Origin of the sequence: Aeromonas sp. FDAARGOS 1406, from assembly GCF_019048565.1 — a bacterium.
In the GTDB taxonomy this organism is placed as follows: domain Bacteria; phylum Pseudomonadota; class Gammaproteobacteria; order Enterobacterales; family Aeromonadaceae; genus Aeromonas; species Aeromonas caviae.
Genome location: NZ_CP077378.1, coordinates 1,985,290 through 2,041,855, shown reverse-complemented (window position 1 = coordinate 2,041,855; position 56,566 = coordinate 1,985,290). Strand labels below are relative to the sequence as shown.

Annotated in this window: 54 protein-coding genes and 1 tRNA gene (2 of these 55 running past the window's edge); 39 read left to right on the top strand and 16 right to left on the bottom strand. The window is 61.7% G+C overall.

Annotated features, from left to right (window positions below; all coding sequences use genetic code 11):
- The 5 genes from I6L36_RS09550 to I6L36_RS09530 form a co-directional block, all read left to right on the top strand.
- A protein-coding gene (locus I6L36_RS09550; protein WP_109112029.1) for an ROK family protein crosses the window boundary here: on the top strand, positions 1-171 show its 3' portion. The gene continues 759 nt to the left of window position 1, outside the view; the window shows 171 of its 930 coding nt (coding positions 760-930); its start codon lies off the left edge, out of view; its stop codon occupies positions 169-171.
- Positions 172-221: 50 nt separating this feature from the next.
- Positions 222-1,232, top strand: a complete 1,011-nt coding sequence (epd, locus tag I6L36_RS09545) for an erythrose-4-phosphate dehydrogenase (RefSeq protein ID WP_041211676.1) — start codon at positions 222-224, stop codon at positions 1,230-1,232.
- A 66-nt stretch (positions 1,233-1,298) separates the two neighbouring features.
- Complete coding sequence (locus I6L36_RS09540) at positions 1,299-2,462, top strand: phosphoglycerate kinase (RefSeq protein WP_216987107.1); 1,164 nt, start codon at positions 1,299-1,301, stop codon at positions 2,460-2,462.
- Between the two features lie 115 nt (positions 2,463-2,577).
- Positions 2,578-3,657, top strand: coding sequence for a class II fructose-bisphosphate aldolase (gene fbaA / locus I6L36_RS09535; protein WP_010675658.1), 1,080 nt, complete (start codon positions 2,578-2,580; stop codon positions 3,655-3,657).
- Between the two features lie 153 nt (positions 3,658-3,810).
- Entirely contained in the window at positions 3,811-5,112 is a 1,302-nt protein-coding gene (locus I6L36_RS09530) for an FAD-binding oxidoreductase (RefSeq protein ID WP_041213912.1), read from the top strand.
- 20 nt (positions 5,113-5,132) lie between these two features.
- On the opposite strand, the gene I6L36_RS09525 is transcribed toward I6L36_RS09530, so the two are convergent.
- The 3 genes from I6L36_RS09525 to cutA all read right to left on the bottom strand — a co-directional run bounded on the left by I6L36_RS09525 (position 5,133) and on the right by cutA (position 7,775).
- The gene (locus I6L36_RS09525; protein ID WP_109112028.1) at positions 5,133-5,558 is read right to left on the bottom strand and encodes a hypothetical protein; all 426 of its coding nucleotides are present in this window, start codon (positions 5,556-5,558) and stop codon (positions 5,133-5,135) included.
- A 124-nt stretch (positions 5,559-5,682) separates the two neighbouring features.
- Positions 5,683-7,461, bottom strand: a complete 1,779-nt coding sequence (locus I6L36_RS09520; protein WP_109112027.1) for a protein-disulfide reductase DsbD — start codon at positions 7,459-7,461, stop codon at positions 5,683-5,685.
- Positions 7,458-7,775, bottom strand: coding sequence for a divalent-cation tolerance protein CutA (cutA, locus tag I6L36_RS09515; protein WP_010675653.1), 318 nt, complete (start codon positions 7,773-7,775; stop codon positions 7,458-7,460). The genes I6L36_RS09520 and cutA overlap by 4 nt, the downstream gene beginning before the upstream one ends.
- A gap of 183 nt (positions 7,776-7,958) precedes the next feature.
- Between cutA and I6L36_RS09510 the strand changes: the two genes are divergently transcribed.
- Positions 7,959-8,300 carry a hypothetical protein gene (locus I6L36_RS09510; RefSeq protein ID WP_010675652.1) on the top strand — a complete coding sequence of 114 codons (342 nt, stop codon included), beginning with the start codon at positions 7,959-7,961 and terminating at the stop codon, positions 8,298-8,300.
- Between the two features lie 70 nt (positions 8,301-8,370).
- Here I6L36_RS09510 and I6L36_RS09505 read toward each other — a convergent pair whose 3' ends face one another.
- Positions 8,371-8,808 carry a PACE efflux transporter gene (locus I6L36_RS09505; RefSeq protein WP_039040541.1) on the bottom strand — a complete coding sequence of 146 codons (438 nt, stop codon included), beginning with the start codon at positions 8,806-8,808 and terminating at the stop codon, positions 8,371-8,373.
- A 126-nt stretch (positions 8,809-8,934) separates the two neighbouring features.
- On the opposite strand from I6L36_RS09505, the gene I6L36_RS09500 reads away from it, so the two are divergent.
- Positions 8,935-9,816, top strand: coding sequence for a LysR family transcriptional regulator (locus I6L36_RS09500; RefSeq protein WP_109112026.1), 882 nt, complete (start codon positions 8,935-8,937; stop codon positions 9,814-9,816).
- 7 nt (positions 9,817-9,823) lie between these two features.
- On the opposite strand, the gene ygfZ is transcribed toward I6L36_RS09500, so the two are convergent.
- Positions 9,824-10,735 carry a tRNA-modifying protein YgfZ gene (ygfZ, locus tag I6L36_RS09495; RefSeq protein WP_162540521.1) on the bottom strand — a complete coding sequence of 304 codons (912 nt, stop codon included), beginning with the start codon at positions 10,733-10,735 and terminating at the stop codon, positions 9,824-9,826.
- A gap of 113 nt (positions 10,736-10,848) precedes the next feature.
- Between ygfZ and I6L36_RS09490 the strand changes: the two genes are divergently transcribed.
- Both I6L36_RS09490 and I6L36_RS09485 read left to right on the top strand, forming a co-directional pair.
- On the top strand, positions 10,849-11,118 hold the full coding sequence (locus I6L36_RS09490) for a succinate dehydrogenase assembly factor 2 (protein ID WP_041213909.1): 270 nt from the start codon (positions 10,849-10,851) through the stop codon (positions 11,116-11,118).
- A 58-nt stretch (positions 11,119-11,176) separates the two neighbouring features.
- Complete coding sequence (locus I6L36_RS09485; RefSeq protein ID WP_109112035.1) at positions 11,177-11,548, top strand: protein YgfX; 372 nt, start codon at positions 11,177-11,179, stop codon at positions 11,546-11,548.
- A 120-nt stretch (positions 11,549-11,668) separates the two neighbouring features.
- On the opposite strand, the gene nadB is transcribed toward I6L36_RS09485, so the two are convergent.
- On the bottom strand, positions 11,669-13,276 hold the full coding sequence (nadB, locus tag I6L36_RS09480; protein WP_048208412.1) for an L-aspartate oxidase: 1,608 nt from the start codon (positions 13,274-13,276) through the stop codon (positions 11,669-11,671).
- A 181-nt stretch (positions 13,277-13,457) separates the two neighbouring features.
- Here nadB and rpoE point away from each other — a divergent pair, with 181 nt between their 5' ends.
- From rpoE to pdxJ, 10 genes are all read left to right on the top strand, one after another.
- Positions 13,458-14,039 (top strand): RNA polymerase sigma factor RpoE, encoded by a 582-nt coding sequence (rpoE, locus tag I6L36_RS09475; RefSeq protein ID WP_010675645.1) that lies wholly within the window; start codon positions 13,458-13,460, stop codon positions 14,037-14,039.
- A gap of 22 nt (positions 14,040-14,061) precedes the next feature.
- A complete protein-coding gene (locus I6L36_RS09470; RefSeq protein ID WP_041211670.1) occupies positions 14,062-14,649 on the top strand; it encodes a sigma-E factor negative regulatory protein in 588 nt (195 codons plus the stop codon).
- 21 nt (positions 14,650-14,670) lie between these two features.
- Positions 14,671-15,651: a MucB/RseB C-terminal domain-containing protein gene (locus I6L36_RS09465; protein ID WP_109112025.1), complete on the top strand. Its 981-nt coding sequence runs from the start codon at positions 14,671-14,673 to the stop codon at positions 15,649-15,651.
- A gap of 90 nt (positions 15,652-15,741) precedes the next feature.
- Positions 15,742-16,203, top strand: a complete 462-nt coding sequence (locus I6L36_RS09460) for a SoxR reducing system RseC family protein (RefSeq protein WP_039040538.1) — start codon at positions 15,742-15,744, stop codon at positions 16,201-16,203.
- Positions 16,204-16,362: 159 nt separating this feature from the next.
- On the top strand, positions 16,363-18,156 hold the full coding sequence (gene lepA / locus I6L36_RS09455) for a translation elongation factor 4 (protein WP_109112024.1): 1,794 nt from the start codon (positions 16,363-16,365) through the stop codon (positions 18,154-18,156).
- 3 nt (positions 18,157-18,159) lie between these two features.
- The gene (gene lepB / locus I6L36_RS09450; protein ID WP_109112023.1) at positions 18,160-19,083 is read left to right on the top strand and encodes a signal peptidase I; all 924 of its coding nucleotides are present in this window, start codon (positions 18,160-18,162) and stop codon (positions 19,081-19,083) included.
- On the top strand, positions 19,084-19,755 hold the full coding sequence (gene rnc / locus I6L36_RS09445; protein WP_043763271.1) for a ribonuclease III: 672 nt from the start codon (positions 19,084-19,086) through the stop codon (positions 19,753-19,755). It begins immediately after the preceding gene.
- Positions 19,756-19,813: 58 nt separating this feature from the next.
- Entirely contained in the window at positions 19,814-20,719 is a 906-nt protein-coding gene (gene era / locus I6L36_RS09440) for a GTPase Era (RefSeq protein WP_109112022.1), read from the top strand.
- The gene (gene recO / locus I6L36_RS09435; RefSeq protein ID WP_109112021.1) at positions 20,720-21,430 is read left to right on the top strand and encodes a DNA repair protein RecO; all 711 of its coding nucleotides are present in this window, start codon (positions 20,720-20,722) and stop codon (positions 21,428-21,430) included.
- A 157-nt stretch (positions 21,431-21,587) separates the two neighbouring features.
- On the top strand, positions 21,588-22,325 hold the full coding sequence (gene pdxJ, locus I6L36_RS09430; RefSeq protein ID WP_010675636.1) for a pyridoxine 5'-phosphate synthase: 738 nt from the start codon (positions 21,588-21,590) through the stop codon (positions 22,323-22,325).
- 141 nt (positions 22,326-22,466) lie between these two features.
- Here pdxJ and I6L36_RS09425 read toward each other — a convergent pair whose 3' ends face one another.
- The 3 genes from I6L36_RS09425 to barA form a co-directional block, all read right to left on the bottom strand.
- Positions 22,467-23,357 (bottom strand): N-acetylmuramoyl-L-alanine amidase, encoded by an 891-nt coding sequence (locus tag I6L36_RS09425; RefSeq protein WP_216987106.1) that lies wholly within the window; start codon positions 23,355-23,357, stop codon positions 22,467-22,469.
- 32 nt (positions 23,358-23,389) lie between these two features.
- Positions 23,390-23,875: a DUF1456 family protein gene (locus I6L36_RS09420; protein WP_010675634.1), complete on the bottom strand. Its 486-nt coding sequence runs from the start codon at positions 23,873-23,875 to the stop codon at positions 23,390-23,392.
- 64 nt (positions 23,876-23,939) lie between these two features.
- Entirely contained in the window at positions 23,940-26,660 is a 2,721-nt protein-coding gene (gene barA, locus I6L36_RS09415) for a two-component sensor histidine kinase BarA (RefSeq protein ID WP_045521991.1), read from the bottom strand.
- A 269-nt stretch (positions 26,661-26,929) separates the two neighbouring features.
- Between barA and rlmD the strand changes: the two genes are divergently transcribed.
- The 14 genes from rlmD to rpoS all read left to right on the top strand — a co-directional run bounded on the left by rlmD (position 26,930) and on the right by rpoS (position 41,814).
- The gene (gene rlmD / locus I6L36_RS09410; protein WP_109112716.1) at positions 26,930-28,252 is read left to right on the top strand and encodes a 23S rRNA (uracil(1939)-C(5))-methyltransferase RlmD; all 1,323 of its coding nucleotides are present in this window, start codon (positions 26,930-26,932) and stop codon (positions 28,250-28,252) included.
- A 349-nt stretch (positions 28,253-28,601) separates the two neighbouring features.
- Positions 28,602-30,812 (top strand): GTP diphosphokinase, encoded by a 2,211-nt coding sequence (gene relA, locus I6L36_RS09405; protein WP_010675631.1) that lies wholly within the window; start codon positions 28,602-28,604, stop codon positions 30,810-30,812.
- Between the two features lie 170 nt (positions 30,813-30,982).
- The gene (gene mazG, locus I6L36_RS09400) at positions 30,983-31,780 is read left to right on the top strand and encodes a nucleoside triphosphate pyrophosphohydrolase (protein WP_104454748.1); all 798 of its coding nucleotides are present in this window, start codon (positions 30,983-30,985) and stop codon (positions 31,778-31,780) included.
- A 141-nt stretch (positions 31,781-31,921) separates the two neighbouring features.
- The gene (gene pyrG, locus I6L36_RS09395) at positions 31,922-33,559 is read left to right on the top strand and encodes a glutamine hydrolyzing CTP synthase (protein ID WP_039041042.1); all 1,638 of its coding nucleotides are present in this window, start codon (positions 31,922-31,924) and stop codon (positions 33,557-33,559) included.
- A gap of 89 nt (positions 33,560-33,648) precedes the next feature.
- The gene (gene eno, locus I6L36_RS09390) at positions 33,649-34,950 is read left to right on the top strand and encodes a phosphopyruvate hydratase (RefSeq protein ID WP_043154803.1); all 1,302 of its coding nucleotides are present in this window, start codon (positions 33,649-33,651) and stop codon (positions 34,948-34,950) included.
- A 177-nt stretch (positions 34,951-35,127) separates the two neighbouring features.
- Positions 35,128-35,445, top strand: coding sequence for a cell division protein FtsB (gene ftsB / locus I6L36_RS09385; RefSeq protein WP_010675628.1), 318 nt, complete (start codon positions 35,128-35,130; stop codon positions 35,443-35,445).
- Positions 35,438-36,169: a 2-C-methyl-D-erythritol 4-phosphate cytidylyltransferase gene (gene ispD / locus I6L36_RS09380; RefSeq protein WP_160837273.1), complete on the top strand. Its 732-nt coding sequence runs from the start codon at positions 35,438-35,440 to the stop codon at positions 36,167-36,169. Before ftsB ends, ispD begins: the two co-directional genes overlap by 8 nt.
- A 58-nt stretch (positions 36,170-36,227) precedes the next feature.
- Positions 36,228-36,704: a 2-C-methyl-D-erythritol 2,4-cyclodiphosphate synthase gene (gene ispF / locus I6L36_RS09375; protein WP_052814805.1), complete on the top strand. Its 477-nt coding sequence runs from the start codon at positions 36,228-36,230 to the stop codon at positions 36,702-36,704.
- The gene (gene truD / locus I6L36_RS09370) at positions 36,704-37,762 is read left to right on the top strand and encodes a tRNA pseudouridine(13) synthase TruD (RefSeq protein WP_109112146.1); all 1,059 of its coding nucleotides are present in this window, start codon (positions 36,704-36,706) and stop codon (positions 37,760-37,762) included. The genes ispF and truD overlap by 1 nt, the downstream gene beginning before the upstream one ends.
- Entirely contained in the window at positions 37,743-38,504 is a 762-nt protein-coding gene (surE, locus tag I6L36_RS09365; RefSeq protein WP_109112134.1) for a 5'/3'-nucleotidase SurE, read from the top strand. The genes truD and surE overlap by 20 nt, the downstream gene beginning before the upstream one ends.
- A gap of 4 nt (positions 38,505-38,508) precedes the next feature.
- Positions 38,509-39,126 (top strand): protein-L-isoaspartate(D-aspartate) O-methyltransferase, encoded by a 618-nt coding sequence (locus I6L36_RS09360; RefSeq protein ID WP_010675623.1) that lies wholly within the window; start codon positions 38,509-38,511, stop codon positions 39,124-39,126.
- Entirely contained in the window at positions 39,123-39,704 is a 582-nt protein-coding gene (locus tag I6L36_RS09355; protein ID WP_162540534.1) for a YqaA family protein, read from the top strand. The genes I6L36_RS09360 and I6L36_RS09355 overlap by 4 nt, the downstream gene beginning before the upstream one ends.
- Before the next feature lie 9 nt (positions 39,705-39,713).
- The gene (locus I6L36_RS09350) at positions 39,714-40,784 is read left to right on the top strand and encodes a LysM peptidoglycan-binding domain-containing protein (RefSeq protein ID WP_109112135.1); all 1,071 of its coding nucleotides are present in this window, start codon (positions 39,714-39,716) and stop codon (positions 40,782-40,784) included.
- Between the two features lie 46 nt (positions 40,785-40,830).
- The gene (gene rpoS, locus I6L36_RS09345) at positions 40,831-41,814 is read left to right on the top strand and encodes an RNA polymerase sigma factor RpoS (RefSeq protein WP_109112136.1); all 984 of its coding nucleotides are present in this window, start codon (positions 40,831-40,833) and stop codon (positions 41,812-41,814) included.
- A gap of 73 nt (positions 41,815-41,887) precedes the next feature.
- Here rpoS and tsaD read toward each other — a convergent pair whose 3' ends face one another.
- Positions 41,888-42,901, bottom strand: a complete 1,014-nt coding sequence (gene tsaD, locus I6L36_RS09340) for a tRNA (adenosine(37)-N6)-threonylcarbamoyltransferase complex transferase subunit TsaD (protein ID WP_041213897.1) — start codon at positions 42,899-42,901, stop codon at positions 41,888-41,890.
- Between the two features lie 179 nt (positions 42,902-43,080).
- Between tsaD and rpsU the strand changes: the two genes are divergently transcribed.
- The 5 genes from rpsU to I6L36_RS09315 all read left to right on the top strand — a co-directional run bounded on the left by rpsU (position 43,081) and on the right by I6L36_RS09315 (position 47,982).
- Positions 43,081-43,296, top strand: a complete 216-nt coding sequence (rpsU, locus tag I6L36_RS09335; RefSeq protein ID WP_005309452.1) for a 30S ribosomal protein S21 — start codon at positions 43,081-43,083, stop codon at positions 43,294-43,296.
- A gap of 15 nt (positions 43,297-43,311) precedes the next feature.
- Positions 43,312-43,755, top strand: a complete 444-nt coding sequence (locus I6L36_RS09330; protein ID WP_109112137.1) for a GatB/YqeY domain-containing protein — start codon at positions 43,312-43,314, stop codon at positions 43,753-43,755.
- Positions 43,756-43,844: 89 nt separating this feature from the next.
- On the top strand, positions 43,845-45,632 hold the full coding sequence (gene dnaG, locus I6L36_RS09325; protein WP_010675617.1) for a DNA primase: 1,788 nt from the start codon (positions 43,845-43,847) through the stop codon (positions 45,630-45,632).
- Positions 45,633-45,854: 222 nt separating this feature from the next.
- A complete protein-coding gene (rpoD, locus tag I6L36_RS09320) occupies positions 45,855-47,711 on the top strand; it encodes an RNA polymerase sigma factor RpoD (protein ID WP_010675616.1) in 1,857 nt (618 codons plus the stop codon).
- A 194-nt stretch (positions 47,712-47,905) separates the two neighbouring features.
- Positions 47,906-47,982: transfer RNA gene (locus I6L36_RS09315), tRNA-Ile, on the top strand.
- A 47-nt stretch (positions 47,983-48,029) separates the two neighbouring features.
- Here the strand turns inward: I6L36_RS09315 and I6L36_RS09310 are convergent.
- The 6 genes from I6L36_RS09310 to purH form a co-directional block, all read right to left on the bottom strand.
- On the bottom strand, positions 48,030-48,392 hold the full coding sequence (locus I6L36_RS09310; RefSeq protein ID WP_223933045.1) for a tetratricopeptide repeat protein: 363 nt from the start codon (positions 48,390-48,392) through the stop codon (positions 48,030-48,032).
- A 259-nt stretch (positions 48,393-48,651) separates the two neighbouring features.
- On the bottom strand, positions 48,652-51,228 hold the full coding sequence (locus I6L36_RS09305) for an alpha amylase C-terminal domain-containing protein (protein WP_041211072.1): 2,577 nt from the start codon (positions 51,226-51,228) through the stop codon (positions 48,652-48,654).
- Positions 51,229-51,494: 266 nt separating this feature from the next.
- A complete protein-coding gene (locus tag I6L36_RS09300) occupies positions 51,495-52,049 on the bottom strand; it encodes a cytochrome b/b6 domain-containing protein (protein WP_010675613.1) in 555 nt (184 codons plus the stop codon).
- Positions 52,030-52,404: a cytochrome b562 gene (locus tag I6L36_RS09295; protein WP_049636098.1), complete on the bottom strand. Its 375-nt coding sequence runs from the start codon at positions 52,402-52,404 to the stop codon at positions 52,030-52,032. Before I6L36_RS09295 ends, I6L36_RS09300 begins: the two co-directional genes overlap by 20 nt.
- Before the next feature lie 405 nt (positions 52,405-52,809).
- The gene (purD, locus tag I6L36_RS09290; protein WP_109112143.1) at positions 52,810-54,099 is read right to left on the bottom strand and encodes a phosphoribosylamine--glycine ligase; all 1,290 of its coding nucleotides are present in this window, start codon (positions 54,097-54,099) and stop codon (positions 52,810-52,812) included.
- A 104-nt stretch (positions 54,100-54,203) separates the two neighbouring features.
- Positions 54,204-55,796: a bifunctional phosphoribosylaminoimidazolecarboxamide formyltransferase/IMP cyclohydrolase gene (gene purH, locus I6L36_RS09285; protein ID WP_010675610.1), complete on the bottom strand. Its 1,593-nt coding sequence runs from the start codon at positions 55,794-55,796 to the stop codon at positions 54,204-54,206.
- Positions 55,797-56,228: 432 nt separating this feature from the next.
- On the opposite strand from purH, the gene zntR reads away from it, so the two are divergent.
- Positions 56,229-56,566 carry the 5' portion of a Zn(2+)-responsive transcriptional regulator gene (gene zntR / locus I6L36_RS09280; protein ID WP_010675609.1) on the top strand. The gene runs 100 nt beyond the window's last position, so the window shows 338 of its 438 coding nt (coding positions 1-338); its start codon is at positions 56,229-56,231; its stop codon lies off the right edge, out of view.

Genomic DNA, 56,566 nt, shown 5'->3' with positions numbered 1-56,566 from the left:
GTGGGCAATGTGCAGAGCCTCTATCGCGCCGGGCGCGAAACGGTATTGCCCTTCCTGTTCAACCCCCGTTTCGCCACCCCCATGATAGCGCCGGCCCTGGGGGACAGCGCCGGGGTATTCGGTGCCGCACTGCTGGCCCGCGGCGTCTTTCGCGAGGCACTGCTCTCGTGAGTCGCCCCTTCCTCCCATCCCTTTGTCGCAGCTAAGGACACAACGTTTCCATGATCAAGATTGCCATCAACGGCTATGGCCGCATCGGCCGCAACGTGCTGCGGGCCCTCTACGAGAGCGGCCGCGACAAGACCATCAAGATAGTGGCCATCAACGAGCTGGCGGCCCCCGAGGCCATGGTGCACCTGACCCGCTTCGACACCAGCCACGGCCGGTTCCGCTATCCGGTGCAACTGGCGGGCAACAGCATGCAGGTGGGGGAGGATCTCATCGCCCTGTTTGCCGAGCGGGATCCGTCGAACTTGCCGTGGCGGGCGCTGGGGGTGGACGTGGTGCTGGACTGCACTGGGGTGTTCGGCTCCCGGGCCGATGCCGAGCTGCATCTGGGGGCGGGAGCGGGCAAGGTGCTCTTCTCCCATCCGGCGGACGCGGATGTGGACGCCACCATCGTCTACGGGGTCAACCACCAGGTGCTGACCGGGCGGGAGCGGATTGTCTCCAACGCCTCCTGCACCACCAACTGCGTGGTCCCCGTCATCGAAACATTGCATCGAGAATTTGAGATAAATTGTGGTACTATTACGACAATTCATTCGGCCATGCACGATCAGCAAGTCATCGATGCCTATCACGGCGACTTGCGCAGAACCCGGGCAGCCAGCCAGTCCATCATCCCGGTGGACACCAAGCTGGCAAAGGGGTTGGAACGTATCCTTCCCCACTTTGCCGGCAAGTTCGAGGCGATCGCGGTGCGGGTACCGACCATCAATGTAACCGCCATGGATCTGAGCATTACTGTTCGTAAAAAAGTGACAGTTAGTGACGTAAATCAAGCCCTGCAACGGGCATCCAGAGGTACATTACACGGTATTCTGGACTACACGGAAGAGCCACTGGTCTCCGTAGACTTTAATCATGATGCACACTCCTGCATCATTGATGGTACCCAGACCCGGGTCAGCGATGCCAACCTCGTCAAGATGTTGATGTGGTGCGATAACGAATGGGGCTTCGCCAACCGCATGCTGGATACCACCCGGGCCATGATGGCCGCAGGCTGAAAGTCTGCACCGGGCGCAAGGTTACTGTTTTTTTAACATTACCTGAAAATATATAGAGGACTGAATATGTCTGTTATCAAGATGACCGACCTGGATCTGGCGGGCAAACGCGTTCTGATCCGTGCTGACCTGAACGTGCCGGTAAAAGACGGCAAGGTCACTTCCGATGCACGTATCGTTGCGACTCTGCCGACCATCAAGCTGGCTCTGGAAAAGGGCGCCAAGCTGATGATCACCTCCCACCTGGGTCGTCCGAGCGAGGGTGAATACAACGAAGAATTCTCCCTGGCTCCGGTTGTCAACTATCTGAAAGACGCACTGTCCTGCCCGGTTCGTCTGGCCAAAGACTACCTGGATGGCGTAGACGTCGCTGCCGGTGAGCTGGTTGTGCTGGAAAACTGCCGCTTCAACAAAGGCGAGAAGAAGAACACCGAAGAGCTGGCCAAAAAATACGCCGCCCTGTGTGACGTCTTTGTAATGGATGCGTTCGGTACTGCTCACCGCGCCGAAGGTTCTACCTACGGTGTGGCCCAGTTCGCGCCGGTTGCCTGTGCAGGCCCCCTGCTGGCCGGTGAACTGGAAGCCCTGGGCAAAGCCATGCTGAAGCCCGAGCGCCCCATGGTTGCCATCGTGGGCGGCTCCAAGGTCTCCACCAAGCTGACCGTACTCGAATCCCTCTCCAAGATCGCTGACCAGCTGGTGGTCGGTGGTGGCATCGCCAACACCTTCATCGCTGCTGCCGGTCACAACGTCGGCAAGTCCCTGTGCGAGCACGATCTGATCGACACCGCCAAGAAACTGGCTGCCGAAACCAACATTCCGGTGACCACCGACGTGGTTGTGGGTGCCGAGTTCTCCGAATCCACCCCGGCCACCATCAAGTCCGTGTCCGACGTGACTGACGGCGACATGATCTTCGACATCGGTCCGGATTCCGCCAAGGCCCTGGCCGACATCATCATGAACGCCAAGACCATCCTGTGGAACGGCCCGGTCGGCGTGTTCGAGTTCGACCAGTTCGCTGAAGGCACCAAGGTGATCGCCGAAGCCATCGCCGCTTCCCCGGCCTTCTCCATCGCTGGCGGTGGTGACACCCTGGCTGCCATCGACAAGTTCGGCATCGCCGACAAGGTCTCCTACATCTCCACCGGCGGCGGCGCCTTCCTGGAGTTCGTAGAAGGCAAGGTACTGCCGGCTGTCGCGATTCTCGAAGAGCGCGCCAAAGCCTAATTGACCCGGGACGGGGGGCAAAAGCCTCCCGTTTCGTTTATCATGTGGCCGCTGTGCCGGTTCATGATGAACCCCCCACTTTTTATTAACGGCATACGAGACAGGACGATTAAACATGTCTAAGAAAATTTTCGACTTCGTAAAACCCGGCGTGATCACTGGTGATGACGTTCAGAAAGTGTTCGCCATCGCCAAGGAAAACGGCTTCGCTCTGCCGGCCGTCAACTGCGTCGGTACCGACTCCGTGAACGCCGTGCTGGAAGCTGCTGCCAAGGTCAAAGCCCCGGTTATCGTACAGTTCTCCAACGGTGGTGCCGTGTTCACCGCCGGCAAGGGTCTGAAGCTGGAAGGCCAGCAAGCTGCCATCCTGGGTGCCATCTCCGGTGCCAAGCACGTGCACGCCGTTGCCGAAGCCTACGGTGTACCGGTGATCCTGCACACCGACCACGCCGCCAAGAAGCTGCTGCCGTGGATCGACGGTCTGCTGGATGCCGGTGAGAAGCACTTTGCCGAAACCGGCAAGCCGCTGTTCTCCTCCCACATGCTGGATCTGTCCGAAGAGTCTCTGGAAGAGAACATCGACATCTGCTGCGAGTACCTGACTCGCATGGCCAAGATGAACATGACTCTGGAGCTGGAACTGGGCTGCACCGGCGGTGAAGAAGACGGCGTGGACAACAGCCACCTGGACCAATCCTCCCTGTACACCCAGCCGGAAGACGTGGCCTACGCCTACGAGCGTCTGTCCAAGATCAGCCCGCGCTTCACCATCGCTGCCTCCTTCGGCAACGTGCACGGTGTGTACAAGCCGGGTAACGTCAAGCTGACTCCGAAGATCCTGGACAACTCCCAGAAGTACGTCTCCGAGAAGTTCGGTCTGCCTGCCAAGTCCCTGGACTTCGTGTTCCACGGTGGCTCCGGCTCTACCCTGGAAGAGATCCGCGAATCCATCTCCTACGGCGTGGTGAAGATGAACATCGACACCGACACCCAGTGGGCGACCTGGGAAGGCGTGCTGAACTTCTACAAGTCCAACGAAGCCTACCTGCAAGGCCAGCTGGGCAACCCGGAAGGTGCCGACAAGCCGAACAAGAAGTTCTACGATCCGCGCGTATGGCTGCGTGCCGGTCAGACTTCCATGATCGCGCGTCTGGAGAAGGCCTTCTCCGACCTGAACGCCATCGACGTACTGTAATTCGCAGCACCTTGATTGCATGAAAAGGCGCCCTTCGGGGCGCCTTTTGCATTTCTGTGATCCTGACGGGCTGGATTGGGGATGGGGGGCTGGGTATTATCGATGACATCCGTTTAATTTAGTAAACGAATGCAACCAGGCAGGATGCTGAGCATGCAGACAGGAAGACAGGGACATCAGGAACACACGGCCTCCTATTACGCGGCCACTCGCAACGACCATCGGCAGTGGCCCGAGCTCAGTGGTGAGCTGGATGCGGACGTCTGCGTCATCGGTGGCGGTTTCACCGGCCTCAACACCGCCATCAACCTGGCCGATGCCGGTTACAAGGTGGTGTTGCTGGAGGCCAACCGCATTGGCTGGGGAGCGTCGGGGCGCAACGGCGGCCAGCTGATCCGCGGCATCGGCCACGATACCAGCCAGTTCGCCCGCTGGATTGGCGAGGCGGGCGTGCGGGAGCTGGATCTGATGGGGATCGAAGCGGTGCAACTGGTGCGCGAGCGGGTCGAGCGTTTCAATATCGAGTGCGATCTCACCTGGGGCTATTGCGATCTCGCCACCAAGGCGCGCCACCTGAAGGGCTTCGAGGAGGATGCCGAGCACCTGGCGAGCCTGGGTTACCGGCACGCACTGAAAATGGTGGCGCGGGAGGAGATGCACACCGTGGTCGGATCGGATCGCTATATCGGCGGGATGATCGACATGGGCTCCGGTCACCTGCATCCTCTCAACCTGGCCCTCGGCGAAGCGCGTGCGGCAGCCAGTCTCGGGGTCTCCCTGTTCGAACACTCAAGGGTGACCCACATCGACTACGGCGAGCGGGTCGAGGTGACCACGGCCCACGGCCGGGTCAGCGCGGACTACCTGGTGATCGGCTGCAACGCTTACCTGGGCGACCTCCAGCCCGATCTCGGGGGCAAGGTGCTGCCGGCAGGCTCCTACATTCTCGCCACCCAGGTGCTGGAGAAGCGCCTGCGCCAGCGCTTGCTGCCACAGAACATGGCGGTGTGCGATCAGAACGTGGCGCTCGACTACTATCGGCTGTCGGCGGACGGTCGCCTGCTGTTCGGCGGGGCCTGCAACTACTCGGGCCGTGACCCCCGCGATATCAAGGCCTTCATGCTGCCCAAGCTGCTGCGGGTCTTCCCCGAGCTCGCGGGTACCGCCATCGAGTTCCAGTGGGGGGGCATGATAGGCATAGGCGCCAACCGGCTGCCCCAGATAGGCCGCCTCGAGCAGCATCCCAACGTCTTCTATGCCCAGGCCTATTCGGGCCATGGCCTCAATGCCACCCACATGGCGGGCAAGCTGGTGGCGGAGGCGATCAAGGGGGAGAGCCGGGGCTTCGATCTCTTCAGCCGGGTCCCTCACATGACCTTCCCGGGTGGCCCGGCGCTGCGCTCTCCGTTGCTGGCGCTCGGGATGCTCTGGTATCGGCTGAAGGATCTGCTCTAGGGGGAGGGCGGGGTTCGGGCTTATCCCAGCTGCGTCGCGTCTGGCTCGGCCAGGCGCCAGCCCTGCTCCGTCTTCATCATCCAGACCTGGGTCTCCTGCGCCAGGGCCTGGCCTGCCTCGAAGTCGCCATATTTGCGCTCGAGCTCCATGAGCCCCATCTCCTGCTGGAAGGGGCCGACCCTGTCATAGACGAGATCCTCGTCGTGCAGCACCTGCAACTGATCCAGTCCCTGCTTGAAGTGGAGCTGGTAGCTCACCTTGACCAGATAGACCCCCTCCATCCGCTCCTCCTTGCCGAGCACGGCGAAGTCGCGGATGTCGAACAGGTCAGCATCTGTGCCCGCCTGCAACCTGGCGGTGACCTGGCTCTGGATGGTCTCTTCACCGGGACCTGCGTTGCAGCCATAAAGCCAGAGGGCCAGCAGGGGGATGAACCACTTTTTCATCAAAACTCCGGACGAACGAGACGGGAAAGGGCAAATTCTGCCACGGCGTCGGTCATATACAAGGGATTGCCGGAAAAATGGCGGTCAAACCGGGGGCCCACACGGTTGCACGGGCCACCCGGTATCAGGGCAGCTTGTCCAGCTGGCCGAGAAATTCGGCAGGCCCCATGAAGCCGGTCACCCGCTGGCCGCTCATCTCGTTGCCATCGCGATCGAAGAAGAGGAGGGTCGGCAATCCCAGCACGTTGAGGCCGTTGAGCAGATCCACGTCGGCGTCGTCGTTGGCGGTGACGTCCGCCTGCAGCAGCACCATCTCGCTGAAGCGCGCCTGCACATCGGGGTTGCTGAAGGTCTTGTGCTCGAACTCCTTGCAGGCCACGCACCAGTCGGCGTAGAGATCCAGCAGCACCGGCTTGCCGCGGGCGGCGGCGAGCTGCACCTTGAGATCGTCCAGGGTCTTGATGCGGATGAATCGGGGGGCCTGGGTCTGGGCGGCGGCATTGGCCCCCTCGGGTGGCAGCAGCAGATCCTTGCCCACCACCACAAGGCCCATCATCGCCAGCAGCAGGACGAAGCCGCCGAGGCTCTTGCCCACCGAATGGGCGCGATGTTGGTTGTGGTGATAGAGATAACCGCACAGCACCAGCCCCCAGCCGAGCCAGAGCAGGGTGGCGACGAGGTCGCTCAGGAGCCTTGAGAGCAGCAGGATGGGCACCGCCAGCAGGGCGAAACCAAAGAGTTGCTTGATCACATCCATCCAGGCGCCGGCCCTGGGCAGCAGCTTGCCGCCAGAGGTGCCGAGCAAGAGCAGCGGCAGCCCCATGCCCAGGGAGAGGGCATAGAGGGCCGCACCGCCGAGCCAGAGATCGCCACTCTGGGCCACGTAGATAAGGGCCCCGGAGAGCGGCGCCGTGGTGCAGGGGGAGCAGACCAGTCCCGAGATCATGCCCATGATGGCGACGCCGGCCACGGATCCGCCCTGCTGGCGGTTGGAGAAGCCCGAGAGACGGGTTTGCAGGCTGCTCGGCAGTTGCAGGGTGTAGAGCCCGAACATGGATAGGGCGAGCAGCACGAACATCACCGAGAGGCCGATGAGCACATAGGGGTGCTGCAGAGCCGCCTGGAATTGCAGGCCCGCCGAGGCGACGACGAGCCCGAGCAGGGTATAGGTGACCGCCATCCCCTGCACATAGACAAAGGAGAGCAGGAAGGCGCGACGGGTGGAGAGGCGATGCCCTGCCCCGGCGATGATCCCGGTCAGGATGGGATACATGGGGAAGACGCAGGGGGTGAAGGCGAGGCCGAGACCCAGGGCGAAGAAGGCGGCGACGCTGATCCAGAACCCCTGGCTGCCGAGGGCGGCCGCCAGCCTGTCCTGCTGGCTGCCCGGCACGTCGGTGCCCTGAAGGCTGGCCGGCGCTTCCGCCCGGGCGGGGGCGGCGAGGGGCTCGACGGCGATCCGCTTGTCGGTCGGTGGGTAGCAGAGTCCCTCGGTGCAGCCCTGGTAACTCAGAGTGAGGCTGGCCGCGTCCCCGACCCGGGTCAGCGCCACGGGGATCTGCACCTCCTGGTAATAGACCCGGCTCTTGCCGAAGAAGTCATCCTCGTGCTCGGTGCCGGGGGGCAGGACGGGCTCGTCGAAGGCGAGGTTCTCTCCCTTCACACGGATGCTGTGGCGATAGAGGTAGTAGCCGTCGGCGATGCGTATCCGGAGCAGCAGCCGATCACCCTGTTGTTCGCTCTCGAGGGAGAAGGCCTGATCCACCTTGAGGAATCTGGGCTGGGTCTCGATGCCGAGGCTGCCGAGCAGATCCTGGCTGCTGGCCCGGGCGGGGGCCGTCGTCAGGACGCAGAGCAGGCCCAGCAGCATCAGCAGGAAGGAGAGGGGGCGAGAGGCGGTCATGAGGTCTCCTGTGTCAACCAGTCGAGATAGGCAGGGTGGCCCTGGCTTGCCGGGAGCGCCAGGATCTCCGGTACCTCGTAGGGATGGTGGGCGAGAATGCACTGGCGCAGGGGTTCGAACAGAGCGGCCCGACTCTTGATGACGAGCTGGATCTCCCGGGTTCGTTCCGTCTTGCCCTGCCAGCGATAGACGGAGGTGACCCCGGGCAGCTGGTTGATACAGGCGGCGAGGCGCTGGTCGAGCAGCTGCTCGCAGAGGCGGTCTGCACTGGTCTCGTCGGGGCAGGTGCAGAGCACCAGAATGGCGTCGGTCATAGGGATGGACGGTCTCGGCAACGGGGCGCACGGGCCCCCTGGATCAGCCGTTACTATACCGGGCCGGGGGGCAAATAGCACCCGGCCCCCCGCACCCGGAATAAGTCATGCGCCCGAGATGGACGCTGTGAAAAGGACAGGGCAGAATGAGCGGGCTTGTTCCAATTCTACGTAAGGAAATGTATGACCCAACAGAATGAGCAGCAGAGAAACCGCATGTTGAGCCTGTTGCGTGAAGGGGAGCGCCGCATGCTGGTGCAACTGGCCGGTCTGCTGCGTACCAGTGTCGACGAGATCAATGCGGAGCTGGAAAAAGAGGAGCTGTTGTCGGCGTTGGAGCAACCCATCACGGTGGAGTACCTCAACGGCGTGGTGCAGCATCATCTGTTCGAACGCCTGCACAAGGGGGACATGGTGGCGGCCCAGCGCATGCTGAACCAGTACCAGAGCGACCTCGAAGCCATGATGCGCCAAGAAACCAGGCAGGACGACACCCCGCCGGAAGAGGTCAAGGCCCAGGCCTGACCCCGCGAGGCCCTCTTCAGCACCATCATGCCATCGCATGATGGTGCCTCGCCTTTACCCCTCGAATCGCTTATCCCAGCGCCTTCTGCACCTGTCCCATGGGAATGGGGAACACCTTGTCGTAACTCCAGTTGTAGACGAAGGCATAGACCAGGTAGAAGAGCACGAAGCCCATATCCAGCACCAGCGCCTCCAGCAGGCCGATGTCGAGCCACCAGGACATCACCGGCAGGGCCACGATCAGCAGGCCCCCCTCGAACCCCAGGGTGTGCAGCACCCGCTGCCACAGCGCCTTGTGGGTGTGGCCCTGATAGCGCAGCAGCAGCTTGTCCACCCCGATGTTGTAGACATAGTTCCAGACGGTGGCGACCACCGAGAAGAACAGGGCCAGGGGGCCCATGTGGTTGAGCCCGACGCCGGTCACCCAGCTGGCCAGCGGGGCGGCGATCAGCAGGCCAATCAATTCGAAGCCGATGGCGTGGCGCAGGCGGTCACGGGTCGTACGCATGGTCTGTCTCTCTCTCTTTGGTCAGGGAATGGCGGCAATGTATCGCCAAAACCGGATAGATTCACGTTGGTATCTATCGCTAAAATAGATAGATGTGACGACACAACAGCACGGCGGAGCAGGCTCATGACCCCTTCACTGGAACACTTCAAGGCATTGCTGGCGACGGCCGAGACCGGGTCGTTCTCGGCGGCGGCGCGCAGGCTGGGCAAGGCCCAGTCGGTGGTGAGTGCCGCCATCGCCAACCTGGAGATCGATCTCGGCCATGCGCTGTTCGATCGCAGCGGCCGCTATCCCGTGCTGACCGAGGCGGGTGCCCGCATCTGTCAGGAGGCGGGGGTGCTGCTGGCCCAGAGCGAGCGACTGCAGGCCATCGCCGGAGAGCTGGCCAACGGCGTCGAGTCGCGCCTCACCCTGGCCATCGACGATGACTCCCACCTGCCCTGGCTTGGCTCCCTGCTGGAGGAGTTCGCCAGCCGTTACCCGGCGGTGGAGCTGGAGCTGTTGTTCCCGCTGATGGAGGACGTGACCGAGCTGCTCAAGAGCGGCCGTGCCCAGCTCGGCATCAGCTATCAGAAGGCGCACCCCGAGCGGGAGCTGGTCTCCCGCTCCCTGGGGACGGTCACCATGCCCCTGGTGGTCTCTCCGGATCACCCCCTGGCCCACAAGACGCCGTTGAAGGAGAGCGACCTGCAAGGGGCTCGCCAGTTGATGGTGACCGGACGGCGGGAGGGGACGGAGCGCCATCGCTTCCGCCTCTCGGCGCAAGTGTGGTGGGTGGAGGGGGATCTCGGGATCCTGGAACTGGTGAAACTGGGGCTGGGATGGGCGGCGGTGCCCGAGTTTCTGCTGCACCGGCCCCTGGCGCGGGGGGAGCTGGTGGTGCTCAAGCCGGACTTCATCGCCGAGGCGGAACTGGCGCTGGAGTTGCAGTGGTATCGCGCCCGCCCGCTCGGGCAGGCGGGGCGCTGGTTGCAGGAGGCACTGCTGGCGCGGGTGCCTCGCTAGGGGGGATTCAGTCGATCAACGCATAGGGCAGGGGCTGCAGACCGAGGCTGGAGCCCTCTTCCAGCTTGAGGCGGAAGCGGGCGTCGGCCTCGGTGTCCTTGGGCAGCACGGCGGTGAGCCACACCTGACCCTGCTGCTGCCAGGCGTTGAGCACTAGACCGCTGCGGCGCCAGTTGTCACCGAGCTGGATCTCCAGGGTGTCACCGCTGGCCACCTGCGTTGCGGCAGTGCCGCTCAGCACGAAGAGGGCGCGGTTGTTGGCGCCGCGATACTTGGCGCGCGCCACCGTCTCCTGCCCCATGTAGCAGCCCTTGTTGAAGCTGATGCCATCAAGAGCTTGCAGGTTCAGCATCTGGGGGATGTATTCCCCCTGATGGACCGCTTCCAGATGGGGGAGGCCGGCTTTGATTTCCAGCCCCCACCAGAGTCCTTCGTCGCCCACCGGCAGGTTCAGGGCCAGCGGGGATGCGCTCGCCAGCAGCCAGCGGTCCGCCTCCACCCTGACTGCCATGCCGCCCTCCACCAGACCGGTGTCGGTCAGCGCGAAGTGCTGTGCCATCCAGTCGTCCGTCCCCTGACCAGCCAGTCCGGTCAGGCTGCCCTGAAACTCGCCTATCTCGACCTTGGCAAAGATCGCAAACTTCTTGAGCTCCGGCAGCTGGCGTGCCAGCACCGAGGGCTTGGTCAGCATCAGCAGGCTGTCTTCCAGGCAGAGCAGGCGAAAATCGCTCCACAGCTTGCCCTTGGGATCGCAGTGGCCGCCGAGGGTGCTCTGGCCCGGTTGCAGGGCGTTGACGTCGCAGGTGACCTGACCTTGCAGATACTTGGCGCGATCCGGGCCGCCGAGGCGGGTGATGGTCAGGTTGGTCAGGGAAAACAGGGTCGGCTCGGCAGGAAGAAGAGGGGTCGGCAGGCTCACGATGGGATTCCAGAGACAGAAAGTATGTGACCTGCATGGTAAAGACGTAAGGAATGTTTGTCAGCCGGAAAATCCTGCTGCTACCATTCCCCGGTCTTTGTAAGGAGAGTTCCATGTTGAACCCAAGTGAGAAGTCCCGCCTGAAGTGGGCCTGCCGTCGCGGCATGCTCGAGCTGGATGTGATCTTTATGCCCTTCTTTGAGCACGAGTTCGATGGCCTCGGCGAGGCCGAACAGCGCACCTTCATCCGCCTGCTGGAGTGCGAGGATCCCGAGCTGTTCCGCTGGTGCATGGGTCACGGCGTGCCCGAGGATCCCGATTTTGCCGCCATGATCCCCCTGATCCTCGAGCGCAACCAGGCCCGCCACGACAGCCTGCGCTGAGCCCGACTCGCGACCGCCACCCCTCATGGCCAGCCTCGCGTCTCCCCAGCGGGTAGTGATGCCCGTGATCGCCTCCCGCCAGCAGCGTCTGTTGCTGTGCATCCTGTTTCTGTTGCTGCTCTTGCCCGTCGCCAGCCTGATCCAGGGCTGGCAATGGGGGCTGTTCCTCCCTGTCTGGGGGCTGGGCCTGTGGCGCGCGTTGCGTCGCCATCCGGCGGCGAGCGGCGTGCTCGTCTGGGATGGGGAGTGGCTCGAGTGGCAAGGGGGGCGCCATCGGCTGGATCCCCGCAGCCGCATCCTGCCAGGGGTGCTCTGGTTGCGGCTGAAGACGGTGGAGGGCTCCGAGGGGCAGCTCTGGCTCTTCTCCGATGCCCTGGCCCCTGCACACTACCGCGCCCTGGCCCGCGCCATCCACCTCGCTGTCCGCTAGAGGCGTCTCTCTCTACCTGCTACATCTGCCGCTCATAGCAGATGACCCCGCCTGGGCGGGGTCATCTGGGGGAGGGCATACGCCCGAATCGAACGCAACGGCCTTATTCCTGATCCGGCGTCATTCCCGATCCGGGGTCAGCACGGTCGGCTTGGAGTCCGGCTGCATGTCCGGATAATCCAGGTTGTAATGCAAACCGCGTGACTCCTTGCGCTCCAGGGCGCAGTTGACGATGAGCTCGGCCACCTGCAACAGGTTGCGCAGCTCCAGCAGGTTGTTGGAGACCCGGAAGTTGGCGTAGTACTCCTGCACCTCCTGCTTGAGCAGGTCGATGCGACGCTTGGCCCGGGCCAGGCGCTTGTTGGTGCGCACTATGCCCACGTAGTCCCACATCATCAGCCGCAGCTCGTGCCAGTTGTGCTGGATCACCACCTGCTCGTCCGAGTCATCCACCTGGCTCTCGTCCCAGGCCGGCAGGCTGGGGGGCGCCACGCTGGTGGGCAGCTTGGCCAGGATGTCGGCTCCCGCCTGATGGGCATAGACCACGCATTCGAGCAGGGAGTTGGAGGCCATGCGATTGGCGCCGTGCAACCCGGTATAGGTCACCTCGCCGATGGCATAGAGGCCGGGGATGTCGGTTTGGCCGTTGTTGTCGATCATCACGCCGCCACAGGTGTAGTGGGCCGCCGGGACGATGGGCATCGCCTCCTTGGTGATGTCGATACCGACCGCGAGGCAGCGCTCATAAATGGTCGGGAAGTGCTTGATGATGAAATCCGCCGGCTTGTGGCTGATGTCCAGATACATGCAATCCGCCCCGAGGCGCTTCATCTCGTGGTCGATGGCGCGGGCGACGATGTCCCGCGGGGCCAGCTCGGCCCGCTCGTCAAACTCCGGCATGAAGCGGCTGCCGTCCGGGCGGCGCAGGTAGGCCCCCTCGCCGCGCAGGGCCTCGGTCAGCAGGAAGTTGGGGTCGTCCGGGTGGAACAGGCTGGTGGGGTGGAACTGGTTGAACTCCAGATTCGCCACCCGGCAGCCGGCACGCCATGCCATGGCGATGCCATCGCCAGAGCTCACATCGGGGTTGGAGGTGTACTGGTACACCTTGGAGGCCCCGCCGGTGGCCAGCGCCACGAAGCGGGCGCGGATCACCTCGACCTGCTCGGCGTTGCGATTCCAGACATAGGCTCCCAGTACCTTGTTGCCCGGCAGACCCAACTTGCGGGTGGTGATGAGATCGACCGCGTTGAAGCGCTCCATCAGCTGGATGTTGGGGTGGGCGCGCACCTGGTCGATCAGGGTGAGCTGCACCGCCTTGCCGGTGGCATCGGCCGCGTGGAAGATGCGGCGATGGCTGTGGCCCCCTTCCCGGGTCAGGTGATAGTGGGATTCCCCCTCGGCATCCTCTTCCTGATCGAAGGGGACCCCCTGCTGAATGAGCCACTGGATGGAGTCGCGGGCGTTGCGGGCGGTGAACTCCACCACCGCCGGGTCGCACAACCCGGCGCCGGCGTTGAGCGTGTCGCTCACGTGGGATTCGATGCTGTCGGTCTCGTCGAACACGGCAGCGATGCCTCCTTGCGCATAGAGAGTGGCCCCCTCACTGATGGGCCCCTTGCTCAGAACCAGGACTTTGGCCTGGTCTGCCAATCGCAACGCGAGGGACAGACCGGCGGCACCGCTGCCAATGATGAGTACGTCGCAAAGGTATTCAACACTTGCTTTCATAAGTATCATTGGCCTGGATTAAGAACTGGCCCCATGGTAGCCCAAGGGGGGTTGTGATGCAGCCCGCATCACATTTTTTTCAATGCAAGCGAACTTTCCCTGATTCCTCCTGTCTGAACTTGTGCGCTTAGAAGGGGCCGGAAAAGAAAAACGATAACCTGATGGGGGTTTTACGGCTCTGATGAGCGACCAGAATCTACTGGACGAACAGCTGGTTGAACGGGTCCAGCGTGGCGATAAAAATGCATTCAACCTGTTGGTACGCAAGTACCAGCACAAGGTGGTCAACCTGGTGGCCAGGTATGTCAACAATCCGGGCGATGTACCGGATGTGGCGCAGGAGGCATTCATCAAGGCCTACCGTGCGTTGCCGACATTCCGTGGCGAGAGCGCGTTTTACACCTGGTTGTACCGGATCGCCGTCAACACGGCCAAAAACTACCTGACGTCACAGGGGCGCAGACCGCCCAGCAGTGATGTCGAAGCGGACGAGGCTGAATATTATGGTGGTGGTGAAGCCCTGCAAGAGGTGGCCACCCCGGAAAACCTGGCGCTGACCGACGAGATCAAGCGTACCGTGTTTACCGCCATAGAAGCCTTGCCAGAAGATTTGAGAACGGCGATCACCCTTCGTGAAATGGAAGGGCTGAGCTACGAGGAGATTGCAGAGATCATGGATTGCCCTGTGGGTACGGTGAGATCCCGCATCTTCCGGGCGAGGGAAGCAATCGATAAAAAGCTGCAACCTCTGATCGAGCATTAACTGGGGAAAGACAGGCAAACTTATGGCAAATAAAGAGCAACTTTCAGCCCTGATGGATGGCGACCTCAGCGAAATCGAGGTACTGAACGAGCTGGGAACGGATCCCGCTCTGCAGGATACCTGGTCGCGTTACCATCTGATCGGTGATGCCATGCGGGGTGACCTGCCGGTCAATCTGCAACTGGATCTCAGCGACAGCATCATGCTGGCGCTGGAGGATGAACCCGCCATACTGGCGCCCAAGCCGGCTCAGCCTGCTGCGCCCCAGGTGCAGCCCGCCGGCAAGGTGATCCCCTTCGTTCGCCGCTTTGGCCAGCAAGTGGGGCAGTATGCCATTGCCGCCTCCGTGGCTGCCGCCGTCATCTTCGGCGTGCAGCAGTACCAGGGCAAGGATGGTGTACCGACCAGTCCGGTGCTCAATACCATACCCGTGGGTGGCAGTGCTGCGCCGGTGAGCGTGCACTATCCCCAGGATGGCAGCCGGACCGGTGTGCGTCAGCAAGGTCTGAGCGAGCAGCAGATGCAGGAGCAGCGCGAGCGCATCAATGCCTTCCTGCGCGACCATCAACTGCAACAGCGTCTGCTGCAAGACAAGCAGATTCAGGAATAACGCATTTTTAGGGATCAGATCGTGCGCCAGTCCAGCCGTATCCTGCTGGCCTCTCTCCTGTTGATTTGTGCCAAGGCCTCGGCCGACGATCTGTCGGCCGAGGCCTTGTTGCAGCAGATGCAGAGTGCCGTTTCGCAACAAAACTTCGAATTGTCCATGGTCAAGGCCCGCCAGGGGCGCCTCGAGCCTATCCGTTTCAGCCACGGGATCATCGATGGCAAGGAGGTGGCTCACTTGAGCTATCTCGACGGCAAGGCCGTGGAGTTCCTGCAACGCCAGAACGAATACACCTTCTTCGAAAACACCCATGAACCCTACACCCTCAAGGGGGCGCGTTTCCCCGGGGTCTGGTCGAGCCTGGTGAGGATGCCGCTGCCCCGGGTGATGGAGAGCTATGACCCCGTGCTGGCGGGCCGCAGTCGGGTGGCCGGCCTGGTGGCACAAGTGGTACGGCTGGTGCCCAAGGAGGCGGACAAGTACGGCTTCGTGCTCTGGATTGACGAACAGAGCCATCTGCTGCTGCGGGTGGACATGGTGGATCGAGAGGGCAATCTGGTGGAGCAGGTGCTGGGGGTGGATCTGGACAGGCAATCTGCGCCGGCCCCCTGGCTGGTGACCCTGGCACGCAGCAAGCTGCCGGATGCGCTGGCGCTGGAAGATGCCTATCCCGCTCCTCAGCAGACCCTCAACTGGCACCTGACCTGGTTGCCCGATGGCTTCAAGGTGCTCTCTCAGGATCGGCATCAGCTGGTCAGCACCAGTCTGCCGGTGGATTACATGATGCTCTCCGACGGGCTGGTGGATCTCTCCGTCTACGTTTCCCGGGTCGATCCCAAGCAGGCGGTGCGCCAGCAGTTGATTCGCCAGGGGGCCACCTCGCTGGTGAGCTTCGTCAACGAGGTCGGGGTGGAGATCACCGTGGTGGGCGAGGTGCCCGCCGAAACCGCCAAGCGCATCGCCGAGGCCCTGCAGCCGCTGGCCCGCAACGAGGCGGTGCAGTGAGTCTTTGCCGTGAGACTTGCCCTGAGGGTGCCGCCGTGCTGAGATCCGGTGCATCCACCACCCCCTGTGAGGAGTCATCAGGTGAGTAACATGAGTGAAGAGCTGGCCACAGTAGTGGCCATCGACGGCAATCACGCCTGGGTGGAGTGCGAGCGGCGATCCGCCTGCAGCGGTTGCCACCAACAATCCAGCTGCGGGACCGGCACCGTCGCCAAGGCCTTTCCCATGAAGGCGCAGCGGCTGCGGGTCGCCCTCACCGGCGATGTGGCGGTGGGCCAGCAGATCCGCCTGGGCATCCCTCAGGCCAGCATCCTGCGCGGTGCGGCTCTGGTGTACGTGCTGCCGCTCTTCTGTCTGCTGCTGGGCGCCCTGCTCGGCCAGCTCTGGCTGGTGCCGCTCTTGTCGGCGGGAGAGGGGGTGACCATCCTCTGCTGTCTGCTGGGCGGCGCCATCGGATTTTTACTGGTTCGTTACTTTTCTGACCGGCTCGAGCAGGGGGAATACGGTCCCCGCATGCTCGGGGTGGTGCTCAATACCCGTCATCTCTCTTGAGGGGCCGGGTCTGGCGGAGGGCATCCAGGTGCCCAACGCCCGCCAGACAAGGCGCTATTTGTGGGGCCCGCCGACTAAAGATTGGCCGTCGACCGGGTTATCCAGTAAAATCCTGCCCTCATATCCGACCCTAACTTAATTTTGAGTGATTCTTGCTCGATGAAACACATTCGTAACTTTTCGATTATTGCGCACATCGACCACGGTAAGTCGACCCTGTCGGACCGTCTGATCCAGACTTGCGGCGGCCTGTCCGATCGCGAGATGCAGGCCCAGGTGCTGGACTCCATGGATCTGGAGCGCGAGCGCGGCATTACCATCAAGGCACAGAGTGTGACCCTGAACTACCAGGCACAAGACGGTAACACCTATCAGCTGAACTTTATCGACACCCCGGGCCACGTGGATTTCTCCTACGAGGTTTCTCGCTCCCTGGCTGCCTGTGAAGGGGCACTGCTGGTGGTGGATGCCGGTCAGGGGGTTGAGGCACAGACTCTGGCCAACTGCTACACCGCCATGGAAATGGAGCTGGAAGTGGTGCCGGTGCTGAACAAGATTGACCTGCCGGCCGCAGAGCCCGAGCGGGTTGCCGAGGAGATCGAGGACATCGTCGGCATCGACGCGGTGGACGCGGTGCGCTGCTCCGCCAAGACCGGCCTCGGTGTCGATCTGGTGCTGGAAGAGATCGTCGCCAAGATCCCGTCCCCGGAAGGGGATCCGGAGGCGCCGCTGCAGGCGCTGATCATCGACTCCTGGTTCGACTCCTACCTCGGGGTCGTGTCGCTCGTGCGGATCAAGAACGGTTCCCTGAAGAAGAACGACAAGATCAAGGTGATGAGCACCGGTCAGGTGTGGGGTGTGGATCGTATCGGTATCTTCACCCCCAAGCAGGTGGACACCGACGGCCTGGGTTGTGGCGAGGTAGGTTGGGTCGTCTGCGGCATCAAGGACATCCACGGTGCGCCGGTGGGGGATACCCTGACCCTGGCCAAGCGCGGTGCCGAGAAGGCGCTGGCCGGCTTCAAGAAGGTGAAGCCCCAGGTCTATGCGGGCCTGTTCCCCATCTCCAGCGATGACTACGAGTCCTTCCGTGATGCGCTGGAGAAGCTCTCCCTCAACGATGCCTCCCTGTTCTACGAACCGGAGAGCTCCACGGCGCTGGGCTTCGGCTTCCGCTGCGGCTTCCTCGGGATGCTGCACATGGAGATCATCCAGGAGCGTCTGGAGCGTGAATACGATCTGGATCTCATCACCACAGCGCCGACCGTGGTCTACGAGATCGAGCTGAACGATGGCTCCACCATCCACATCGACAGCCCGGCCCAGATGCCCGCCATCAACAACATCAAGGAGATGCGCGAGCCCATCGCCGAGTGTCACATCCTGCTGCCGCAGGAGTACATGGGCAACGTCATCACCCTCTGCATCGAGAAGCGCGGCGTACAGACCAACATGGTCTACCACGGTAAGCAGGTGGCGCTGACCTACGAGATCCCGATGGCGGAAGTGGTGCTCGACTTCTTCGACCGTCTGAAGTCCACCAGTCGCGGCTACGCCTCCCTGGACTACGGCTTCAAGCGCTTCGAAACCTCCGACATGGTCCGTCTGGACATCATGATCAACGGCGAGCGGGTCGACGCCCTGGCCATCATCACCCACAAGGAGAACGCCCAGTATCGTGGTCGCCAGGTGGTGGAGAAGATGCGCGAGCTGATCCCGCGCCAGATGTTCGACATCGCCATTCAGGCCGCCATCGGCAACCAGATCATCGCCCGCAGCACTGTCAAGGCATTGCGTAAAGACGTCACCGCCAAGTGCTACGGTGGTGACGTGAGCCGGAAGAAGAAACTGCTGAACAAGCAGAAAGAAGGCAAAAAGCGGATGAAGTCCCTGGGCCGTGTGGACGTGCCGCAAGAGGCCTTCCTCGCCATTCTCCACGTCGGAAAGGATTAATCGATGGCAAGCACCTTTTCCCTGATCCTCGTCGTCGTCACCCTGCTGACCGGCATCATCTGGACGCTCGACAAGCTGGTCTGGTCCAAGCAGCGGGCGGCCAAGGTCGCGGCCGCCCGTGCCAATGCCGGCCCAGACGTGGACGAGAAGACCCTGGCCAAGGTGGCCCCCATGCCGGTCTGGATCGAACAGACCGGCGGGGTCTTCCCGGTGATCGCGCTGGTGCTGATCCTGCGTTCCTTCATCTTCGAGCCGTTCCAGATCCCGTCGGGATCCATGATGCCCACCCTGCTGGTGGGCGATTTCATCCTGGTGGAGAAGTTCGCCTATGGCCTCAAGGACCCGGTGACCAACACCAAGTTCCTCGAGACCGGCGAGCCGAAGCGCGGTGATGTGGTGGTCTTCAAGTATCCGCTGGATACCCGGGTGGACTACATCAAGCGGGTGGTCGGTATGCCTGGCGATCGGGTCATCTATCGCAACAAGGAGCTGATGATCCGGCCCAAGTGCGACGAGCAGGAAGGGAAAACGTGCCCCGGCTTCCAGAAGCTGGGCATCAAGTTCGAGCAGCGCGGCGAGTTCAGCCAGATGGGGATCCCGCTGGATCGCTACACCGAACAGCTGGGCGACGTCTCCCACGAGACCCTGCGCAACCCGCTGATGCCGGACCTGGTGGATCGCTACTATCGCCAGCCCGGCACCTATCCTGATGAGTGGGTGGTGCCGGAAGGCCACTACTTCGTGATGGGCGACAACCGCGACAACAGCACCGACAGCCGTTTCTGGGGCTTCGTGCCCGAGCAGAACCTGGTGGGCAAGGCGGTTGCCATCTGGATCAGTTTCGAATTTGAGCGCGAGGAAGGTTCCAGCTTGCCCAGCTGGGTGCCGACCGGCGTGCGCTTCAACCGCATTGGCGGAATACAGTAAATGAATATCAAGATGAACAGACTGCAGTCCCGTCTCGGGCATGTCTTTCAGGAAGCCGAGCTGCTGACCCGGGCACTGACCCATCGCAGCGCCGGTTCCCGGCACAACGAGCGCCTGGAATTCCTGGGGGACTCCATCCTGAGTCTGGTGATTGCCGACGACCTCTTCCACCGCTTCCCGCAGGCGGCGGAAGGGGATCTCAGCCGGATGCGTGCCACCCTGGTGCGCGAGAAGACACTGGCCGAACTGGGCCGGGAGTTCGACCTCGGGGATCACCTGATCCTGGGGCCGGGTGAGCTGAAAAGCGGTGGCTTTCGCCGCGAGTCGATCCTGGCCGACACGGTCGAGGCGGTGATCGGCGCCATCTATCTGGATACCGATCTGGAGCGGGTGCGCAGCCTCCTGCTCGGCTGGTACGCCAGCCGCCTGGAAGAGATCAAGCCCGGCATCGAGCAGAAGGATCCCAAGACCCGGCTGCAGGAGATCCTGCAGGGCAGCCGCCGGTCCCTGCCGACCTATACCGTGACCAACGTCAAGGGCGAGGCCCACAACCAGGAGTTCACCGTGCAGTGCGAGGTGGACGGTCTGGATGGTCCCCTGGTCGGGGTCGGCACCAGCCGTCGCAAGGCCGAACAGGCCGCGGCGCAGCAAGCATTGGAAAGGCTGTCATGACTGCTATGAATGCAAGAGGCCGCGGTCTTTCGACACAACCAGAATTGGAAAGATTGCCATGACGGATACAGATAGCACCTATTGCGGCTTTGTTGCCATCGTGGGCCGCCCCAACGTGGGCAAGTCCACCCTGCTCAACAAGCTGCTCGGCCAGAAGGTCAGCATCACCTCGAAGAAACCCCAGACCACCCGTCACCGGATCCTGGGGATCGACACCGAGGAGAACCATCAGACCATCTATGTGGATACCCCGGGTCTGCACATCGAGGAGAAGCGGGCCATCAACCGCCTGATGAACCGCGCAGCCACCAGTTCTCTGGGGGACGTGGCCATGGTGGTGTTCGTGGTTGACGGCACCCACTGGACCAAGGACGACGAGATGGTGCTCGGCAAGTTGCGCCACCTCAAGTGCCCCGTAGTACTGGCGGTCAACAAGATCGACAACGTGAAGGAGAAGGAGGACCTGCTTCCCCACCTCGAGTGGCTGGGTCAGCAGATGGCTTTCTCCCATATCTTGCCCATCAGCGCCGAAAAGGGCACCAACGTGGAGAAGATCCGCGAGTGGGCCAAGGATCTGCTGCCGGAAAACGTGCACTTCTTCCCGGAAGACTACGTGACCGACCGATCCTCCCGCTTCATGGCCTCCGAGATCATCCGCGAGAAGCTGATGCGCTTCACCGGCGAGGAGCTGCCTTACTCGGTGACGGTGGAGATCGAGCGCTTCAAGGTCGAGGAGACCGGTCTCTACCACATCCATGGCCTCATCCTGGTGGAGCGTGAAGGCCAGAAGAAGATGGTCATCGGCAACAAGGGCGAGAAGATCAAGACCATAGGCACAGAGGCGCGCATCGACATGGAGCGGCTGTTCCAGAACAAGGTGCATCTCGAGCTGTGGGTCAAGGTCAAGTCCGGCTGGGCCGACGACGAGCGGGCCCTGCGCAGCCTCGGGTATGGCGACGACTGATTGCTGACCCCGGCTTTCGTCATCCACAGTCGGCCCTATCGGGAGACCAGCCAGCTGGTCGAGGTCTTCACCCAGGATAGCGGTCGATTCACCCTGGTGGCTCGCGGTTCCCGCGGGCCATGCTCCTCTCTGAAGGGGCTGCTTCAGCCCTTCACCCTGCTCACCATTGCCTGGCGCGGCAAGGGGGATCTCAAGAACCTCACCCAGGTGGAGTGCCCGGATCACTCGTTGCGCCTCGGCGGGGATCGTCTCTTCTACGGCCTCTATCTCAACGAGCTGGTCTACTACCTGCTGGAAGCGCACACCCCCTTCCCCGAGGTGTTCGATGCCTATGCCCGTGCCATCATGGCACTGGCGGACGGAGAGACCCCGGAGCTGCCCCTGCGCCGCTTCGAGTTCCTGCTGCTGCAGGCCCTGGGCTACGCGGTGGACTTCGAATATGCCGCGGACGACGACTCCCCCATCGACCCCACCCTGCTCTACGGCTTCGAGCGGGAGCTCGGCTTTGTCGCTTGCGAGCGGGCGCCGGATCCCCGTACCCTGTTCCTCGGCGCCCACCTGCTGGCCTTCGCCGAGGGGCGTTTTGACACGCCTCCCTTGCTGCAGGCGGCCAAGCGTTTCAGCCGACTGGCGCTGCAGCCCTATCTCGGCAAGCGTCAACTGAAGAGCAGGGAGCTCTTTTTGAAGCGAAAAGGCAGTGTTTCAAGCTGATTTTTATTATCTGGTGATGTTTTGTGTTTATGACATCGCCTTTCATGAACAATAATGCTGTCGCCGCGACCAGAACCGGCCTGCGGCGGCACATGGACAGAGGAGCGGGCTCCACCCGCTCCGGCATTCACAGATGACCTGTATCAAGGAGTAAGCAATGAGCGAGATCTACCTGGGTGTGAACATCGACCATATCGCCACCCTGCGCAACGCCCGCGGCACCCAGTATCCGGATCCGGTACAGGCCGCCTTCGTGGCCGAGCAGGCCGGTGCCGATGGCATCACGGTCCACCTGCGGGAAGATCGCCGCCACATCACCGACCGGGACGTGGAGATCCTGCGCCAGACCATCCAGACCAGGATGAACCTGGAGATGGCGGTGACCGAGGAGATGATCGGCATCGCCTGCCGCATCAAGCCCCACTTCGTCTGCCTGGTACCGGAGAAGCGCACCGAGGTGACCACCGAGGGTGGTCTGGACGTGGCGGGCCAGCTGGACAAGGTGACCGATGCGGTGACCCGTCTTGCGGCCGTCGGTGCTCAGGTATCCCTCTTCATCGATGCGGATCCGTTGCAGATCGATGCGGCCGCCGCGAGCGGTGCTCCCTTCATCGAGATCCACACCGGCCGCTACGCCGATGCCACCACGGATGCCGAGCGCAACGCCGAGTTCAAGCGCATCGCAGCCGGAGCTTCCTACGCCGCTGGCAAGGGCCTGAAGGTCAATGCGGGCCACGGCCTGCACTACCACAACGTCAAGGCTATCGCCGCCATCCCCGAGCTCTATGAGCTCAACATCGGTCATGCCATCATCGGTCGCGCCGCCTTCGACGGTCTGGCCAAGGCGGTCAGCGACATGCGTGCGCTGATGCAGGAAGCCCGTCAGGGGATCTGATGCCGCTTCGCAGGTATGAAAACCACAAGGGACGCTTCGGCGTCCCTTGTGGTTTTCAGGAATGGAGGGAGGGGTGAACCCCGTGCTCATCTGGCATGGGGCCGGGCATCCGTGTGCAGAGGGCGAAAGGGAAGGGGCGTCTCAGCCTGGTTCCGGGAAGTAGCGCTCCAGCAGGGCGGTGAGGATGGCCTGGCACTCGGCATCCGGCTCGCCGGTGACCAGGGCGGGGCGAAAGTGAAGCTGGAAGGCGCGCAGGACGGCGCGGCTCTGCTCATCCCAGGCGCCGTGCTGGGGTAGGCCGTAGCCGTAACGGGCAAGCTGCTGCTGCCATTGCAGCGCATCCCAGGGGATGAGCTGCGTCTGGCGCAGCTCGGCCACCCGGGCCTCGTCGGGCCAGGCGCCGACACCGTAGCGCAGGGCGAGCTCGCGCCAGGGGAACCGGGGGCCGGGATCCTGCTTGCGCTCGGGGGCGACGTCGCTGTGGGCCAGCACCTGGGTGGGGGGGATCTGGTAGCGTTCGACCAGATCCCGGGCGAGTGCGCCGAGGGCGGCGGTCTGGGCAGGAGGATAGGGTTGCCAGTGTCTCAGATGGGCGGGCAGGGCCGCGTCTTTCTCGTCATACCCGAGATTCACTATCTCGATGCCGAGCGAACTGGCGTTGAGCCCGGCGTAGTGATGCCAGCGACTGCGTCCGGCGTGCCAGGCCCGCTGGCTGTCGGGCACCAGCTGGTAGACCGGGAACGGTTGCTCGTCGGTGTCGCGGGGGATCAGGTAGTGGGCGCTCACCTTGTGCTCCGGCTCGGTCAGCAGGTGCAGGGAGCGGGCATCCTCTTCATCCGTGTAGTGCAGGATGAGAAAGGCGATGCGCTCGTTCTGGCTAGCGCTCTGATGATCCTGGTTGAGCCGATAGGGTGCAGGCTGGCAGGCGCCGAGCAGCAGGATGAGGGGCAGTGACCAGAACCAGCGCGCCGCGAACCGACACGCACCGCCGCTCGCCGACGGGCGTGGAGTCAGCAGGCGGCGCCAGCCCATGGTCTAGCCTCGCACCTGGCCGGAGGCGGTCATCAGGGCCCGGGCCTGTATTTGGCGGTGAGGCCAATCAGGAAGTTGCGCAGGATCTGATCCCCGCAATCCTGATAGTGCTTGTGATCCCTGGCGCGGAACAGGGCGCTCAGCTCGGACTTGGAGAGGTTGAAGTTCGCGAGCTTGAGGGTGCCCAGCATCTCCTCTTCCTTGTAGTTGAGGCCGATGCGCAGCTTGCGCAGGATCAGGTTGTTGTTGATCCGGTTCGGGATCACCTGGGGCGGGGCATCTTCCCGCACACCGCGGCGCAGGGCGATGAAGCCGTCGAGGAACTGGCTCAGTGCCGAGTCCGGGCAGGCGGCGAAGCCCGCTTCCTGTGCCTCGCCCTCTTCGGCCTCTTTCATCAGCCAGCCGTGCAACTGGGCATGGGTGATGGCCAGATTGCCCTTGGCAAAGATCTCGACCATCTGGTCGTTGCTGATGCTGAGGGCATAGCGCAGGCGGCGCAGAATATCGTTGTTGGTCATGTTGACTCCTGTGGAAACGGCGCAGATGTTACCACCTGCCGCCTGTCCAGTCAGAAAAAGCGCCTCAGTCGGTCAGGGCCAGGTAGCGGGGGGCCTCCTGCCTCACCTGCTCCAGGGCATCCTGCAGCTCCAGCAATTCGGGTTCCAGATCGCTCACGGCGACCCCGTCGCGCAGCTGCTGCTCGAGCTGGGAGAGCAGGCGTTGCAGACCCGGCACCCCGGAGTAGGCGCAGCCACCGTTGAGGCGGTGGAGCTGGGCCAGCACGTCTGCATCGTCGGCACTCCCTTCCAGCGCCGCCGCCAGGATGGGCTCCACCTCGTCGAAGCTGGCCAGCAGCATGGTCAGCATCTCCCGGGCGAGGGCTGGCTTGCCGGCGGCCTGACGCACGGCGAGGGGCCAGTCTATCTGCTGATCCCCGTGATTCTGGTGCCGCCGGTGGGCGAAGTCGGTGATGAGCTGCGCCAGCATCCCCTCGTCGATGGGTTTGGCCAGGTAGTCGTCCATGCCCTGGCGAATGAGGCGCTCCCGCTCACCGGGAATGGCATGGGCGGTGACCGCGACGATGGGGGTCTCGGTGTTGAGGGAGTGGTGGCGGATCGCCTGGGTGGCGCTGATGCCGTCCATGACGGGCATCTGGATATCCATGAAGATGATGTCGAACGGCTGGCTCTGGGCCAGGTTGACCGCCTCCTTGCCGTTCTTGCACACCACCACCTCGGTCACCATCTCCTTGAGCATGGCGGCGATGAGCTTGAGGTTGGCGGCGTTGTCATCCACCGCCAGCACCTTGACCGCCTGCACGCTGCGCGGCGTCGGCGCGGGCAGGGGGGCACGGCGTACCGCCTCGGGGGAGAGCAGAGCGTGCAGCAACTTGCGATGGTTGATGGGCTTGGAGAGGCAGTGGACGGCGCCGTGGGCCAGCATGGCGTCGTAGAGGGCCGGCTCGTGGCTGCTGAGCAGCACTATGGTGTTCTGCTGGCCGTCCAGTCCGTCGAGACGGGCAATCACCTGCTGTGGGCTGTGCAGGGTGCTGCTGCCGATGAGCACCATGTCCTGGCTGCTCATCGGGGGCCACTCCTCGTCCACCGTCAGGGAGTGCACATCCAGGTGCCACTCTCCCAGCAGGGCGAGCAGGGAGGCGTGAGTGAAGGGATCCGGCTCCAGCAGCCAGACCCGCTTGCCCTGGATGCGATCCAGCGGAAGCCGCTCGCTCTGGGGCAGGGGAGAGACATCCAGATCCAGGTGGAACGAGAAGACCGACCCCTTGCCGAGTTCGGATTCGAAGCGGATCTGGCCCCCCATCTGCTGCACCAGCTTCTGGGTGATGACGAGCCCGAGCCCGGTGCCCCCATAGCGGCGGGAGATGGAGGAGTCTGCCTGGTTGAAGGCCTGGAACAACTGGCGCTGCTGCTCTTCCGAGATGCCGATGCCGGTATCGCGAATCAGCACCCGCAGGCGCACCTTGTTGCCGTTCGACTCCCCGGTCTGCTCGACACGCACGTCCACGTTGCCGCGCTCGGTGAACTTGATGGCGTTGCCGGTGAGGTTGGTGAGCACCTGCTGCAGGCGCATGGGGTCGCCGGTGAGGTAGTCCGGCACGGCGGCATCCACCTGGAGGGAGAGTTCGAGCTGCTTGTCGTGGGCGCTCGGCCCCAGCAGGTGCATGGTCTCGTTGAGGGTGTCCCGCAGGCTGAAGGGGATGTGCTCGAGCTGCAGCTTGCCCGCCTCCAGCTTGGAGAAGTCGAGGATGTCGTTGATGATCCCAAGGAGGTTGCGTGCCGACTTCTCGATGGTCTGCATGTAATCGGTCTGGCTCGGGGTCAGGCTGGTCTTGAGCAGCTGGCGGGTGAAGCCGATGACCCCGTTGAGAGGGGTGCGCAGCTCGTGGGACATGTTGGCGAGGAACTCGGACTTGACCCTGGCCGCCTCCTGGGCGCGCTTCTTCGCCATGTCGAGCTCGACGTTCTGGATCTCGATCTGCTCGAGGGTCTCCCGCAGATCCGACGTCGCCTGATCGATGTTCTGCTGCATCTCCTCGTGATATTCGGAGAGCGCCTTGGCCATGGCGTTGATGCCGTTCTTGAGCATGTCCAGCTCGCCGGTGAGCTGGCCGCTGACCCGGGTATCGAGTCGCCCCTCCCTGATCCGGTGCACCGCCTGCACCATGTCGGTGATGGGCTGGGTCACGCTCTTGACCAGACGGAAGCCGAACAGGGCGCTGATGGCCAGCCCGATGAGCACGATGATGACCGCGAAGAAGGCGTCGCGGTACTGCAGGACGATGGCCCTGTCCGTGGCGAGCTGCATGGAGATGTAGCCGATGACCGGCGGCTCCAGATCGCTTGGCAGCGGGAAGCCGTCCAGGCTGGTCTCTGCCTGGATGGGGGTGCGCAGTATGATGTCATCGCCGTTGACGGAGACGCTGGTCAGGGCCGGGATGACGCTGCCGTCCGGCAGACGAAGCTGGCTGAAGTCCCTGTGGTAGTTGGACGTCACGAACAGCTGGTTCTCCTGGGTGAAGACGGCGATGGACTTGATGAAGGGCGAGTTTTTGCGATGGGTGAGCCCGATCAGCCGCTTGAGGGATTCGCGGCTGTGCTGTGTCATGCCGTATTCGCTGGCGATGGCCAGGGGCTCGATGATGTTGATGCCCTGATCGATGAGGTTGTTTTCCAGCTGCTGATAGCGGTGGAAGGTGAAATAGCCGGCGATGAGGCCGCCAATGATGAGGGTCGGCAAGATGGTGAAGGCCAGCACCCGGGCCCTGAGACCGTACTTGGTCATGCCGCCGACCCGCCTTTCGCAAGAGAAGCCATGATCCGGGGCGCATGCAGGCACTGGGGTCGGGCAGGCAATACAGTCATTGTCGCTGTACGGGGTCTCAGGCCGTATCCGGTCATATCAATGGGCCACTTTTGGTCAGAATGGACGATGGGGCGGATGCCGCGGCTGGGGCCCTCAGGCCGTATTTGGTCATACGATTATTCTTGTGGGACAATGGTCTGCCGCAGATTCCACAATCATGACATAGCCACCTATAGGCACCAAGTTTTATGGCCCAGTTTTTCAAGCCCCAAAAGAAATCCACCCAGCCCCAACGTATTGAATTTACGGTAGACAGTCTGGATCACCACTGTGTCGGCGTCGGCCGTCATCAGGGCAAGGCCATCTTCATCGAAGGGGCGCTGCCCGGCGAGGCCATCAAGGCCCGCATCATCGACGACAAGAAGCACTATGCCCACGCCGCCCTGCAACAGGTGGTGACCCCGGCGGCCAACCGGGTCGCCCCCTTCTGCGACCACTATCGCGAGTGTGGCGGTTGCAGTGCCCAGCACCTGGGAGAGGGAGATCAACTGGCGGCCAAGGAGGCGGGACTGGTCAGCCTGTTCGAGCGCCTTGGCAACATCCAGGCGCCGGCGCTGGCACCTGCGCTGACGGGGGAGTCCCGCGCCTACCGCCGGGTCTGCCGTCTGGCCATCAAGTTTGACAAGAACGGTCGCTGCACCCGGGTGGGCTTTCGTCGTCGCCAGTCGAACGATCTGGTAGAGATTGCCGGCTGTCCTGTGCTGGCCGAGCCCCTCTCCGCCCTTATTGCCCCTCTGCGCGAATGTCTCAACCGGCTGAAGAGCCAGCGCGAACTGGGCCATGCGGAACTCATTCAGGGGGAGCAGGGCATTCTGATGCTGCTGCGCCACATCGGTAGCCCCACCGAGGCGGATCGGGCGCACTTGACCGAGTTTGCCACCGCCCAGGGGATAGACCTCTATCTGCAGGCGGCGGACGAGCAGATCGAACCTCTGCGTCAACAGTCTCAGCCAAGTTACACGCTGGATGGCCTGTCTCTTGCATTCGCTCCCGGCGACTTCATCCAGGTCAACGGGCCCGTCAACCAGCGCATGGTGGAGCAGGCATTGAGCTGGCTCGACGCAGGCAAGGATGACAAGGTGCTGGACCTCTTCTGCGGCATCGGCAACTTCACCCTGCCGCTGGCCCGTCAGGCCCGCGAAGTGGTGGGGGTGGAAGGGGAGTTCGCCATGGTGACGCGTGCACAGGAGAATGCCCGCCGCAACGGCATCGACAACGCCCGCTTCTACAAGGCGGACTTGAGCGGCGACATCGTGGGCATGTCCTGGGCCCGGGAAGGGTTCGATCTGGTACTTCTGGATCCGGCCAGACCCGGGGCGCTGGAGGTGATGAGCCACGTGGTGGCACTTTCCCCCAAACGGGTGGTCTATGTTTCCTGTAACCCGGTCACCCTGGCCCGTGACAGTCAGGTGCTGGTGCAGGGGGGCTACAAGCTGACCCGTCTGGGGATGCTGGACATGTTCCCCCACACCGGTCATCTGGAGTCCATGGCGCTGTTCGAACGGGGCTGAGTCGAGGCGACCGCATTATTCTGGATGAATCAAGATGCGGTCGTGATGATTTTTCGATGTGCATGATGCTGCCAGAGTGAGGTAAAACAGGTGTTTTTCGCTGCCTTCAACGGGCAGGGCAGAATGCGGTTATCTTGGTTTTCCAGCGGCGGCAGCGCTGTTTGAGCGGGAGTGATTAGGGTAATCTAGGTCGTCGATAGTGGATCGGATGCGGGGAAGAGCCCTGTCACCTTGCGCGGTGACATGCCTTGAAAACTCTTTCATGCATCCCCATTTGAGGCAGTCATCAGTTGATGAGGGGATGAGGAGAGCATCGGCTTTCGACCCCACACTTTTAAGGATTGATACCATGGTTGCGGTGCGCGATATTCATTTGAAAGACAATTTCACTCTGGATGAGTGGGTCAGTTCCCTTACCCTGAGTGAAAGTGACAAGAATCAGCTGCGAACCGTCTACCAGTATTGCCTGACCCTGGGTGACGAAGCGCTCACCAACCGCCTGCTGGTGCGCGGGGTCGAGATGGTGGGCATCCTGCTGATGCTCAGCATGGATCTCGCCACCCTCAAGGCCGCCATTCTCTATCCCTTCGTCGAAGCCGGTCTCATCAGCCAGGAAAAGGTGAACGAGGACTTCGGCCCCAAGATCGCCAAGCTGGTGGAAGGGGTGCTGGAGATGGAGGCCATCCGCTCCCTGCAAACCCTTCACCGCAGCGAAACCTCGCCGGAGCAGGTGGACAACGTGCGCCGCATGCTGCTCGCCATGGTCGAGGACGTGCGCGCCGTGGTCATCAAGCTGGCGGAGCGCATCGCCTGCCTGCGTGAGGCGAAGAAGGCGGATGAGGAGACCCGGGTGCTGATGGCCCAAGAGATCACCAACATCTATGCCCCCCTTGCGAACCGCCTCGGTATCGGTCAGCTCAAGTGGGAGCTCGAGGATCTCGCCTTCCGCTACCTGCACCCGGACACCTACAAGCAGATCGCCAAGCAACTGGACGAGAAACGGCTCGACCGCGAGCGCTACATCCGTGAATTCGTGCAGTCTCTGCGCGATGCCCTGGCCGAGGCCGGCGTCGAGGCCGAGGTCTATGGCCGACCGAAACACATCTACAGCATCTGGCGCAAGATGCAGAAGAAGCACCTCGAATTCAACGAGCTGTTCGATGTGCGCGCGGTGCGGGTGATCACCAAGCGGCTGCAGGATTGCTACGCGGCGCTCGGTATCGTTCACACCCATTTCCACCATATTCCCCGCGAATTTGACGACTATGTCGCCAACCCCAAGCCCAATGGCTACCAGTCCATCCACACCGTGGTGGTGGGGGAGGAGGGCAAGACAGTGGAGATCCAGATCCGTACCGAGCAGATGCATCAGGATGCGGAGCTCGGTGTCGCTGCGCACTGGCGCTACAAGGAAGGGGCACAGGCCGCTGCCAAGACCAGCACCTTCGAAGACAAGATCGAATGGCTGCGCAAACTCCTCGCCTGGCAGGAGGACCTCTCGGAGAGCGGCTCCTTGCTGGACGATCTGCGCAGTCAGGTGTTCGAGGACAGGGTTTATGTCTTCACTCCCAAGGGCGATGTCATCGACCTGCCGGCAGGGGCGACGCCGCTCGACTTCGCCTATCACGTGCACAGCATGATCGGTCACCGCTGCATCGGCACCAAGATCGACGGTCGCATCGTGCCCTTCACCTATACGCTGCAAACCGGTGATCAGGTGGAGGTGATCACCCAGAAGGAGCCGAACCCGAGCCGCGACTGGATGAACCCGAACGCCGGCTTCCTGCGCTCCAGCCGGGCGCGGGCCAAGGTGGCCACTTGGTTCAGAAAGCTGGACCGGGACAAGAACATCGCCGCCGGCAAGGAGTTGCTGGAGAAAGAACTGGACAGGCACAACCTCACCCTCTCCAAGGTGGACAAGGTGGTGCTGGAGCGTTTCCATGCGGAGGAGCTGGAGGATTTGCTGGCCGGTATCGGCAGCGGCGACATCCGCATCAACCAGCTGCTCAATTATCTGGACACCCGCTACAACAAGCCGACGGCGGAAGAAGAAGATCGCCGTCTGCTGGAGAAGCTGGAGCAGAAGGCCAATGTGCCCTTCCGCCCCAAACCCAAGGATCACATCGTGGTGGAAGGGGTGGGCAACCTGATGACTCACATCGCCCGCTGCTGCCAGCCCATCCCGGGGGACGCCATCCAGGGCTTCATCACCATGGGACGGGGGGTTTCCATCCACCGGGAAGATTGCGAGCAGCTCAAGGAGCTGTCGCGTCGCAACCCGGAGCGCTTGATCGATGCGGTCTGGGGGGAGAACTACTCCGGCGGTTACGGTCTCACCATCCGCATTCTCTCCAACGACAGATCCGGCCTGCTGCGCGACATCACCACCGTGCTCGCCAACGAGAAGATCAACGTGATGGGAGTGCGTTCGCGCTCCAACGTGCGCGAGCAGACCGCCGAAATAGACATGGAGCTGGAGATTTACAACATCAACGCCTTCAACCGGGCGTTGGCCAAGCTCAGTCAGCTCAACGACGTGATCAGCGCCAAGCGGCTGTAATGCTCAACCGACCGGCCCCAGTGGCCGGTCTGCATTTTCTCCCTCCTTGTAGAGCATTGAAGACGGATATCACGCGCCCCATCTCCGGCCGCCATGGCGCCACATCATGTGGAGCAGTGGCGTGAGCGGATATTCATGAACCCATTTACTGAATCGAAAGTGAGTTGCCCATGTCCCAACGCTACGACCTTCCCCAACTGCTCGACATCATGGCTAGATTGCGTGACCCGAACGGGGGCTGTCCCTGGGATCTCAAGCAGAGCTTCCAGACCATAGTGCCGCACACCCTGGAGGAGGCCTACGAGGTGGCGGATGCCATCGAGAGCGAAGATTGGCAAGGGCTGAAGGGGGAGCTCGGTGATCTGCTGTTCCAGGTCGTGTTCTATGCCCAGCTCGGCAAGGAGCAGGGATTGTTCGACTTTGCCGACATCGTCGATACCGTGAGCGAGAAGCTCATTCGCCGCCACCCCCATGTCTTCTCCGATGCCGACCTGGGTGACGAGCAGGCGGTCAAAGCGAACTGGGAGGCGGAAAAGGCCAAAGAGCGGGCCGCGCTCGACAAGGAGAGCGTGCTGGACGATATCCCCCTCTCCCTGCCTGCCCTGACCCGGGCAGCCAAGATCCAGAAGCGCTGCGCCACCGTCGGTTTCGACTGGAAGACCCTGGGGCCCGTGGTGGACAAGATCCACGAGGAGATCGAGGAGGTGATGGAAGAGGTGCTGATGGTTGACGTGGACGAGGCTCGGGTGAGCGACGAGCTCGGCGATCTCTTGTTTGCCACCGTCAACTTGGTGCGTCATCTGGGCAAGGATCCCGAGCAGGTGCTGAGGGCTGCCAACACCAAGTTTGAGCGTCGTTTTCGTCAAGTTGAACACTTTATTGCCGCAGAAGGTCTGAAAATGACGGATTGCTCCCTGGAGAAGCTGGACGAGGCCTGGAACAAGGCCAAGGAAACCGAGCAAAGTTGATTTGGCGCAAGACGGGGCGGCGGGGAGCCTGATAGATTTTTGTTCATTGTTTGGGAGTGGGGGTTTTGGTATACTGTTTCCCCGTCCTGCTTCATCCCCGAAGCACCCCTTAAAATTCCCTAAACTTCTTTCAGGTTCAGCATGACGACCAAATATATTTTTGTGACTGGTGGCGTTGTTTCATCCCTCGGCAAAGGCATTGCCGCAGCTTCTCTGGCAGCCATTCTGGAAGCCCGTGGTCTGGATGTGACCATCATGAAACTGGACCCGTACATCAACGTGGATCCGGGCACCATGAGCCCGACCCAGCATGGTGAAGTGTTCGTAACCGAGGACGGGGCCGAAACCGATCTGGATTTGGGCCACTACGAGCGTTTCATCCGCACCAAGATGACCCGCCGCAACAACTTCACCACCGGCCGCATCTATGCAGACGTGCTGCGCAAGGAGCGTCGTGGTGACTATCTGGGCGCCACCATCCAGGTAATCCCGCACATCACCAACGCCATCAAGGAGCGGGTGATTGCCGGTGCCGAAGGCCATCAGGTTGCCATCGTCGAAGTGGGCGGTACCGTGGGCGACATCGAGTCCCTGCCGTTCCTTGAAGCCATTCGTCAGCTGGCGGCCATCGTGGGTCGCAACAATGCCATGTTCATGCACCTGACCCTGGTTCCTTACCTGGCCGCCGCCGGCGAGGTGAAGACCAAGCCGACGCAGCACTCCGTGAAGGAGCTGCTCTCCATCGGTATCCAGCCGGATGTGCTGATCTGCCGCTCCGACCGCGCCATTCCGGCCAACGAACGTGCCAAGATCGCCCTGTTCTGCAACGTGCCCGAGCGCGCCGTCATCTCCATGAAGGATGTCGACTCCATCTACAAGATCCCGGCGCTGCTGAAATCCCAGGGTCTGGACGGCTACATCACCGAGCGCTTCGGCATCGAGTGCAAAGAAGCCGACCTGGCCGAGTGGGAACAGGTCATCTATGAAGAGGCCAACCCGACTGCCGAAGTCACCATCGGCATGGTGGGCAAGTATGTCTCCCTGCCGGACGCCTACAAGTCCGTCAACGAAGCGCTCAAGCACGGTGGCCTGAAGACCCGTCTCTCCGTCAACATCAAGTACATCGACTCCCAGGACATCGAGACCCGTGGCGCCGAGCTGCTGGAAGGTCTGGATGCGATCCTGGTACCGGGTGGCTTCGGCGAACGCGGTGTGGAAGGCAAGATCCTGGCCGCCAAATATGCCCGCGAGAACAAGATCCCGTACCTCGGTATCTGCCTGGGCATGCAGGTTGCCTTGATCGAATACGCCCGCAACGTGGCGGGCATGGAAGGGGCTCACTCCTCCGAGTTCAAGAAAGACAGCCCGTACCCCGTGGTCGGTCTCATCACCGAGTGGGTGGATGACGAAGGCAACGTCGAGACCCGGACCGAGAAGTCCGATCTGGGCGGTACCATGCGTCTTGGCTCCCAGCTCTGCCACCTGGTGGAAGATTCCAAGGTGCGTCAGATGTACGGCAGCCCGACCATTTACGAGCGCCACCGTCACCGTTATGAAGTGAACAACAAGCTGCTGCCACAGATTGAAGCGGCAGGTCTGAAGGTGACCGGTCTCTCCGCCGACAAAAAACTGGTGGAAATCATCGAGATCCCGGATCACCCCTGGTTCGTGGCCGCGCAGTTCCACCCGGAGTTCACCTCGACTCCCCGTGATGGCCACGCCCTGTTCGCCGGTTTTGTGAAGGCGGCGGGCGAGTATCAGAAGCGTAATTTGAAGTAATTGAAAATAAATGCGGTTGGGGCCCTGTGCCACAGCCGCTTTTTTTGGCATATTTTTGTTGTTTTTTTACGAAACCTGAGGAAATACACATGTCCAAGATCGTTAAAGTGATCGGTCGTGAAATCATCGACTCCCGTGGTAACCCGACCGTTGAGGCCGAAGTTCACCTGGAAGGTGGTTTTGTTGGTATGGCAGCCGCTCCGTCTGGCGCGTCCACCGGTTCCCGCGAAGCGCTGGAACTGCGTGACGGCGACAAGAGCCGTTTCCTGGGTAAAGGCGTGCTGAAAGCCATCGAAGCCGTCAACGGCCCGATCGCTCAGGCTCTGCTGGGTAAAGATGCCAAGGACCAGGCCACTGTCGACCAGATCATGATCGACCTCGACGGTACCGAGAACAAATCCAAGTTCGGCGCCAACGCCATCCTGGCTGTTTCCCTGGCCAACGCCAAAGCTGCCGCTGCTGCCAAAGGCATGCCGCTGTACGCCCACATCGCCGAGCTGAATGGCACCCCGGGTGTCTACTCCATGCCGCTGCCCATGATGAACATCATCAACGGTGGTGAGCACGCCGACAACAACGTCGACATCCAGGAGTTCATGATCCAGCCGGTTGGCGCCAAGACCCTGAAAGAAGCCGTTCGCATGGGCGCAGAAGTGTTCCACAACCTGGCCAAAGTGCTGAAGTCCAAGGGCTACAACACTGCCGTCGGTGACGAAGGTGGTTTCGCTCCGAACCTGAAATCCAACGCCGAAGCGCTGGAAGTGATCGCTGAAGCCGTTGCCGCTGCCGGTTACAAACTGGGCACCGACATTACCCTGGCCATGGACTGCGCTGCGTCCGAGTTCTACGACGCAGAGAAGAAAGAGTACAACCTGAAGGGCGAAGGTCGTATCTTCACCTCCAACGGTTTCTCCGACTTCCTGGCTGACCTGACCACCAAGTTCCCGATCGTCTCCATCGAAGATGGCCTGGACGAATCCGACTGGGAAGGCTTCGCCTACCAGACCGCCGAACTGGGCAAGAAAATCCAGATCGTGGGTGACGACCTGTTCGTAACCAACACCAAGATCCTGAAGCGCGGTATCGACAACGGCATCGCCAACTCCATCCTGATCAAGTTCAACCAGATCGGTTCCCTGACCGAAACTCTGGCTGCCATCAAGATGGCCAAAGACGCTGGCTACACTGCCGTCATCTCCCACCGCTCCGGTGAGACCGAAGACGCGACCATCGCCGACCTGGCTGTGGGTACCGCTGCTGGCCAGATCAAGACCGGTTCCATGAGCCGTTCTGACCGTGTTGCCAAGTACAACCAGCTGATTCGTATCGAAGAAGCCCTGGGTGCCAAGGCTCCGTTCCGTGGTCTGAAAGAAGTGAAGAACCAGGCTTAATTTTCGCCTGCGTTCATGCTTCACAAAGCCCCGCCATCTGGCGGGGCTTTTTCGTTCTGCGCTTATGGACATGTGCGACCTGCATTTTTTATTCCGACCAACCCATCCGGCACACAGGCTTTCTTTTGTCTTGCCTGCGAATATGGGAAACTAGGCCGCTTGAAGGAGACTCAGTGCATGCGGCTACTCACTCTTATCCTGCTCCTCCTGTTGGGAGGGCTGCAATATGACCTCTGGCTGGGGAAAAACGGCCTCTCCGACTATCGGGAACTCTCCACCGCCATCGAGCGGCAGCAACAGGACAACCTGGTACTCAAGGATCGCAACAGTCTGATTTACCGGGAAATCGACGATCTTACCTCTGGCCTTGAGGCCATCGAGGAGTTGTCGCGCAACGATCTTGGCTACATCAAGCAGGGCGAGACCTTCTACAGAATCATTCCTAAAGAAAAGGATCAGGTGACGGAGCCTGATGGTGCCCCCTACGATGACTGATAGCCTGAGCGGCCTGACCGCCATCGTCCCGGCTGCCGGTATTGGCAGTCGCATGGGGGCCAATTGCCCCAAGCAGTACCTTTCCCTGGCAGGTAAATGCATTCTGGAGCACACCCTGGAGCGTCTGCTCTCCCATCCCGCCATCGCCCGTGTGATCGTGGCGCTGGCGCCCCACGACCGCTGGTTTGAGACGCTGACCGTGGCAACCGATCCGCGGGTGCTGCGAGTGGAAGGGGGAAGCGAGCGCGCCTTCTCCGTGCTCAATGCGTTACACGTGGCAGAAGGGGAGTGGGCACTGGTGCATGACGCCGCCCGGCCCTGTCTGACCCACGAGGATCTCGATGCGCTCATTACTGCCGCCATGGCCTCTGGCGGTGCCATCCTCGGCAGCCGGGTGCGCGATACCATGAAGCGCACCGATGCGGCCGGCAATATCCTCGCCACCGTGGATCGCGAGCAGCTCTGGCATGCCCTGACGCCCCAGATGTTTTTGGTCCGCCCCCTCAAGCGGGCGCTGGAGGAGGGGCTGGCGCTCGGCGCCGCCATCACCGATGAAGCCTCCGCCATGGAGCGCGCCGGTTTCCCCGTGCGCATGGTGGAAGGGCGGGCCGATAACATCAAGGTGACCCGGCCGGAAGATCTCTCCCTGGCCGGGCTCTATTTACAGCAACAACGTGCGTGCCGGTCGGCACGACCCGATTCATCCCCAGAGGAGCAGGCATGATCCGCACCGGACATGGTTTTGATGAGACAGATTTCCGTGTATTGAGGAGGGCGCAGGCATGATGCGGATCGGACATGGTTTTGATGTTCACAAGTTTGGCGGGGTTGGTCCCTGCATGCTGGGCGGGGTGGCGGTGCCCTATGAACAGGGCCTACTGGCCCACTCCGATGGCGACGTGGTGCTGCATGCGGTGAGCGATGCCCTGCTGGGGGCCATCGGCGCCGGTGACATCGGCCGCCACTTTCCCGATACCGCCGCCGAATTCAAGGGCATCGACAGCCGCATCCTGCTGCGGGATGTCTTTGCCCGCGTGCAGCGCGCAGGTTATGCCATCGGCAACCTGGATGTGACCATCATCGCCCAGGCCCCCAAGATGGCCCCCCATATCGACGCCATGTGCGCCGTGCTGGCCGCAGATCTGCAATGTGATTTGAACCGGGTGAACGTCAAGGCGACCACCACCGAACAACTCGGATTCACGGGGCGCAAGGAAGGGATCGCCACCGAAGCCGTCGTCTTGCTGGTGAAACAATGATGCTTGAACAACTTGCCTATCTGCACGGGACGCCCACTGCTCGCGGCATCCTCAAGGCCGAGGCCGCCGACTTCGTGGTCAATGAAGATCTCGGGTTTGCACCTTGCGGCGAGGGGGAACACATCTTCGTCCGGGTACGCAAAACCGGCGAGAATACCGCCTGGGTGGCTGGCCTGCTGGCCGATGCGGCCGGGGTTGCCCGCAATGCGGTGACCTGGGCTGGTCTGAAAGATCGCCATGCGGTGACCGAACAGTGGTTCGGCATCCATCTGCCGGGCAAGGGCGAGCCGGGTCTCTCGGTCATCGAGAACGACAACATCCGGATCCTTGAGGTGAAGCGCCACAACAAGAAGCTGCGGGTCGGCTATCTCAAGGGCAACCACTTCACCCTGCGTCTCACCGGTCTGGAGCAGGCCGACGGGCTGGAATCCCGTCTGCAGGCGATTGCAACCCAGGGGGTGCCCAACTACTACGGCGAGCAGCGTTTCGGCCGCGGTGGCAACAACCTGGAGGCCGCCAAGGCGATGTTCGCCGGCAAACGGATCAAGGATCGCAACAAGCGCTCCCTCTATCTGTCCGCCGCCCGCAGCATGCTGTTCAATGCCATCGTCAGCGCCCGCATCGAGCAGGGGCTGGCCCATCAGCTGCTGGCTGGCGACTGCGTGATGCTCAAGGGCAGCCACTCCATCTTCAGTGAAGAGAGCGTGACGCCCGAGCTCGAGGCGCGCCTTGCCTCCGGAGACGTGCAACTGACCGCTCCCCAGTGGGGCCGTGGCCGTCTGGCGAGCCAGGGGGCAGCCGCCGAGTTCGAGCAAGGAGTGCTGGCCTCTTATGGCGACTGGTGCGAGGGGCTGGAGAAAGCCGGGCTGGATCAGGACAGGCGCCCGCTGCTGCTCAAGCCGGAGCAGATGAGCTGGCAACGGGAGGACGAGGTGTTGACCCTGTCGTTCTTCCTGCCTGCCGGCGCCTTTGCCACCAGCGTGGTACGCGAATTAATGCAGGCCGAAGAGGCCGATCACGGTTTCAGGAACTCAACCGATGCGAATTCTGGTCAGTAATGACGATGGGGTACACGCCGAGGGCATTCGCGCCCTCAGCGAGGCGTTGCGTGCCTGTGGCGAGGTCGTGGTGGTGGCGCCGGATCGCAACCGCAGCGGTGCCAGCCACTCCCTGACGCTGGAAGTGCCGCTGCGGGTCACCCGCCTCGATGCGTCCAGTTTTCACGGCATCAAGAGTTATGTGGTCAAGGGGACGCCGACCGACTGCGTTCATCTGGCGGTCAACGAACTGCTGCGCCCTGAGCCCGACATGGTGGTGGCCGGTATCAATCACGGGGCCAACCTGGGGGATGACGTCATCTACTCGGGGACGGTGGCGGCCGCGACGGAAGGGCGTCATCTTGGTTTCCCCTCCATCGCCGTTTCGCTGGTGGGCAAGACTCATTTCGCCAGTGCGGCCCACTACGCCGCCCAACTGGTGCGGGGGCTGATGGTGCATCCGTTGCCTGCGGATCAGATCCTCAACGTGAATGTGCCTGACCTGCCGCTTGAGCAGATCAAGGGGATCAGGGTGACTCGTCTTGGCAATCGCCACCGGGCGGAGTCGGTGATCCGCACCGAGGATCCCCGTGGTCAGCCCGTCTACTGGATTGGCCCCCCCGGCAACCAGCAGGATGCGGGAGAGGGAACGGACTTTGCCGCCATCGAGCAGGGTTATGTCTCCATCACTCCCCTGACCATCGACATGACGGCCTACGGCAGTCTGTCGACCCTGGGCGCGTGGCTGGATCTGCAGGGATGACGTTGTGATAGTACAGCGCCTGTTGAATCAACTGATTGCCCAGGATGTCCGCGATTTCCGCGTATTGGCGGCGATCGCGAAGGTGCCGCGCCAGCTGTTTGTGGACGAGGCCATGGCCCACAAGGCCTGGGACAATACGGCCCTGCCCATCGGCCATGGGCAGACCATCTCCCAGCCTTACATCGTGGCGCGCATGACCGAGCTGCTGATCCAGAACGATCCGGCCCATGTGCTGGAGATCGGGACGGGATCGGGCTACCAGACGGCGGTACTGGCCCACCTAGTGGAGCATGTCTACACCATGGAGCGGATCAAGTCGCTGCAGTTTCAGGCCCGGCGCAGATTGCGCCAGCTCGATCTGCACAATGTGTCGGCCAAGCACGGCAATGGGTGGCTAGGTTGGCCCAACAAGGGCCCTTTCGACGCCATTCTGGTGACGGCGGCGGCCAGTGAGGTCCCCAAGGCCCTGACCGATCAGCTGGCTGATGGTGGTCGTCTGGTCTTGCCGGTGGGTGATGGCCAGCAGACCCTGCAGCTCATCGAGCGATCGGGCTCCCAGCTCACCAGCCGGATCCTGGAGCCGGTACGTTTCGTTCCCCTGATTGACGGAGATGTCGAGTGAAGTTGTTTTCCCGCCTTTATGTTCTGGTGATGCAGTGGGCACGCCACAAGTATGCCCCCTGGTATCTGGCCATCACCGCCTTTATTGAATCCATCTTCTGGCCCATCCCGGTGGATGTGATGCTGGCGCCCATGGCGCTCGGCAAACCTCATCGCGCCTGGCACTATGCCGCGCTGGCCACTCTCTTTTCGGTGCTGGGCGCCCTGTTTGGTTATCTGCTCGGCTATGCCCTGTGGGAGCCAGTGGTGCAGCCGCTGGTGACCTCGGTTGGCTATGAGGACAAGATTGCCCTGGCCGAGCAGTGGTTCGCGCAGTGGGGCATCTGGGTTATTTTTATTGCCAGCTTCACGCCGATCCCCTACAAGGTGTTTACCGTCACGGCTGGCTTGCTCCACATGGCACTGTTGCCTTTCATCCTGACCTCGCTGATCGGTCGTGGCATGCGCTTCTTCCTGGTTGCAGGTCTGATGCGCTGGGGCGGCGAGAAGATGGAGCGCCAGCTGATGCACTATGTGGATGTGCTGGGCTGGCTCTGTATTGGTTTGGCCGTTGCGGCCTATTTCTGGTTTAGTCGTTAAGGATCCACTATGTGTTCGCGTGTTTGGCAAGGTAGCGGTGTCGTCGTGTTGTCATGGCTGCTGCTTGCCTGTTCCTCCAGCAAGACTGCGGCTCCGGTGCACAGCCTGGGCAATGATCAGGTCGCTTCGACCATCCCCGTGCGTCAAGGTATGACTAAGCCCGGCATTGCAGGCAACGGGTACACCGTGGTCAAAGGAGACACTCTCTATTCCATTGCATTTCGTTCTGGCATGGATGTGGCTTCGCTTATCAGCATCAATGGCATCACTCCCCCCTATAACATTTATCCCGGCCAGCAGCTCAGGCTCGATGGCGCTTCCGTCCCCATGGCGGTGGCAACCGTCGGCAGCCCTGTCAGTCGTGGCAGCGTGACGGGGTCTGGCAGTTACGAAGTGCGCCGTGGCGATACCTTGAGCAGCATCGGTCGCCAGTTTGGTCTTTCCAACCAGGCCTTGGCCCAGCGCAACAACCTTCAGGCTCCTTATGCATTGCACGTGGGTCAGGTGCTCAATGTGGGGGGCGCGGGTTCCTCGGGTGGTCAGATGGTGGCAGCAACCACACCGGTTGTGACCAGCACGGGGCCCAAACCCCTGGCCACGGCTCCGGCAGGTACGACCACACCATTTATTGCTCAGAAAACGATTGCTCCTGCCTCGTCAACAGCATACGCTCAGGCGAAAGAACAAAAAACCGTCAGTTCCTCGTCAACACTCTCCTGGCATTGGCCGACCAAAGGGCGGATCGTTGAAGGCTTCTCCGTTGCGGAACAAGGCAACAAGGGCATCGACATTTCCGGCCAGAAGGGCCAACCCATTTACGCTGCGAGCAGCGGCAAAGTGGTCTATGCGGGCAGTGCACTGCGAGGTTATGGCAAGCTGATAATTCTCAAGCACAACGATGACTACCTCTCCGCCTACGCTCACAACGATGAGTTGAGGGTCAAGGAGGGAGACACCGTGAAGGGCGGAGCGGTTATCGCCAATATGGGTAGCACGGATGCGCCGGATGTGCGCTTGCACTTTGAAATCCGGTACAAAGGCAAGTCGATCAACCCGATGGGCTATTTGCCAAAGCGTTAACTCAGAGAGCTGAGTCTTACTCTGGTGTAGGTCAGGGAGAGATATCATGAGCCAAGAACAACTGGTAATGCAGGATGCAGAGTTAGAGTTCGACGAGGAGCTGGAGGTTCAGGAGGAAGAAGAGGTTCAGGAAGTGGCGGCCGAAGCCGAAGAGATCATTTCCGATGAACTGATGGCGCCAGAGCTGAACAAGGTAATGGACGCCACCCAGCTCTATCTGGGGGAGATAGGCTTCTCCCCCTTGCTCACGGCCGAAGAGGAAGTCTACTACGCCCGCCGTGCCCTGCGTGGCGACAAAGCGGCGCGCAAGCGCATGATCGAATCCAACCTGCGCCTGGTGGTCAAGATTGCCCGGCGCTACAACAACCGCGGCCTGGTGCTGCTGGATCTCATCGAAGAGGGCAACCTCGGCCTTATCCGCGCCGTCGAGAAGTTCGACCCCGAGCGCGGTTTCCGTTTCTCTACCTATGCCACCTGGTGGATCCGCCAGACCATAGAGCGGGCCATCATGAACCAGACCCGTACCATTCGTCTGCCCATCCATGTGGTCAAGGAGCTGAACGTCTATCTGCGCACTGCGCGCGAGCTTTCCCATCGTCTCGACCATGAGCCGACCGCCGAGGATATCGCCTCTGCACTGGATCGCTCTGTGGACGATGTGAATCGCATGCTCAAGCTCAACGAGAAGATCACCTCGGTGGATACTCCCATCGGTGGCGATCGCGACAAGGCGCTGCTGGACGTACTTTCCGACGAGCGCGGCATGGGACCCGAGCTGGAGTCCCAGGAAGATGACATGCGCAGCAGCATAGTGCACTGGCTGGAGGAGCTGAATCCCAAGCAGCGTGAAGTGCTGGCCCGCCGTTTCGGCCTGCTCGGCTATGAACCAGCCACCCTGGAAGACGTGGGCGCCGAGATTGGTTTGACCCGTGAGCGGGTGCGTCAGATCCAGGTGGAAGGGTTGCGCCGTCTGCGGGAAATCCTGCTGGGGCAGGGGCTTTCCATTGAGGCGCTGTTCCGTACCAACTAAACGGGTATGAATACCGTCACCAAGATGAAAAAGGGGCCGCAGGCCCCTTTCTTTTTGTCGTGGATCGTCAGGATCACACCGGATCCAGGGTATCCAGCGGCCAGCGCGGCACGGCCTTGACGACGAGGGGTTCGAAGACTCCCGCCTTCAGGCGTTGCATGCCGGCATAGGCGATCATGGCGCCGTTGTCGGTGCAGTATTCGGTGCGCGGGTAGAAGACTTCACCTTTGAGGCTCTCCATCAGCTCGGCCAGCTGGGCGCGCAGATGACGGTTGGCACTGACGCCGCCTGCCACGACCAGACGATTGAGACCGGTCTCTTTCAGGGCACGGCGGCACTTGATGGCCAGGGTGTCGACCACCGCATCCTCAAACGCCCGTGCGATGTCGGCACGGGTCTGCTCGTCGTCGCCATTGGCTGCTATGGTATTGGCGGCAAAGGTCTTGAGGCCGGAGAAGCTCATGTCGAGCCCGGGACGGTCGGTCATGGGACGCGGGAAGGTAAAGCGTCCAGTGGTGCCCTTTTCTGCCAGCCGGGAGAGCAGCGGACCACCGGGGTAGTCCAGACCCATCAGCTTGGCGGTCTTGTCGAACGCCTCACCGGCGGCATCGTCGATCGATTCGCCCAGCAGCTGATAGCTGCCGATACCGTCGACCCGGACCAGCATGGAGTGGCCGCCGGAAACCAAGAGCGCCACGAAGGGGAACTCGGGGGCCTTCTCTTCCAGCATGGGGGCCAGCAGGTGGCCTTCCATGTGGTGTACGGCGATGGCCGGCTTGTCCCATGCCATGGCCAACGAGCGGCCTATGGTCGCCCCGACCAGGATGGCACCAACCAGACCTGGCCCCGCGGTATAGGCGATGCCATCGATGTCATCCTTGCCAAGTCCAGCCTCTTTCAAGGCGGCCTGGATCAAGGGGATCGTCTTGCGTACATGGTCCCGGCTGGCGAGCTCGGGAACAACGCCGCCGTAGTCCGCATGCAGCTTGACCTGGCTGTACAACTGGTGGGAAAGGATCCCTTTTTGATCATCGAAGATCGCGATCCCGGTTTCGTCACAGGATGTCTCTATGCCCAATACACGCATTGCTAAAAAATTTCACTGCTAAAATGAGACGGCTATGGTAACCTTCGCGGGTTTTTTAAACCAGAGCGATCTCTGCGGGTTTACTTTCATTCCCTGTCCAGAGTATAATTTCGCACCATTTTAAGACATGCTGATCGATTGAAGGTCAGCTAACAATTTATCACTGAGGTGAAAGGCACATGCCAGTAATCAAAGTCCGTGAAAATGAGCCGTTTGACGTTGCTCTGCGTCGCTTCAAGCGTTCTTGCGAAAAGGCCGGTATCCTGTCCGAAGTTCGTAGCCGTGAGTTCTACGAGAAGCCGACTACCATTCGCAAGCGCGCCAAAGCGTCCGCTGTCAAGCGTCACGCCAAGAAGCTGTCCCGCGAAAACGCACGTCGTATCCGCCTGTACTAATCAAGGGATCATGCCGTGTCTCTGAAGGATCAACTCAAGGATCAGCAAAAGCTCGCCATGCTTGCCAAAGACAAGCCTCGGTTGGGTGCTATCCGCTTGTTGATGGCAGAAATCAAGCAGCGTGAAGTCGATACCCGTGTCGAGCTCAACGATGAAGAGATCATCGCTGTCGTGACCAAAATGGTCAAACAGCGTCGCGATTCCATCAGCCAGTTTGAAGCTGCCGGTCGCCAGGATCTCGCCGACAAAGAGTCCGCCGAGATCGTTGTGCTGCAGGAGTTCCTGCCACAACAGCTGACCGCAGACGAAATTACCGCCCTGATCGAGCAAGCCATCACTGAAAGTGGTGCTGCCGTCATGGCTGACATGGGTAAAGTCATGGCTGTCTTGAAGCCAAAAATTCAGGGGCGTGCCGATGTCGGCGCCGTCAGTGCTCAGGTGAAAACCCGCTTGGCGTAACAGGCAACTCTCTTGTTTGGTCGAAGAAGCCGTGCTTCCCATTGGAATGCGCGGCTTTTTTATTTCCTATGCAATGAAACAGGACGGTTATGGCTGGCAGGATCCCGCAATCCTTTATCGATGATCTGCTTGTACGCACGGACATAGTCGAGTTGATCGACTCCCGTGTGCGGTTGAAGAAAGCCGGTAAGAACTACCAGGCTTGCTGCCCTTTTCATAACGAAAAAAGCCCCTCCTTTACCGTCAGCCAGGAGAAGCAGTTCTATCACTGTTTCGGTTGTGGTGCCCACGGCAATGCTATCGGCTTTGTTATGGAGTACGACGGCCTGGAATTCCCCGATGCCATCGAAGAGCTGGCAAGCCTGCACGGCATGCAGGTCCCCCGTGAGCAAACGGCGGGTGGATCAAGCCATAGCCAACCAGCCGTCAGCAAGGATCTGTTCGAGCTGATGAACCAGATTGCGCGCTTCTACGAGAGCAATCTCAAGAACGCGCCTCAGGCGGTGGAGTATCTGAAAGGCCGGGGCCTGACTGGCGAGGTGGTCAAGCGCTTCAACATCGGTTATGCCCCTGGGGACTGGGATCAGGTGCGTCGCCGCTTTGGCGCCAGTAGGGATCACGAACAACTGCTGATTTCGGGCGGTATGCTGATCCCCCGTGACAGCGGCCCGGGCAGCTACGATCGTTTCCGCGATCGCATCATGTTTCCGATCCGGGACAAACGCGGCCGGGTCATCGGCTTCGGTGGCCGAGTGCTGGGGGATGGCACGCCCAAGTACCTGAACTCCCCCGAAACCCCCATCTTCCACAAGGGGCGAGAGCTGTTCGGCCTTTATGAGGTCAAGCAGGCACACAAGGATCCGCGCCGGATCCTTGTGGTGGAAGGCTACATGGATGTGGTGGCGCTCGGCCAGTACGACATCGACTATGCGGTGGCTGCACTGGGGACTGCGACCACCAGCGATCACATCCACACCCTGTTCCGTACCACGGCAGAGGTGGTCTGTTGCTACGACGGCGACAACGCTGGTCGGGAAGCGGCCTGGCGGGCGCTGGATAACGCGCTCTCCCACCTGCAGGACGGCCGTGAACTCAAGTTCGTCTTTTTGCCGGATGGCGAGGATCCCGACTCGCTGGTACGCCAGATCGGCAAGGAGGGGTTCGAAGCGCTGCTCGACAAGGCCCAGTCGTTTGCGGATTTCATGTTCGAACGCCTCGGGCGCGATGCGGCTCTTTCCGGTGAGGCAGGCAAGTTTGAAGTAGCCAACAAGGCCGCCGAGCTGATTCGTCGGGTACCGGAAGGTTTCACTCGCGAGGGGTTGATTACCCGACTCTCCAGCATGATGCGCTGGGGAGAAAACAAGCAGCGGATTGCCGAGCTGTTTGCCCGCAACAGCCAGCCCAAGGCGGAAGTTAACAAACCCAAGGCGACCAAACTGACGCCGATCCGCAGGGCTCTGGCCCTGATGGTGCAGTATCCGGCGATCACCGCCGAGCTGCCGGCCATGCCCGAGTTGGCCGGGCTGCGCCTGCAGGGGATCCCTTTCCTGCTGCAACTGCACCAGCAGATCCTGATCCAGCCGGGAGTGACAACGGGTATCCTGCTGGAGCATTGGCGCGGCACAAAAGAGGGAGAAATACTTGCCCAGCTGGCGATGCATGACCTGTTTGAAGAGGTAAAGCTCGACCAGGAGCCCGATATTTTGGGAGAATTACAGGATACCTTTGTCGGTTTCATCAACCTTTTCCTGAAGCAACGGATCGAAGAATTGCAGGCCAAGGTGGCGCAGGAAGGGCTAAGCTCTGAGGAAACTCAGGAGCTGATGATGCTGATCAGAGAGGTGCAGATTGAGAAAAGAAATGAGAGTGGGGCTTGATATTTGAGTGAGCAGTCCCAATATGAATAGCGTTGCCCGAATCGACGGGATTGAAAGCAAACACTTTATAACCACCTGGCCCCGACAACACTGCGGGCAGGGGTTTCTCATGACCGACGCCGCAACCAGACATAGCATGTCTGGCGGTTTTCTATTAGAATTGGCTATTTGCGCAGCAGCGCACTGTACGCGCAACCTAGCAACACCAACCGGATGAGTTCTATGGAGCAAACCCCGCAGTCTCAGCTTAAACTCCTCGTTGCCAAAGGTAAAGAACAGGGCTACCTGACCTATGCCGAGGTGAACGATCACCTCCCGCAAGACATTGTCGATTCAGACCAGATCGAAGACATCATCCAGATGATCAACGATATGGGCATTCAAGTGGTTGAAAACGCTCCGGATGCCGATGACCTTATCATGGCTGAAGGTGGTACCGCCGATGAGGACGCTGCCGAAGCAGCGGCCCAGGCTCTGGCATCTGTTGAATCTGAGATTGGTCGCACGACCGATCCCGTCCGCATGTACATGCGGGAAATGGGTACCGTCGAACTGCTGACCCGCGAAGGCGAGATCGACATCGCCAAGCGGATCGAAGACGGTATCAACCAGGTACAAAGCTCCGTCGCCGAGTACCCTGAAGCCATCACCTATCTGCTCGAACAGTACGACAAGTACGAAGCCGAGCAGCTTCGCCTGTCCGACATCATCTCCGGCTTCATCGATCCGAACGAAGTGGATGACGTGGCGCCGACCGCCACTCATATCGGCTCCGAGCTCAGCGAGGACGACCTCGCCGACGAAGACGAAGACGAAGATGAGGACGAAGACGAAGACGGTGACAACTCCGACGATGACGGCGACGGTGGCCCGGATCCGGAAGTCGCTCGCGAGAAATTCGGCGAACTGCGTGCCCAGTACGAGGTGACTCGTCTCTCCATTCAGCAGAATGGCCGTGCCCACGACGACACCCAGAATGCCATCGCCCAGCTGGCCGATGTCTTCCGTCAATTCCGCCTGATGCCCAAGCAGTTCGATCGCCTGGTCAACAACATGCGGGAGATGATGGAGCGTGTCCGCGTGCAGGAACGCATCATCATGAAGCTCTGCGTTGAGCAGGCCAAGATGCCGAAGAAGACCTTCGTCGCGGCCTTCACCAACAACGAGTGCGAAACTGCCTGGTTCGAATACCAGAAGCAGGCCGGCAAGGCGTGGTCTCCCCGTCTGCTCGAGATGGACGAAGAAGTACTGCGTTCCATCGGCAAGCTGCAGCAGATCGAAGAAGAGACCGGTCTGTCCATCGCCCAGATCAAGGACATCAACCGCCGCATGAGCATTGGTGAGGCCAAAGCCCGCCGTGCGAAGAAAGAGATGGTCGAGGCCAACTTGCGTCTGGTTATCTCCATCGCCAAGAAGTACACCAACCGCGGTCTGCAGTTCCTGGATCTGATCCAGGAGGGCAACATCGGTCTGATGAAGGCGGTCGACAAGTTCGAATATCGTCGCGGCTACAAGTTCTCGACCTATGCCACCTGGTGGATCCGTCAGGCCATTACCCGCTCCATCGCGGATCAGGCCCGTACCATCCGTATCCCGGTGCACATGATCGAGACCATCAACAAGCTCAACCGTATCTCCCGCCAGATGCTGCAGGAGATGGGTCGTGAACCGAACCCGGAAGAGCTGGCCATGCGCATGGGCATGCCGGAAGACAAGATCCGCAAGGTACTGAAAATCGCCAAGGAGCCCATCTCCATGGAGACGCCCATCGGTGATGACGAAGACTCCCACTTGGGCGACTTCATCGAAGATACCACCCTGGCTCTGCCAGCGGATGCGGCCACCAGCGAGAGCCTGCGCAACGCGACCCGCGAAGTGCTGGCCGGGCTGACCGCACGGGAAGCCAAGGTACTGCGCATGCGCTTCGGTATCGACATGAACACCGACCACACCCTCGAGGAAGTGGGCAAGCAGTTCGACGTCACCCGTGAGCGTATCCGTCAGATCGAAGCCAAGGCCCTGCGCAAACTGCGCCATCCGAGCCGCTCGGAAGTGCTGCGCAGCTTCCTGGACGAGTAGTCCCGGGTTCTGTCAGCCTGACATTGCAACAAAAAGCCCCGCCATGCGGGGCTTTGTTTTATCCGTGCTGGCATGGGCGTGAAGAGGGGTCATGGAACCGCTTGAATATGGATGAAATCTCGCCAAGTGGTTGATCTGACTATGGACGGGGTATCCGCCATCCCCTATAATCCACGCCGCTAACCAGCATCAATGGCCCCTTAGCTCAGTTGGTCAGAGCAGTCGACTCATAATCGATTGGTCGTGGGTTCAAGTCCCCCAGGGGCCACCATTTTCAGACAAAGCCGCTCTTTTGAGCGGCTTTTTCGTTTCTGGCGTTCACCAGCGTCTGTCCAGATCCTCGGCATAGAGTGCCATGGCGCGCCGGTAGGGAAGCAGGGCGGGATCCGTGGTGGTGGTCGCGAGGATCCCCAGCAGCGTCTCCATCCCCTCCTTGTTGCGCCCCAGGTTGTAGCAGGTCATGGCACGAAACACCTTGAACTCCATGGCATCGGGGAAGCGGGCCAGGGCCTCGTCAAAGGTGGCCAGCGCCTCGGCATGACGGCCCGTGGTGCGATAGGAGCTGCCAAGTCCAAGCAGGGCTCCGCGCAGCGACGACTCGCCAAGCCCCAGCGACACGGCCTTCTGATAGAGGGGAATGGCCTGGGCCTCTCGCCCCAGCATGTCGTGCAGTCCGGCCACTTCGTAATGCAGCTCGGCGTGGGTTGGGTGCTCGATGAGTTGCAGCAGACCGTGCTGACGGGCTTCCTCGATCCATCCCTCCCTCGGCCTTGAGGGTGTTCAACTGTTTCATATGTGCTCCTGCATGGGGATGAAGGATCAGTATGCCTGCCGACAGGCTGGCGGGGAACGGGTCATGGGGCCATGTAAAAGGCCTCCCGCCGATGGCGGGAGGCCTGGTTCGGCGCCGGGGCGAAATGGCCCTGGCGTGTGTCCAGCCTTACTGGGCGCTCAGGCTGTAGGCCAGGGTCTGGTCGTTGAAGCGCACCACATAGGCACCGACCACTGCCGTGGTGATGTCTGCCCCGGCCAGCTCGGCCACGCCATCCTTGTTGGTGTCGCCGTAGTTCTGGGTCCAGTCCCCCTTGACGTCGAACTTGAAGCGCTGGCTGCCGTTGCCATCACCGCTGCCGGTGAAGGTGACGCTGGCCTGCCAGAGGTGATCCCCGACCAGGGACATGGGGGTGGTGCCCCAGTTGTTGGTGGTGCCGCGAATGTTGAGGCTGGCGACATTCTTGGCATAGGTGACGCTCACCGGAGTCAGGCTGTATTGCAGGGTCTGATCGTTGAAACGTACCCGGTACTGGCCGATGACCGGGGTGAGGATGTCACTGCCGGTCAGTTCTGCCACGCCGTCCTTGTTGGTGTCGCCGTAGTTCTGGGTCCAGTCCCCCTTGACGTCGAACTTGAAGCGCTGGTTGGTCTGACCGTCGAAGGTGACCAGGGCTTCCCACTGATTGTCGGCGACCAGCGTCATGGCAAGGGAGCCCCAGGCATTGGGGGTGCCGCGGAAGTTCAGGGTGGGCAGTACGCTGGCGTAGGTGCCGTTGTCGTCGGTGACGGTCACGGTGGCGCTGGCACTGGCGGTCAACCCTTCTGCATCGGTTACGGTGACCGTCACGGTATGGGTACCCGGGGTATCGAACCGGACGGTCTCGGTGGCGGCGGTGCCCCCGCTGGACCAGCTGTAGCTCACCACGCCGCCGTCATCGCTGGAAGCGGAGGCGTCGAACACCACGCTCTCCCCCGCCTTGACGCTGAGGGTTTTGGGGGAGAGGGCTGCGACCGGTGCCTGGTTGCTGGTGAGGGGGGTGACCGTGTAGCGCAGATCACTCTCGCTCAGGGTGATGCGGTAGGTGCCCGCCCCGCTGACCAGGATATCCTTGCTGCTGCCCTTGTCGGCGATGCCATCCCCTTCGTTGTCGCCGTAGTTCTCGGCCCAGTTGCCGAAGACGTCGAACTTGAAGCGCTGGGCACCGGTGGCGTCACCGTTGCCGGTCAGGGTGAGGGTGGCGGACCAGACACGGTTGGCATCGACGGTCATGGGGGTGTTGCCCCAGGCGTTGTGGGTGCCGCGCAGGTTCATGCTGCTGAACTTGTTGCCCGGCAGGACGGAACCGCCGCAGGGGCTGGCCTTGGTGCAACCGGCGATGATGGCGGCCGCCTTCATGCCGGGGACGTTCAGGCTGGCCTTGCCGCTGCCATCGACGGTGACATAACCGCCGCTGCAGTAGTCATTGCCCCCCAGCAGGTTGCAGTACTCTCCGGCCGGCAGGCCGGTCTGCACCGAGGCCACCAGGCTGCCGCTCTCGTTGTTGATGGCGACGAAGCCCTTGTCACCGCGGCTGAAGGCTATCTGGTTGTTGCCGTTGTCCCACCAGTTGCTGACGGGCTGGCCTTCGGTCCGGTTGTGGAACAGGGCCATGTTCATGATGGTCGGTCGGCGCTGTTCGCAGTTCCACTGGCTGTCCGTGCAGGGCGTGCTGCCCGGCGCCCCCTTGTCGGTTTCATAGGTACCCATGTTTTCAAAGCGATAGCCCGACATCACCTGCTTCCAGCCATAGGGCCAGGCCATCATGAAGGTGTTGGCCAGCTCGTAGCGGGCACCGCTCATGAAGGTGAGCATGCCGCCACCGCCGTGGCCGCGTTCACGGTCGTGGTTGACCACGAAGACGAAGGCCTTGTTGGAGGGGAGCAGGCCCCAGCTCTCGCCCAGGGTCTTGAGGTTCTTGATCTGGCCGTTGAAGTTGGCGGCGAGATCGGTGCCGTATTTGAAGTCGGTGACGGTGTCGATATAGGTGTAGCGGCCCGGCTGAATGTCGGGGGACTCCCCGCCTGCGCCGATCACCTCCAGGTAGGCCCTGGGGCTGCCCGCCTTGTCGAGGATGGCCTTCACATCGGCCGGCGCCATGTGCTTGGCCGCATCGATGCGAAAGCCCGCCACGCCCCAGCCGATCAGGGTCTTCATGTAGGTGGCGATCTGATCCTGGACGTAGGATGAGCCGGTATTGAGGTCCGGCATGCCGTAGAGGGCGCCGTTCCAGACGTTGTTGCTGTCACCGTAGTTGGTGATGTCGCCGCTGTGATGGAAGTCGTTGTAGCCGAACTGGGGATATTGGTATTGCCCCGAGTTGTAGCTGCCGCCGCCGGTGGCGGTGCCCGAACCCGATGCCAGCTGGTTGAAGACGGCGTCGGCATAGACCTTGACCCCGGCCGCGTTGCAGCGGGCGATCATGCTCCTGAGCTCTGCCTCGCTACCGCCGAAGCTGTTGAAATTCTTGAAGCTGACCGGTTGATAGACGGTCCACCAGACCTGGCTGCCCTGCTTGTGCTCGGCGGGTGGGGTGATCTGGACGCCACCGAACCCCTTGGGCCCGAGTACGGTCTCGCACTCGTTGGCGATGTCGTTGAACTTCCATTGGAACAGGTGAACCATGACTCCTTCGGCGCTGGCAGTGTGGCTGAAAGAGCCGAGTGCCGCCGCCAGCAGGGCGGTTCGAAACAGTGTGTTGTGCATGACGATTTTCCCTTCGATCTTGTTATTGACGTATCACTGTCGTGTAGTCGAACGGACAACAAACAACCTCGTTCAGCTCCGTAGCATTCATGAAATCGACGTGGTTGAAAATCGAACAAGCTGAATTAATTAAGAAATGTGAATGAAAATGCTTTCATGCCATTCGGTGGCAGCAGGAGGGGGCAGAGGGGGGCAGATCGGTGCGAGATCCCGTCAAGCGGGTAGCGAAGGGGATGAACAGGGGCCCCGCAGGGCCCCGTGAACGTTCAGACGTTGGGTTCCTGCTGCCCGGCACTGGCCCGGGCACGACGCCCTGGCAGCATGCGGGTGACCAGGTTGCTGCGCTGGCGCCAGGAGGTGTAGGCGATGGCGCACAGGTGCAGGGCGATCATGCCCTGGAGTGCCCAGGTGCACCACTCGTGCCAGTCGTCCGCCCCCAGATCGAAGCCGGTCTCGGTGTTCTGGAACCAGCCGGTCCCTGCGGTGGCGAGTACCAGCAGCCAGAGTGCCCAGACCGCCAGCTTGCCGCTGCCGTGATGGCCCGGGGTGGGCGGGGTCCGTTCGCGCAGGGCGTCGGCCTGATGGCGAAAATCCTCCCGGCTCGGGATGAGGGCGCGCAGGCGGGCGTGGCCGCGAGCGAAGGTGAGCCCCCACAGCAGGCGTATGCCGATGAGCACCATGACGGCGTATCCCATCCGCTCGTGCCACTCCTCGCCCGCCTCGTTGAGCCAGAGGTTGCCGATACAGATGGCCGCCACACCCCAGTGGGTGAGGCGCACCAGAGCATCCCAGTGGAAGGGATCAGCCTTTTTGCTTGGCATAGTTGTGGTACTCCTTCTTCAGGTCGTTGACCTTGGCCAGGTGCTCGCGCGCCTTGGCTTCGTCACCGGCCTGGAGGGCTGCCAGGCTGGCATCCAGCTCGCTCTGCACTTCGGTCATGCCTTCCAGGAACTTCTCCTTCTTGGCGGCGGGCATGTTCTTGCTCTTGGCGACGTCCAGCTGGGCCTTCATCTCCTTGATGTATTTCTCCATGGTGGCCGCGTCGTCGGCCTTGACGGCCTGCTTGTAGTTGAAGCCGATCTTCTTCATCGGCTGCTCCAGATCGCCGGCCATGGCAGGCAGGGCCATCAGGCCGAACATCAGGGGCAGCAGCAGGGGACGCACAGTTTTCAGCATGGGATTTCCTTATGAGACGACGAGATTGCAGGTTGTTATAGCACTCATTTGAGTGCGGTTTCACGCATCATGATGCCATGAAAGGGCGATCATTGTATGAAGAAAGTGCGACCAATTGTGACGAATTGTGCAGGGGATTGCTGTGGGAATGTAGCCGAAAGAGAACGGCCACCGGATCTCGCCTCCGGCAGGGATACAAGGGCGCGCATCTGGTCCGGGAAGGGGCTCGCAGGCAGTGAATCATGCTGCCATTATTTATCACACATCGGTTTTTTAAAGTCAGGTGAGTTTTTCTGGTGTTTTTGTTTCTGAAATCCACCACCCATGGACGATTTCACTGCCCGTACAGACGCCGTGCAACAAAAAAAGGGCCCGCAGGCCCTTTGAGTGATCGGGATCCGGCCCTTACTCGGCCTGCTCGCGCTCGATGGCACGCCAGCCGATGTCCTTGCGATAGAAGATGCCGTCCCACTGGATGCGGCCAGCCAGGGCATAGGCCCGCTGCTGGGCTTCCTGCACCGTGTGGCCGAGGGCGGTGGCGCACAGCACGCGGCCACCCTGGGTCAGGCTGGTGTGTCCTTCCAGGCGGGTGCCTGCATGGAACACCTTCTCCCCTGCCACTTCGTCCACCGGCAGACCGCTGATGGGGTGGTTGCTGGTGTAGTCGCCGGGATAGCCACCCGCCGCCAGCACCACGCCGATGGCGGCACGGGGGTCATAGACGGCTTCCTTCTGATCCAGCTGGCCGGCGCAGGCGGCGAGGCAGAGATCCACCAGATCGGACTGCATCCGCAGCATGATGGGCTGGGTTTCGGGGTCGCCGAAGCGGCAGTTGAACTCGATCACCTTGGGGTTGCCCTCGGCATCGATCATCAGGCCGGCGTAGAGGAAGCCGGTGTAGACGTTGCCCTCGGCCGCCATGCCGCGCACGGTCGGCATGATCACCCGTTCCATCACGCGCTGGTGCACTTCGTCGGTCACCACGGGGGCCGGGGAGTAAGCCCCCATGCCGCCGGTGTTGGGGCCGGTGTCACCGTCGAAAGCGCGCTTGTGATCCTGGCTGGTGGCCATGGGCAGCACGTGCTCGCCGTCTACCATGACGATGAAGCTCGCCTCTTCCCCGTCCAGGAACTCCTCGATCACCACCCGGGCGCCAGCATCGCCGAAGGCATTGCCGGAGAGCATGTCACGCACCGCCTCTTCCGCTTCGCTCAGGGTCATGGCAACGATCACCCCTTTGCCGGCGGCCAGACCATCGGCCTTGATGACGATGGGAGCGCCCTTCTCGCGCAGATAGGCCAGCGCCGGCTCCACCTCGGTGAAGTTCTGGTAATCGGCGGTGGGGATGGCGTGGCGGGCAAGGAAGTCCTTGGTGAAGGCCTTGGAGCCTTCCAGCTGGGCAGCGGCGGCGGTCGGGCCGAAGATGGTCTGATCGGCGGCGCGGAAGGCATCGACCACCCCTTTCACCAGGGGGGCTTCCGGTCCGACGATGGTGAGGCCGATCTGGTTCGCCTTGGCGAAGGCCAGCAGACCCTCGATGTCGGTGGCCTGGATGGCGACGTTCTCGATGCCCGGCTCAAGCTGGGTGCCCGCATTGCCCGGTGCCACGAAGACCTGGGTCACCAGGGGGGAGTGTTTGGCCTTCCAGGCCAGGGCGTGTTCACGGCCGCCGTTGCCAATGATCAGTACTTTCATCGTCTCGCTCGCTTCTGTCTGAGTTCACTGGCGCTGCGGTGGCACTGCCAGTGGAAAGGATCCGGTGCTAAAGAGGCAGGGCCGCCATCGGCGGCCCTGGGCTGTCAGTGACGGAAATGACGCATGTTGGTGAACACCATGCACATGCCGTGTTCGTTGGCGGCGTCGATCACCTCCTGGTCGCGCATCGAGCCACCTGGCTGGATGACGCAGGAGATGCCCGCGGCAGCGGCGGCATCGATGCCGTCGCGGAACGGGAAGAAGGCGTCGGAGGCCATGACGGAGCCCGCCACGGTCAGCCCTTCATCCTCGGCCTTGATGCCGGCGATCTTGGCGGAGTAGACGCGGCTCATCTGGCCGGCGCCCACGCCGATGGTCTGGCCGTTCTTGGCGTAGACGATGGCGTTGGATTTGACGAACTTGGCGACCTTCCAGCAGAACAGCAGATCCTGCAGCTCGGCCTCGGTTGGCTGACGCTGGCTGACCACGGTCAGATCTCCGAGCGTCACCATGCCCAGATCGCGCTCCTGCACCAGCAGGCCGCCGTTGACGCGCTTGAAGTCAAAGCCTTGCGCCGGGGCAGTCCACTGGCCGCACTCCAGCAGGCGCACGTTCTGCTTGGCGGCGACCGCCTCGCGGGCTGCCTGGCTGATGCTGGGGGCGATGATCACTTCCACGAACTGGCGGGCGACGATGGCCGCGGCGGTCTCGCCGTCCAGTTCGCGGTTGAAGGCGATGATGCCGCCAAAGGCCGAGGTGGGGTCGGTCTGGTAGGCGCGATCGTAGGCTGCCAGCAGGTCGTCACCGATGGCGACGCCGCAGGGGTTGGCATGCTTGACGATGACGCAGGCCGGTTCGCTGAACTCCTTCACGCACTCCAGCGCCGCATCAGTGTCGGCAATGTTGTTGTAGGAGAGGGCCTTGCCCTGCAGCTGGATGGCGCTTGCCACCGAGCCCGGCGCGGCCTGCTCTTCGGCGTAGAAGGCGGCAGCCTGGTGGCTGTTCTCGCCATAGCGCATGTCCTGCTTCTTGATGAACTGGCTGTTGAAGGTGCGGGGGAAGCGGGACTCTTCGTCGCCTTCCTTGTTTTCGCCGTAGGAGGGCACCAGGGTGCCGAAGTAGTTGGCGATCATGCCGTCGTAGGCGGCGGTGTGCTCGAAGGCGGCGATGGCCAGATCGAAGCGGGTGGAGAGGGTCAGGCTGTTGCCGTTGCCATCCATCTCGGCGATGACGCGGTCATAGTCGGAGGCCTTGACGACGATGGTGACGTCCTTGTGGTTCTTGGCAGCGGAGCGGACCATGGTCGGGCCGCCGATGTCGATGTTCTCGACGGCGTCTTCCAGGGTGCAACCGGCTTTGGCCACGGTGGCGGCGAAGGGATAGAGGTTGACGACGACCATGTCGATGGGGGAGATAGCGTGCTCGGCCATGATGGCGTCATCCCGGTCGCGACGGCCGAGAATGCCGCCGTGTACCTTGGGATGCAGGGTCTTGACCCGGCCGTCCATCATCTCGGGGAATCCGGTGTAGTCGGACACCTCGGTCACCGGCAGGCCCGCATCGGCCAGCAGCTTGGCGGTACCACCGGTGGAGAGCAGGGCCACGCCACGCGCGTCGAGTGCCTTGGCAAATTCCAGGATGCCAGTCTTGTCAGACACACTCAGCAGTGCACGGCGAATGGGTCGAGCTTGTTCCATCACACTATCGTCCTCAGCATAACGGGGACCGTTCCATGGGAGGCGAGGCTCAACACACAGAGAGTCCCCAAATAAATGGAAGTGGGGGATTTCGCAAACCACTCTCGCCCGGGGCGGCCGTTGGCAAAAGCGTTTTAGGAAATGCCCGCTTGACGCGACGCTCTCTTGTGGGCGCGTATTCTACACAAAAAATGTGACCTGTGGTGGATTTTTTAAAGAGACAAACCCTTGTGGGATGCGGCGTTAAACGTTTTCTGGTGAATTTTTGTGAAACGTTTGTCTTTTCAGTGTTTTGGGGATAAATGGCCGGCAAGTGAGGGGTTAGCTGCTGCTTTCCTGCCTTTGACTGGCAATCGCCGGGCAAAGAGGTGATAGTGGAGGCCGGTTTATATTGAGTACCATGTCGGGAATGTCATGCGGGGGGAGAGGACCATGTATCGGATCGGTGAACTGGCCAAGGCGTGCGGGGTGAAGGCCGACACCCTGCGCTTTTACGAGAAGAACGGCCTCATCTCGCCGGGCATTCGCAACGAATCCGGCTATCGCCTCTACGGGGAGCAGGACAAGCGGCGGCTGGAGTTCATCATCCGCGCCAAGTCGGTGGGCTTTTCCCTTGCGGACATCGGCGAGCTGCTCGCCCTGGACACCAACAAGGCCAAGGTCACCTGCCAGGAGGTGAAGGCGGTGGCCGACACCAAGCTCGAACAGGTGGAGCAGAAGCTCCTGGAGCTGACCCGTTTTCGCGAGAACCTGAAGGCCCTCTCCGACAT

What these genes read in the sequence shown, in the direction of transcription:
- epd (WP_041211676.1), top strand. Translation starts at nt 222, where the DNA reads ATGATCAAGATTGCCATCAACGGCTATGGCCGCATCGGCCGCAACGTG.
- I6L36_RS09540 (WP_216987107.1), top strand. Translation starts at nt 1,299, where the DNA reads ATGTCTGTTATCAAGATGACCGACCTGGATCTGGCGGGCAAACGCGTT.
- fbaA (WP_010675658.1), top strand. Translation starts at nt 2,578, where the DNA reads ATGTCTAAGAAAATTTTCGACTTCGTAAAACCCGGCGTGATCACTGGT.
- I6L36_RS09530 (WP_041213912.1), top strand. Translation starts at nt 3,811, where the DNA reads ATGCAGACAGGAAGACAGGGACATCAGGAACACACGGCCTCCTATTAC.
- I6L36_RS09525 (WP_109112028.1), bottom strand. Translation starts at nt 5,558, where the DNA reads ATGAAAAAGTGGTTCATCCCCCTGCTGGCCCTCTGGCTTTATGGCTGC.
- I6L36_RS09520 (WP_109112027.1), bottom strand. Translation starts at nt 7,461, where the DNA reads ATGACCGCCTCTCGCCCCCTCTCCTTCCTGCTGATGCTGCTGGGCCTG.
- cutA (WP_010675653.1), bottom strand. Translation starts at nt 7,775, where the DNA reads ATGACCGACGCCATTCTGGTGCTCTGCACCTGCCCCGACGAGACCAGT.
- I6L36_RS09510 (WP_010675652.1), top strand. Translation starts at nt 7,959, where the DNA reads ATGACCCAACAGAATGAGCAGCAGAGAAACCGCATGTTGAGCCTGTTG.
- I6L36_RS09505 (WP_039040541.1), bottom strand. Translation starts at nt 8,808, where the DNA reads ATGCGTACGACCCGTGACCGCCTGCGCCACGCCATCGGCTTCGAATTG.
- I6L36_RS09500 (WP_109112026.1), top strand. Translation starts at nt 8,935, where the DNA reads ATGACCCCTTCACTGGAACACTTCAAGGCATTGCTGGCGACGGCCGAG.
- I6L36_RS09490 (WP_041213909.1), top strand. Translation starts at nt 10,849, where the DNA reads ATGTTGAACCCAAGTGAGAAGTCCCGCCTGAAGTGGGCCTGCCGTCGC.
- I6L36_RS09485 (WP_109112035.1), top strand. Translation starts at nt 11,177, where the DNA reads ATGCCCGTGATCGCCTCCCGCCAGCAGCGTCTGTTGCTGTGCATCCTG.
- nadB (WP_048208412.1), bottom strand. Translation starts at nt 13,276, where the DNA reads ATGAAAGCAAGTGTTGAATACCTTTGCGACGTACTCATCATTGGCAGC.
- rpoE (WP_010675645.1), top strand. Translation starts at nt 13,458, where the DNA reads ATGAGCGACCAGAATCTACTGGACGAACAGCTGGTTGAACGGGTCCAG.
- I6L36_RS09470 (WP_041211670.1), top strand. Translation starts at nt 14,062, where the DNA reads ATGGCAAATAAAGAGCAACTTTCAGCCCTGATGGATGGCGACCTCAGC.
- I6L36_RS09460 (WP_039040538.1), top strand. Translation starts at nt 15,742, where the DNA reads ATGAGTGAAGAGCTGGCCACAGTAGTGGCCATCGACGGCAATCACGCC.
- lepA (WP_109112024.1), top strand. Translation starts at nt 16,363, where the DNA reads ATGAAACACATTCGTAACTTTTCGATTATTGCGCACATCGACCACGGT.
- lepB (WP_109112023.1), top strand. Translation starts at nt 18,160, where the DNA reads ATGGCAAGCACCTTTTCCCTGATCCTCGTCGTCGTCACCCTGCTGACC.
- rnc (WP_043763271.1), top strand. Translation starts at nt 19,084, where the DNA reads ATGAATATCAAGATGAACAGACTGCAGTCCCGTCTCGGGCATGTCTTT.
- era (WP_109112022.1), top strand. Translation starts at nt 19,814, where the DNA reads ATGACGGATACAGATAGCACCTATTGCGGCTTTGTTGCCATCGTGGGC.
- pdxJ (WP_010675636.1), top strand. Translation starts at nt 21,588, where the DNA reads ATGAGCGAGATCTACCTGGGTGTGAACATCGACCATATCGCCACCCTG.
- I6L36_RS09425 (WP_216987106.1), bottom strand. Translation starts at nt 23,357, where the DNA reads ATGGGCTGGCGCCGCCTGCTGACTCCACGCCCGTCGGCGAGCGGCGGT.
- I6L36_RS09420 (WP_010675634.1), bottom strand. Translation starts at nt 23,875, where the DNA reads ATGACCAACAACGATATTCTGCGCCGCCTGCGCTATGCCCTCAGCATC.
- barA (WP_045521991.1), bottom strand. Translation starts at nt 26,660, where the DNA reads ATGACCAAGTACGGTCTCAGGGCCCGGGTGCTGGCCTTCACCATCTTG.
- rlmD (WP_109112716.1), top strand. Translation starts at nt 26,930, where the DNA reads ATGGCCCAGTTTTTCAAGCCCCAAAAGAAATCCACCCAGCCCCAACGT.
- relA (WP_010675631.1), top strand. Translation starts at nt 28,602, where the DNA reads ATGGTTGCGGTGCGCGATATTCATTTGAAAGACAATTTCACTCTGGAT.
- mazG (WP_104454748.1), top strand. Translation starts at nt 30,983, where the DNA reads ATGTCCCAACGCTACGACCTTCCCCAACTGCTCGACATCATGGCTAGA.
- pyrG (WP_039041042.1), top strand. Translation starts at nt 31,922, where the DNA reads ATGACGACCAAATATATTTTTGTGACTGGTGGCGTTGTTTCATCCCTC.
- eno (WP_043154803.1), top strand. Translation starts at nt 33,649, where the DNA reads ATGTCCAAGATCGTTAAAGTGATCGGTCGTGAAATCATCGACTCCCGT.
- ftsB (WP_010675628.1), top strand. Translation starts at nt 35,128, where the DNA reads ATGCGGCTACTCACTCTTATCCTGCTCCTCCTGTTGGGAGGGCTGCAA.
- ispD (WP_160837273.1), top strand. Translation starts at nt 35,438, where the DNA reads ATGACTGATAGCCTGAGCGGCCTGACCGCCATCGTCCCGGCTGCCGGT.
- ispF (WP_052814805.1), top strand. Translation starts at nt 36,228, where the DNA reads ATGATGCGGATCGGACATGGTTTTGATGTTCACAAGTTTGGCGGGGTT.
- truD (WP_109112146.1), top strand. Translation starts at nt 36,704, where the DNA reads ATGCTTGAACAACTTGCCTATCTGCACGGGACGCCCACTGCTCGCGGC.
- surE (WP_109112134.1), top strand. Translation starts at nt 37,743, where the DNA reads ATGCGAATTCTGGTCAGTAATGACGATGGGGTACACGCCGAGGGCATT.
- I6L36_RS09350 (WP_109112135.1), top strand. Translation starts at nt 39,714, where the DNA reads ATGTGTTCGCGTGTTTGGCAAGGTAGCGGTGTCGTCGTGTTGTCATGG.
- rpoS (WP_109112136.1), top strand. Translation starts at nt 40,831, where the DNA reads ATGAGCCAAGAACAACTGGTAATGCAGGATGCAGAGTTAGAGTTCGAC.
- tsaD (WP_041213897.1), bottom strand. Translation starts at nt 42,901, where the DNA reads ATGCGTGTATTGGGCATAGAGACATCCTGTGACGAAACCGGGATCGCG.
- rpsU (WP_005309452.1), top strand. Translation starts at nt 43,081, where the DNA reads ATGCCAGTAATCAAAGTCCGTGAAAATGAGCCGTTTGACGTTGCTCTG.
- dnaG (WP_010675617.1), top strand. Translation starts at nt 43,845, where the DNA reads ATGGCTGGCAGGATCCCGCAATCCTTTATCGATGATCTGCTTGTACGC.
- rpoD (WP_010675616.1), top strand. Translation starts at nt 45,855, where the DNA reads ATGGAGCAAACCCCGCAGTCTCAGCTTAAACTCCTCGTTGCCAAAGGT.
- I6L36_RS09305 (WP_041211072.1), bottom strand. Translation starts at nt 51,228, where the DNA reads ATGCACAACACACTGTTTCGAACCGCCCTGCTGGCGGCGGCACTCGGC.
- I6L36_RS09300 (WP_010675613.1), bottom strand. Translation starts at nt 52,049, where the DNA reads ATGCCAAGCAAAAAGGCTGATCCCTTCCACTGGGATGCTCTGGTGCGC.
- I6L36_RS09295 (WP_049636098.1), bottom strand. Translation starts at nt 52,404, where the DNA reads ATGCTGAAAACTGTGCGTCCCCTGCTGCTGCCCCTGATGTTCGGCCTG.
- purD (WP_109112143.1), bottom strand. Translation starts at nt 54,099, where the DNA reads ATGAAAGTACTGATCATTGGCAACGGCGGCCGTGAACACGCCCTGGCC.
- purH (WP_010675610.1), bottom strand. Translation starts at nt 55,796, where the DNA reads ATGGAACAAGCTCGACCCATTCGCCGTGCACTGCTGAGTGTGTCTGAC.